This is a genomic window from Mesorhizobium sp. WSM4837, from assembly GCF_055811435.1.
Genome location: NZ_JBVVQE010000013.1, coordinates 1 through 56072 on the forward strand (window position 1 = coordinate 1; position 56072 = coordinate 56072).

A 56072-nucleotide genomic window follows, 5' to 3' on the forward strand; every position below is an offset into this window, starting at 1 on the left:
GCCTTGAGCGCGGGCAGCATGGCGAAGTCGATATCAGTGAAGGCGAACACATCCTCGGTCGGCGGCCGCATCGTGGCAGGCATCTCTATGACCGGCGCGTTCACGCTGAGGCCGTTCAGCGTCCAGCGCATGCCCGTCGTCTGGCTGCGGCTCTGCGGGTCCATGTAGCTCACGTCGATGTCTCGCGGCTCGATCTCGACCCGAAGGATGCTGCGGTGGGTGCCGAAGAAGGCGAGATCCTGCGCCGCCATCGGCAGATGCCAGTCATCCCGCGCCATGTCGAGGCCGCGGGCGCGAAAGGTGCCCGAGACATCGGCCGTGTGGATGCTGCCGTCCATGTTGAGGTAAACGTAGGAGCTTTCGCGCCCGGTGTTCCAGTGGACCATGATCCGCGCCTCGCCCACGCGGGTGCCGCCCACGAGCAGGAGTTGCCGCTCGATCCGAATGGACTGCGGAAGTGCTGGCTCTTCAAGCATGGCGCGGGGCGAGATCCGGTCGATCAGTGCGGGCAGGTCGTCGAGCGGCAGGCGTTCGAGTGGAAAAAGGACGGTTGTCGGGTCGAGCGTCGCGACGAGCGGCTGGGCGATCTCCGGGCCGCGGATCTGCGTCGTCATGCCCATGATCAAGCCGCGGCCGCGTATCCAGGTCCACTTGTCGAGATGATGGGGGCGCGCGCCCTGCACATGCACGGTCATCTCGGAGCCCCGGATATCCACCAGCGCGACCCGCGGCTCGCGCCCGATGCGCTCGGCGATGGCTTTCAACGCCTCGGCGGCAAGGCCAGGAGTGTCGAACAGCGGGGTCGGAGCGGGGTGGTTCTGGGCGCTGGCGGGATGCGCGCCGAGAAGAAGGATGAAAAACAGGGCGACAAGCCGATGGAAAAACCTGGCGTGCATCTGCTCCGGCATCGGTACTTTCCATTGCCTGATCCCAGCGTGGAGCTTAGCGCCTGTGGGGTTTGTTGACAACGACGGCAGCTCAAAACCCTGTGGTCGCCGCTGGCTTCGAGCATGGCCGCCGCCCGATTCGAGATCGAAGACGGGCTCACGTTGGGGACCGATATTGACCACGTGGCATTCCACTACTCGTGAAGTTGCAACTAACGCGCACGCTCGGTCGACCCGGCATTCACCTGCCAGGTGATCTTCACCGGCGAATGGTCGCTGGCGGTCATGGAGGCGGAGGCCACCAATGCACTGGTCGATCAGGGTGTTAGGCGACGGATGTCCGCTCCTGGATGGCGGCCACAATCAGTCCAACGACCGACATCAGGCGCGAAGCGGCCATTCGCTACACGCAAGACATAGGTCGCCTCGGGTCAAAACGGTATTCCGTTTCGGGTACCACGCGTCAGGTTTTGTCCACTAGGAAGATATCCCGATCGAATCCGCCGGTTTCATCGGGTCAACCGCTGCAAAGACGGCGCTCGCCTCGCTGACGAGGGAGACGTGATCCTTGGCTGCTTGTCCTGCGGCAGCGCTGTCACCGCGCATGATCGCGGTAACGATGACGTCATGCTCCTGCCAGGATTTGGCCAAGCGGCCCGGCAGCATGAATTGCGCGCGCCGGAACGGCGCCAGCCGGCTGCGGGTCATGACGGTCAGTTCATAGATGTGCTTGCTGTGCGCGCCGCGATAGAGCCGGGTGTGGAACTCGGTGTTGAAATACTCATAGTCCTCCTCCGCACCCAGTTGCACGAGGCGCGCCGATGCCTGGTGCTCGATTTCGAGCGCGCGGCGCTCCGCGGGGGTCATGCGCTCGGCCGAAAACCGCGCGCAGATCGCTTCCAGCTCGGCCATGCTCTCGAACATCGAGGCAAGGTGCTCCTGCGTCACCACGGCGACGGTGGCGCCGCGGTTGGGCCGCCTTTCGACCAGCCCTATGGCGCTCAGCCGGCCAAGCGCCTCCCTGACGGGGGTGCGCGACACATCGAAACGGGCAGCAAGCGAGGCCTCGTCGAGCTTTTCGCCGGGGCGCAGGAAGCCGGTGACGATCCGGTCACCGATCGCCCTCACCATCTGATCGACGGTCGTGCCCGACCTGATCAAGCTGCGCTTCCCCGACAATTCTCCTCCGTCAGTCTTTTTCGCGGCCGTGCGGCAAGTGGCTCGCCGGAAGTTTCGACTCGGGCGCGTCCTCTATGCCTCAATTTTAATCTGGATGTCAAACTGGCTAATTGAAAGGCAAAAAGTGTATGCAATTGCCTTTCGCTTGAGCACGGCTGATCGGCACGCCGACTGATTTCACTGGATAAAATCCATCGTTTGAACTGGCATGGTGATTGCATGCACTTTACGAGAAGGGAATTAATCGACCCGGAAAGGGTCCAACAGGGAGCATTCACATGACCGAGAGATTCATGCTTAGCCGCCGCGATCTGCTCAAGACCTCCGCCGCCGGAGCGGCGCTCGGCCTGGCCTCGGCGTCATTCCCAATCAGCAGGGCATTCGCCGCTGCCGTCACTGTCGGATTCATCTATGTCGGACCGAAGGACGACTACGGCTATAACCAGGCGCATGCCGACGGTGCCGCCACATTGAAGGCCATCGAGGGCATCTCCGTGGTCGAGGAGGAGAACGTCCCCGAGACGGTCGATGTCCAGAAGTCGATGGAATCGATGATCAACCTCGACGGCGCCTCGCTGATCTTCCCGACCTCGTTCGGCTATTTCGATCCGCACATGCTGGCCATGTGCGCGAAATTCCCCGACGTGCAGTTCCGCCATTGCGGCGGCATGTGGAACAAGGACAAGCATCCGATGAATGCCGGTTCCTATTTCGGCTATATCGGCATGGGCCAGTATCTCAACGGCGTCGCCGCCGGCCACGCCACCAAGACCAAGAAGATCGGCTTCGTCGCGGCAAAGCCCATTCCGCAGGTCCTGCTCAACATCAACTCCTTCCTGCTCGGCGCACGCTCGGTCGACCCGGCAATCACCTGCCAGGTGATCTTCACCGGCGAATGGTCGCTGGCGGTCAAGGAGGCGGAGGCCACGAATGCACTGGTCGATCAGGGTGCCGACGTCATCACCTGCCATGTCGACAGCCCGAAAGTGGTGGTCGAAACGGCGGCGGGGCGCGGCGCCTTCATCTGCGGCTACCATGCCAATCAGAGCCCGCTGGCGCCCGAAAAATACCTGACCGGCGCGGAATGGAACTGGGCGAAGGTCTACAAGATGTTCGTCGACGACCTCGTGGCCGGCAAACCGCTGCCCAATTTCACGCGCGGCGGACTGGCCGACGGCTTCGTCAAGATGAGCCCGCTCGGGCCCGCCGTCAGCGAGGCGGCGCGCGCACAGTTCGACGGCACGCTCGCCGAAATGATGAAGGGCGGCTTTTCCGTAATCAAGGGGCCGTTGAAGAACAACAAGGGCGACGTCGTCGCAACCGAGGGCCAGACCTTCGTCGAAGCCGCGATCGAACTGGAAAGCATGGACTATCTCGTCGAGGGTGTCGTCGGCTCGACCGCTTGAGCATGGATCGGAGACGGGGGCCATGGCAGACACCGTGAGCAGCGCGAACGTGCCAGTGATGCTCGGCGCCAAAAGCTATCCGACGGCGCTCGAATGGATCGCCCGGCGGGCGGAAGCCCTCGTCATCCCGCTCGCGGCCCTGATTGTCGGCATGGCCCTGTTCAGCCTGTTCATCGCGCTGGTCGGCAAATCGCCGGCGCAGCTCTATGAAACGATGTGGCGCGGCGGCTTCGGCTCGTGGTTCTCGGTCCAGAATTCGCTGTCGCGGGCCGCACCCTTGCTGCTTGCGGCGCTCTGCGTGGCGCTGCCGGCCCGGCTCGGCCTTGTCGTCATCGGCGGCGAAGGCGCGATCGTGCTGGGCGGCGTTGCCGCGGCTGCCATGGGCGTGGCCGCCAGCGGCGCCCCCGCCTTTTTCGTTATTCTTGCCATGGGCGTGGCGGGCCTGGCCGCCGGCGGCATCTGGATCGGTGCCGTCGGCGCGCTACGCCACTACCGTGCCGTCAACGAAACCATATCGAGCCTTTTGATGGCCTATATCGCCATCGCCCTGATGAACCATCTGGTGGAAGGACCGCTACGCGATCCCGCCTCGCTCAACAAACCGTCGACCGAGCCGTTGGCTGAGGCCTACCGCATCGGCAACATTCCCGGCATGGACGTGCATTGGGGCCTGGTCGTCGGCATCATCGCCTGCATTCTGTCCTGGCTGCTGATCGAAAAGACCCGCTGGGGGTTCGCCGCCCGCATCGCTGGCGGCAATGTCAGGGCAGCCCAGGTGCAGGGACTTGCCGTTGGACCGCTGATTGTCGGTTTCACCGCGCTGGCCGGCGGCTTTGCCGGCCTTGCCGGCATGCTGGAAGTCGCCGCCGTGCAAGGCAGCGCCAACGCCTCGCTCGCCGCCGGCTATGGGTATACCGGTATCCTGGTCGCCTTCCTCGCCCGCCACAATCCGCTCGCCATCATCCCGGTCGCCTTCCTGCTTGGCGGCATCGACGCCTCCGGCGGGTTGATCCAGCGCCGCATGGACCTGCCCGACGCCACCGTGCTGGTGCTGCAGGGCATGCTCTTCGTCGTCATCCTGTTCAGCGAAACCTTCTACGGCCGCTTCAAGGCCTTCAATCCCGACCTCTGGCAGAGGGGCGATCTCTTGAAGAGGCCCGATCTCCTGAAGGGAACTGCCTGATGGGCGCAACCGAGATCGGCCTCTGGGGCGTTCCGCTCGCCATGCTCGGCGGCGCCATCCGGGTGTCGACGCCTTTCATCTTCGTGTCGCTGGGCGAAGCCATCACCGAGCGTTCGGGGCGCATCAATCTCGGTCTCGAAGGCACACTGGTGTTCGGCGCGATGACCGCCTATGCCGTCGCGGTGATGACCGGCTCACCATGGCTCGGCCTGCTGGCCGCCGCCGCGGCCGGTCTTTGTTTCGGCCTGTTCCACGGCTGGATCTGCAAATTCCGTGGCGTTAACGACATCGCCATCGGCATTGCGCTGATGCTGTTCGGCTCGGGTCTCGCCTTCTTCTTCGGCAAACCGTTCATCCAGCCCTCGGCGCCCGACCTGCCGGCCATCCCGTTTGGCGGCTGGTCCGACGTTCCGCAGGTGCAGGCGGCGCTCAACATCAATGTGCTGTTCCTGATCGGCGCAGCACTTGCCGTATTCCTGTGGTGGGCTTTCCGCAACACCCGGGCCGGCCTGATCCTGCGCGTGGTCGGCGACAGTTCCGATGCCGCGCGCGCCATGGGCCTCAACCCGAATACGGTGCGCCTCATCGCCACCGGCATCGGCGGCGCGCTGGCCGGCATCGGCGGCGCTTATCTGTCGCTCTACTATCCCGGCAGCTGGACCGAAGGCATCTCGTCGGGCCAGGGGCTGATGGCGGTGGCGCTGGTCATCTTCGCGCGCTGGAACCCGCTCGGCTGCTTTGCCGCCGCGCTGCTGTTCGGCGGGGCCGGCGCGCTGGGGCCGGCGCTGCAATCGGTCGGCGTCACGCAAGGCTACTATCTGTTCTACGCCGCACCCTACATTCTCACCCTCGTTATCATGATCGCCACCTCGTCGCCGAGCCGTTCGCTGGCCGGCGCACCGGGCGAACTGTCGATCACCAAATGACGTTTCCAGACTGGAGTTTTTCTCAATGAACGCCAGAGCCGAGGTCACGCAGCGCTACATCGATGCCGATCCCTATCCATGGCCCTACAATGGCGAGCTTCGGCCCGACAACACGGCGCTGATCATCATCGACATGCAGACCGATTTCTGTGGGCCGGGCGGCTATGTCGATCATATGGGCTACGATCTCTCGCTGGTGCGGGCGCCGATCGAACCGATCAGATCAGTGCTGTCTGCCATGCGGGCGAAGGGCTACACCATCATTCATACGCGAGAGGGCCACCGGCCCGATCTCGCCGACCTGCCGGCCAACAAGCGCTGGCGCTCGCGCCGCATCAATGCAGGCATCGGCGACCCCGGACCTTGCGGGCGCATCCTGGTGCGCGGCGAGCCGGGCTGGGACATCATCCCCGACCTCTATCCGGCCGAAGGCGAGCCGATCATCGACAAGCCGGGAAAGGGCTCGTTCTGCGCCACCGACCTGGAACTGATCCTCAACCAGCGCGGCATCGAAAACATCGTGCTGACCGGCATCACCACCGACGTCTGCGTGCACACGACGATGCGAGAAGCCAACGACCGCGGCTTCGAATGCGTGATGCTGGAGGATTGCTGCGGGGCGACCGACTACGACAACCATCTCGCTGCGATCAAGATGATCAAGATGCAAGGCGGCGTGTTCGGCGCGGTGTCCAATTCGGCGTCCTTCGTCGCCCAGTTGCCATGAGGTTCGATCATGAGTGATCGCGGCAAAAGAGCGGTTGGCGTCGAGACGATCGGCATGAGCATGCGTTTCGGCGCCTTCACCGCGCTGGACGACGTCTCCATCAAGGTGCCGGCGGGATCGTTTCATGCGCTGCTTGGCGAAAACGGCGCGGGCAAGTCGACGCTGGTCAAATGCATCATGGGCTTTTATCACCCGACCGCCGGCGACATTCTGGTCGACGGCCGCGAGATCGGGATCGCCGGTCCGAAGGACGCCTCGGCGCTCGGCCTCGGCATGGTCTACCAGCATTTTACCCTGGTCCCGTCGCTGACAGGTGCGGAGAACCTGGTCATTTCCCGCGAAAAGGTGCCGGGGATTATCGACTGGCGCAAGGAGCGCGCCGCACTTGCCCAATTCATGGAGCGGATGCCGTTCAAGCTGCCGCTCGACGTCAAGGTGGCCGAACTCGCCGCCGGCGAGAAACAGAAGCTCGAAATCATCAAGCAGCTTTATCTCGGCCGCAGTTTTCTGGTGCTGGACGAGCCGACGTCGGTGCTAACCCCCGGCGAGGCGCAGGAAGTGTTGGGCCTCGTGCGCGGCATGACCAAGGCGGGCGATCTCACCGTGCTGATGATCTCGCACAAGTTCCACGAGGTGACGGCGTTTGCCGACGACATCACTGTGTTGCGCAAGGGCAGACTGACAGGAACGGGGAAAGTATCGGATTTGTCTCACAAGCAGATGGCAGCGATGATGATCGGTGACCAGCCGATCGCCGCGCTCGACAGCCGCGCTCCAGTGCCCGTCGGCGCCAGGCAAATCCTGACGGTGAAGGCGCTGAAAGCGCCCGACCGCACCGGCCTGAAAACCATCAATATCGTCGAGCTCGATGTGAAATCCGGCGAGATCGTCGGTGTCGCCGGCATTTCCGGCAACGGCCAGAAGGAGTTTCTAGAAGTCCTTGCCGGACAGCGTACGCGTGATGCCGGCGACGTTCTGGTGAAGGGATCGCCCTACGGCGCCAGCCGCGCTGAAGCCCGCACGCTCAATGTGCGCTTCATCCCGGAGGAACCGTTGCGCAATGCCTGCGCGCCGAGGATGACGGTGGCGGAAAACATGGCATTCCGGACCTTCGACCTGAACGAGGCCGGCAAGCCGATAAGCTGGATCCGGATGAGCGCCATCAGGGACTATGCGACGCGGCTGGTCGAGCAGTTCAAGGTCAAGACAGCCTCGCTCGCCTCGCCGATTTCGTCGCTCTCCGGAGGCAATGTGCAGCGTGCGGTGCTCGCCCGCGAACTGACCGGCGAGGTCGATCTTCTCATCGTGTCGAACCCCTGCTTCGGCCTCGACTTCTCCGCCATCGCCGAAATCCGCGCCCGTATCATGCGGGCACGCAACGCTGGTACCGCGGTGCTGTTGATGTCGGAGGACCTCGACGAACTGCTGGAGCTCTCCGACCGCATCTTCGTCATGTCCGACGGCGCGCTGGTCTATGAGACGCCGATCGCACAGGCGAGCGTGCAGACGATCGGCGAGCATATGGCGGGACATCACTGATGGCGGAGATCGACGCGCTGCCGTTTCCGTTCGCCTTCAAGCCTGAGGCGATGGCGCTGGTCGTCATCGACATGCAGCGCGATTTCGCCGAGCCGGGCGGCTTCGGCGCCAGCCTCGGCAATGACGTCGGCCGGGTGGTGGCGATCGTGCCGACGGTCAAAAGGCTGATCCAGGGATTTCGCGCCGCCGGCCTGCCGGTGATCCACACGATGGAGTGCCACAGGTCGGACCTTTCGGACCTGCCGCCGGCCAAGCGCAATCGCGGCAATCCGTCGATCCGAATCGGCGATGTCGGTCCGATGGGCCGCGTGCTGGTCGTCGGCGAGCCGGGAACGGCGATCCTCGACGAGGTAGCCCCGCTGCCTGGCGAAATCGTCATCGAAAAACCCGGCAAGGGCGCGTTCTACGCTACCAGCTTCGGCGAGGACCTGAAGCGGCTCGGCGTGCAGCAGCTCGTCTTCGCCGGAGTTACGACGGAAGTCTGCGTGCAGACGACGATGCGCGAGGCCAACGACCGCGGCTACGAATGCCTGCTGGCGGAGGATGCGACGGAGAGTTATTTTCCGGAGTTCAAGGCGGCCTCACTGGCCATGATCAGGGCGCAGGGCGCGATCGTCGGCTGGACGGCGATGACGGACCAGGTGCTCAAAGGAATTGCCGATGCCTAACATTGCATACCCGGTTCTCATCCATGGGGTCTGGCGTGATCTGGCATTCGAGCATTTTCGCGACGGCATCACGGTGCATTGGCTGCTCAAGGGCGGACCGGCCGAACCCTCCGTCGCGATCCTGAACTATCGGCCCGGCGCCGGCGTGCCGCGCCATCGCCATGTCGCACTGGAAACCATCGTTGTGTTGGAAGGCACCCAGAGCGACGAGAATGGCGACTATCTTCCCGGAAGTGTGATCCTGAACCCGGTCGGGACCGAGCATTCGGTGTGGACGAAAGACGGCTGCGTCGTGCTGATCCAGTGGAATCTGCCGGTGATCATTCTGGACGAGGCCAAATGAGCGACATCCGCTTCGATATCGGCAGCCTGCACGCGAGCTATGCCTCCGGCATGTCGGGCACTACCATTATTGAAACCGTGTTTGCGCGCATAGCGAAAGCGGACGATCCCGGCATCTTCATCCATCTGGCGAGCAAGGCGGACCTGTTCGCCGAAGCCGGCGCACTCGGCGGGTTCGATCCCGTGGCAAAGCCGCTCTGGGGCGTGCCGTTCGCGGTCAAGGACAACATCGATGTTGCCGGCATGCCGACCACGGCCGGCTGCGCCGAATATGCCTACCTGCCGGCGAAAGACGCCACCGTCGTCGCGCGTCTGAGGGCGGCCGGGGCGCTGGTCGTCGGAAAAACCAATCTCGACCAATTCGCCACCGGCCTCGTCGGCGTGCGCACACCTTATCCGGTCCCCCGAAACGCGATCGATCCGAAACTGGTGCCGGGCGGTTCCTCGTGCGGCTCGGCCGTGGCGACGGCGCACGGCATTGTTTCTTTCGCGCTCGGCACCGATACCGCAGGATCCGGCCGCATTCCCGCCGGCCTCAACAACATCGTCGGGCTGAAGCCGACCGTCGGCGCCCTGTCGGCCACAGGCGTGGTGCCGGCCTGCCGCACGCTCGACTGCGTCTCCGTCTTCGCGCTCACCGTCGATGACGCCTACAGCGTCTTCAGGGCGGCGGCGGCCAAAGATGACGTCGATCCTTATTCGAAGGCTATCGCGGCGCCGCCGCTTGGTCCGTGTCCATCCGCGCTGACCGTCGGGGTTCCCGTAAAAGCGGATCGGGAATTTTTTGGCGACGCGGCCATGCAAGCGGGATTCGAAACGGCGCTGCGGACGCTGGAACAGCTCGGCTGCCGACTGATCGAAATTCCCTTCGGCGATTTCTACGCTACCGCCAACCTGCTCTACGAAGGCGCCTGGGTGGCCGAGCGCTATGCGGCGATCGCGGATTTCATGGACGTGAGCGAGGCAGCCATGCACCCGGTAACGCGCACAATCATCGGCGGCGCACGAAAACTTTCCGCGGCGGATGCTTTCAAAGGCCTCTATGCGCTGCAGGCCCACAAGGCCAGGCTCGCGCCTGTCATCGCCTCGGTCGACCTTTTCTGCGTGCCGACGGCGCCGACGCACTATTCGCTGGAGACTGTTTTGGCCGATCCGATCGTCACCAACAGCCGGCTCGGCACCTACACCAACTTCGTCAATCTGCTCGATATGTGCGGCATCGCCGTGCCGACGGGCAAGCGCGACGACGGTCTGCCGATGAGCGTTACCTTGCTTGCTGCCGCCGGCAAGGACGCCCTGACGGCGGCGCTCGCCCGTGATGTCCATCGAGCCAGCGGTCTCGGTCTTGGCGCGACTGGTTGGGCAATGCCTGCCTGCGTCGCCAAGACCCCTGACGTCGATGACGGCATGATCGAGCTCGTGGTCGTCGGCGCGCATTTGTCGGGGATGCCGCTCAATGGCCAGCTCTGCGCGCTTGGCGCGCGATTGAGCAGGGCCGCCAAGACGGTTGCCTCCTATCAGCTCTATGCGCTCGCCGGCCAGTCCGTGCCCAAGCCAGGGCTCGTGCGTGTTGCCGATGGCCACGGGAAGTCGATCGATGTCGAGGTTTGGCGGCTTTCACCAGACGCGTTCGGACGCTTCGTGGCCGCGATCCCGCCGCCGCTCGGCATAGGCACGATCGAGCTCGATGACGGGACATCGGCCAAAGGCTTTCTGGTTGAGACCGCCGGGTTGTCAGAGGCGATCGACATTTCGGCCTATGGCGGTTGGCGCAGCTTCATCGCAAAAGCCAACGGAGAGCGACAGGAAAGCGTCCCGGCCGATTGAACGACCGGTCGTTCGCACCGGCAACGTCAGCGCGAGCTCAAATCGTAGCAGCGATGCTCGGCTTGCAGTTGGTACGGCGAGCCAGCACATCGAATTCCGCGAGCGATCCGTATGTGCGCGTGCTCTAAAGTTGCACTGTGATTTGGCAGGCGTCGCCACGCGCCTGCGACCGCCGGAGGCGTCGCGATGCGAACAGGCCGTGCAGTTGCCCCAACAGATTCCGTCGGGACTTATCAGGCCCGGAGATGCTTCGTGCTGTCAGGTTTTCCTTCACGCTGTTGCTGTCGAGGGCCGCGGCGAGGTCGCCGATTGCGGCTCGCAATTCGGCCGCGTCTGCTGCCTGATCTCGAGGTCGCGCAGGCACCCAGGCGACGCTTGCACCCGGCCGTTGCCGCTTCATCTGCGAAGCCCCTACGAATTGTCGCACGATTGCGCTACCCTAAGGTCAATCTGGGCGGCGGGACGGTCATCACGGCACGACCCGACGCTCGATGATTGGTCGAGCGGGAGCCCCGATGACCGCCCTAGACGCCATTGACGCCGATGCGAGGCGCCCGCTCTCGGGCACAGGCCGGATCGCCAAGCTGGCGGCGCCGCGCAGCGCCAGGATATTGAGGCGGAACCGCGTTCTCGAAGCGATCGGTCAAAAATCGCGTTCGAGCGTATGCTGGGTGGCCGCGCCGGCCGGCTACGGCAAGACGACGGCGGTCATCGACTACCTCGAAAGCGTCGCGGCACCGCATGTGTGGTTCCGCATCGACGAGGGCGACCAGGATATCGCGCGCTTCTTTCAATATCTGGCGCAGTCACTCGCCTCACCCGCGGTTGGAGACATGCCGGTGTTCGGCGTCGAGTATGCCGAGCAGCCGAAGGAATTCGCCAGGCGCTTCTTCAGAGCCTACTTCGCGCGGTTGAAGCCCGGCACCATTCTGGTCCTCGACGATTTGCAGGACGCCGACACGCCCGAATTCCGGGCGGTGCTTTCGGTGATGTTCCGTGAACTTCCTGACACGGTCCGCTGCATCTGCATCTCGCGCACGCTGCCCCACAACGAACTGGGCGACCTCGTTCTCAAGGGCCAAGTGGCCGTCGTCGACAGGTGGGCGCTCGAATTCTCGACATCGGAAGCACGCGATTTCGTCAAGCTGCGGTCGAGGAACGGTGCCGTTCCAGTCGATGTCGAAGCGGCGCGCGGCTGGGCGATCGGGCTGGTTCTCCTCGCCGATCACGGCTCGGCGGTCGGCCCTGATGACACGACCGGGACAGCACCCGGCGGGCAGAATGCCCTGTCGGACGTTCTCGGCCGCCATTTCTTCCTTTCCCTTCCCGCCGCCGACCAGGACATGCTGCTGAAACTCAATCTGCTGCCCGAAATCAGCGCCGAACTGGCGGACGTGATGATCGGGTCGAGCGAAGCGGGCAAGCTGCTCGACAGGCTCTACAGGCGGCAGTTGCTGGTCACGCGAACGGAAAACAGCCGCGACGTTTTCCACCTGCACGACCTCTTGCGGGACTTCCTCGACCGACGCTTCGCACAGCGTGTGACGGCAGAAGAGCAGAAGTCGCTCAAACAAAGGGCGGCAAAGGTCCTCGCCGACGCCGGCCGATATGACGAAGCCATACACCTCGCCTTGCAGGCAGAGGACTGGGACCAGGCGAGCGGGCTCATGCTGAGCCGGGCGGAGACCGTTTTGGCGCAGGGACATCGAACGACCTTCATCGAATGGGTCGGCCGGTTGCCGGAAGCGTTCATGAACGGCTGGCATTTCTATTGGCTGGGCGTGGCCCACATGCCGAACGACGCCGCGGCAGAGCACTGGCTGTCGAAGGCATGGCATGCCTTTGGCGAGGCCGACGATCAGCGCGGGCTTTGTCTTACGGTGTCGCGCGCGGTTCTGGTCAAGACGGACAGTTGGCGCACCTATGAGGGTCTTTCGGCCTGGACCCGCCGGGCGTTCGAAATCATCGAGCGCGGCCTGCCAAAACTGCCTTCCGAGGAAGCGATGCTGGTGCGCATCGGCATGGTGCGGGCGCTAAACTTCGGCGACGACTACTACCGCAACAGCCCGGACGGGCAAGCGCTGGAAACCGAACTGCTGGAGCGGCTGACCCGGAATCCCGAGCACGACCCAAGCGGCTTACGGCTGCTTGCCAGCGAAACGCTGATTGAGCATTCGGTATCGGTCATGCGGGCCGATCTGTTCACCAAGGCCGTCGACAGCGTTGTCGAGGATTTGAGCGACAAGGAGGTGCTGCCTTGGGTGCTCGGCATGTGGCTGGTCGAGTTTGGCGCCAAGAGCGGCCGTTACTTCCCGTATAAGAGACGGGGTTTTCCCTACCCGTCGGCCGAAGCGGCGTTGCGGGAGGCGATCGCGATTGGCGAGCGCGAGTCGCTCAAGGGTGTGGAGTTCGGTGGCCTGTATCATCTTCAGATGCAGATGAAGTTCCGCAACGACTTTGCCGAGCTAGACCAGGTGGTCGAGCGGCTGGCCGAGATCGCCGACAGCCGTTTCAGCACACAGGTCGCCATCGTCGCCAATTGCTATGCCGCGCTTCATGCCAGGCAAGGCGATTTCGCGGCCGCCTATGAGGATTGCGAGCGCTTCATGGCGGCGAGCGAGGCCGCCAACGAGCCGATGGTCGAGCGCTGGGCGCACTGCATCACGAAGTTCCAGGTGCTGCTCGCCGACAGGAAGCCGCGCGAAGCCGCCGCGCTGCTCAGCGACTTGCTGCCGCGGCTGAACGGCGGCGCCCGCAAGCGAACCGAGATATGCATTCTTGCAGCGGCCGCGCTGGAGAGCCTGTGGGACCAGGGTCCACGCTACGGCGATCGGCTGAAGGTCTTCATGGAGGCGCTGCGCGACGTCAGCTGGCCAATGGTGCTCCTCAACGTTCCGGAATTGCTCGCCGAACTGCTTGGCGATGCGCTTGAGCGCGGCATCGAGCCCAAGCTTTGCCGGTCGCTTATCCGGGAACGCCGATTGGACGCGCCGCAACGGCGGCCCACGGCCTGGCCATGGCCGCTCAAGGTCCACGTCCTCGGAGGCTTTCGGCTCGAACTCGATGGAAACCCTCTTAATCTCGGCGCCAAGCCATCGACGAAGGCTCTCGACATCCTGCGGGTACTGGCGATCTCGAAAGACAATACCTGTTCGCTGGAGACCGTTCAGGACTGGCTGTGGCCCGACCTCGACGGCGACCAGGCGCGGGCGGCATGCGAGCAGGCGCTGCATCGGCTACGCAAGCTGCTCGGGCGGACCGACCTCATCGTTCAGCGCGAAGGCAAGCTTCGCCTCGCGTCGGACAAGGTCTGGGTCGACCTCGCCGACTGGGATGCACGGCTCAAATCCGTAACGACAGCCAATGGCGAGGCGGCCGGGCTGCGACCGGAAGCGGAAGCGCTGTTCCTCGCATTCCCCGGTCCGTTGTTCCTGCACGAGCGAGCCAGCTTCTGGTCGCTCGCCGCAGCTGAAAAAGTGCGTCGCGATCTGATCGATCTTGGATTGCGGACCGGCCAGCGGCTGGAGACAACCGGGAACGTCCAGGAAGCGCGCTCGATCTATTTGAGGGCGCTGGACCTCTATCCGGATGCCGGACCCGTCTACAAGGCGCTGATCAGGGAGCGGCTGTCGCGCGGTGATTTCGAAGCCGCGGTCGACGACTATGCACGCTACGAACGGGCGCTGCGTGCTGCCGGCGAAGCGGCGCCCGCTGCCGAAATACGCGCCTTGGTCGAACCCTATCTTGTGCGGCACACGCGCTGACGACGTGTTTTGCGCTGTCTGGCGTAACACCGGGCTATCGTCGGTCTGGCAGCCACCCCTCAAGCTCCGAGCAGGGTGTTTGCTAAGGGCTGCCAGTATCAGAACGAGGCCGGCGATCGCGTCCATTCGCTCGCTGCGCGTCAGCCCCGCCTGGATAGCACGAGGTGATGGAGCCGAGGGAAATGACAGGTCGCGAGGCAGGACAGCGCTGTCACGCATAACAATGACTTAAAGCGCCTCGCATGAATCCATTCAGCCGCGACGCGCTTTCGACTGCACTCGATCGTTTTGCTCAGCCAGGTCGTGCTGCACGCACCCAATCGAGTCGTGCGGCGGGGACAAGGCCGTAATTGTAAAAATTGATACCGTCGACGTCCGGCGCCAGCGCTGGCTTCACCTTGGCGGCGAGAATTTCAGGGCCTGCCATTTCCGGATAAAAGAGCCGGTAGCCGGCGCCGAGGAATTTCTCTGCCCCGAGCGCGGTGCGGCCAGCCGCCATCAGGCTCGTCACGTCGCCGGCCTGCATGTCGTAGGCACAAAGGATCGCCCCGTCGCAGACCTTGCCGAGCGCTGCCAGATCGCAGCCGCCGAGCCAGCCGTCTCGCAGGTCGATGACGAGGACACGGGTCCCCGGATCGGCAACCTCGCGCAGTTCGGCGACAAGACTGGTCACCGGCTCGAACCGCCACAACAGATAGGCGTGGAGTTGCGGCCAGCGCAAAAAGGTGTCGAGGCCACTTGCGGGAAATTCTGGAAAGCGCCGTTCAGGCACCGCGCGCTCACACGCCTCGGCAATCCACTGCTTGACGAGGTCACGCGCTGCCTGGCCTTCAATGCCGGCACAAGCGGCGCGGGCGAGGCAGGACGGACAGAAGCACAGCGACAGAAGAAAGTCGTCTTCCGGCGTCAGCCCGACACCATCCTTCTCATGATGGTATTCATGGGCAAAGCCCATGAAGGACGGGCTTTCAAGTTCGATTCTGTCCGGCTTGTAAGTGTGCGTAACGTCGGCGACGAGCGCGCGGACATAAGCGCGCGCATCCGGATGCGACGGGCACAGATTGTAATAATTGGGATCGCCAAAGGCGTTGCGGGTGACGGCCTGCGGATAAAGCATGCCGAGGCGGGTATTGTGCAGGCAGACCGTCCAGCACGACACCTGGAGGCCGCCTGCCTCGCGCCGTTGGATAAGTTCGGCCAGAACGTCGCCACCTTCCGTGATCACGTCGGCCACCTTGGGCTGGATCACGAGATCGGCCCATCGGACGGCGGTTGGCTTGAAGTAGATCGTGCCGTCCTCCGGGAAATAGGCTTTGCGGCGCGGGCTGCGCGGCTGCAGGAAGCGACCGGCATGATAGGAGGTCGCGAGACTGATCATGTTGAGCCCGGCGCGCTCGACGAGATCGCGTTCGACGGCTTCCAAGCCCAGATCCTGGACATCCCAGGGGTAGGTCCACATCGAATGCTGCATGAAATATCCTCAGTTTCCTGCAATGCCGCGTGAGCAACGCCAGTTGGTTCCCTGTCAGCCTTCCACCGGTTCGGCGACCTGCAAAAGGCAATCTCCTGCCTCGCACATCGTGTGCAGCCGGCGCGAAAGTACGATACCGCCTTCGGCGAAATGCAGGGCTTCCTCGGCAAGATCGAGCCGTTCGAGGTCGTGATACCAGCCGGCCAATTGTCCGGCGCTCACGCCGTCGCCGAGCCTGACGGCGGGTTCGAACCAGCCGCGGCGGGTGGCGTAGAGGCCCTGACCGTGCCGGGAAAGCGCGAGCAATCGCGTCGGCGCTGAAGGCTTTAACTCCGGCGAAAGGACAGGCGCCTCGACCACGCCAACGGCGACCATCAGATTGTCGATCGCGCGAGCGGTAATCGCCATCGTATCGACTGTGGCGGTGCCGCCGCCGCCGAACTCGCCGCTGATGCCAATGGCACCGGCCCGGCGGGCTGCGCCCATCGAGGTCGGCGAGGCCTGACCATTGTCGGCCACGAAGCCATACGGCATGCCGAGCGTCCGCATCAGCTCCACCCCGCGCCTGTGGCGGTCGGGATCGGTATTGCGCTCGACGAGTGCTGTAGGCAGATGTTCCATCGAGGTGCCTCCCGAATGGATGTCAAAGACGATGTCGTGGCGAGGGAACAGTTCGGTCTCGAGGAAACTGGCGAGCCGGCTTGTCGGTGTGCCCAACGGATCGCCTGGAAAGGCTCGGTTGAGATTGCCGCCATCGAGCGGCGAACAGCGTTTGGCGGCCATGACCGCCGGTGCGTTCGCCATCGGCAGGATGGTGACGCGGCCCTTGATCTGCTTGGGATCGAGCCGGCGGATCAGCTTTGCCAGAGACAGCTCGCCCTCATATTCGTCACCGTGATTGCCGGCCATCAGAAGCAGCGACGGCCCCTCACCGTTGCGTATGAGGCAGATCGGGACCTTGACCTGGAAATAGGGCGAACGGTCTATCGAGAAGGGCAAACTGAGATGGCCTGATGTCTTGCCGTCCCGGTCGAAATCGAGCGTATGGGTGAGGCCGGTGTGCATGTCGGAGACTCAGATGGCGGCGATCGCCGTGACCTCAATGCGGAGGTCGGGATCGGCGAGACGCGCCTCGACGCAGGCCCGCGCCGGCAGGCGTTGGGGATCCACCCAGGCATCGTAGATGCTGTTCATGGCGTCGAAGTCGCCGATCTGCGGCAGGAAGATATTGACCGCGACAAGCTTCGACTTGCTGCTGCCGGCCTCGACCAAAAGCGCCTCGATCTTTGAGAGCACATCGCTGGTCTGGCCTTCGATGCCGGCCTTGCGATTGTCGGCGACCTGGCCTGCAATGTGGACGAGGCCACCATAGACGACCGCCTGCGACATGCGGGAGCCGGACTGGAAATACTTGATCATATTGGATCCTTTCGAGGTTCTCTTGGGGCCGCCGCAAGATCCGGTCAGCCGAAGTAGGTGGGAAAGGCGTGGCGGACATGCCCGGCCGCGTCGACGCCGAAGATCATGCGATGGCGATCGAGGCAGGTGCAGGGATGCGAGATGCCGAACTCAATGATGTCGCCAACCGCAATGTCGTCGCTCGGTGCGATTGTCAGGAAGGCGTGCTGGTCGTTCAGCTTGAAGACCTCGGCGCGAGCTTCCGCCAGCGGCTTGCCGGTCCGGAAGACCGCGAGCACCACCGGAAAGCCCTGATCGAACGACACGTCGCGCATGCCCATGCCGCAGATCGCCAGGCCGGACTCCGGCCGCGACAGCACCTCGGCCCACAGGCGCAAAGCCGGACGAAAGGAATTTCGTGCGGAAACGCTGACGCCGCCGACCGCAAAGCCGTTGCGGGCGTCGAGTGCGCCAAGCGAGCGATCATAGACACCATGGTCGTGGAAGAAGATGGCGCCGCTGCGCAATACCAGCGTCGCATTGCCGTCCCCGGAAACGGCGGGCGAAAGCGCGGCGACCACTTTGTCGAAGAACACCGAGCCGCCGGCCGTGACGATAAGCGGCACGTCGCCGCCGACGCGGGCGCGCAGCCGCAGGAACATGTCGGCGGTCATCGCCAGCAGAGCCGAGATCACCTCCTCGGTGCGGCCGGGGTCGGGTTGCGCCGCGGCACCTTCGTAGGTCGCAACGCCGGCAATCAGCAGCCGTCCGCCGGCTGCAGCAACTGCATCGGCGATCGCCTCGGCTTCGCCAGTGGTCCGCGCGCCTGCCCTGCCAGCACCGAGTTCGACGAGCACGCGCAACGGCGGCAGCATTGCATTGTCCCGCCAGGCTTCGGCGAGCGCATGCACGGCGGCGACAGAGTCGGCGAAGACGAAGAGCTCGACGCCTGGCCAAACGCCGACCAGCGCCGCGAGCCGGTTCGCACCGCCTGATCCACCAACCTCGTTGGCGACGATCAGCCGTGTGAGGCCGGCCTTGAGCATCACCGCGGCTTGCCTGATATCGGCGACGGTCGTGCCCCATGCTCCGGCCTCTACCAAAGATCGGGCAAGGTCCGGCGCCATCGGGGTCTTGGCATGCGGCGCGATCATGGCGCCCTGTTCGCGCGCGTAGCGCAGGAACAGGTCACGATTGGCGATGAAGGCCTCCTCATCGAGGGTCAGCACCGGCAACGACATGCGCCCGGCAGCCGGATGCCAGCGCTCAGACGCGACAAGGCTGCTGTCCAGCCCGAAGGTGCCGGGCGGCACGCCGCGGATGCGGTCGTCGAGCAGGAAATTTTCACGGGTCGCGAGCGCCGGCATGGGTGAGTTTTCGGTCATCCGATGCTAGTCCTTTCGCCTTCGCAGGATGAAGCCCGGATCGATTTTCCGAAGCCGGCCACAGCATGAGAGAGATGCGTGTCAAAGCCTTACTCCGGACCGATCATCGATGCCCACCATCATCTTTGGGATCTCGGCCTCGGCCGCCATCCGTGGCTCGCCACAACGGCTGGCGAGCGCGGCCTGGGCGAGCTTGGCAAGTTGCGGCGAAACTATCTTCCTGAGGATTATTTGCGCGACGCCAGCCGGCACAATATCGTCGCCACCGTCCATGTCGAAGCCGGTTGGGCCGGGGACGACTGCGTCGGCGAAACGCGGTGGCTTGAAACGCTCGGCAAGTCGCAGGGCGTGGCGGCCCGCTACGTCGTTCACGTTCCGCTGGCGAACCGCCAAGCCCCGGCGCTGGTCGAGGCGCAGGCGGCGTTCGACCGTGTCGTCGGCGTGCGTGACATACTGAGCTGGGATCCAGATCCTGCCCGCCGTTTCGCGGCCCGTGACGGCATCATGAACGATCCGGCCTGGCGCGCCGGCCTGGCCCTGCTTGCCGGCCATCGGCTGGTCTTCGATCTCATGGTGTTTCCGCGCCAGCTCGCTGGTGCCGCGCGCCTCGCAGCGGCCTATCCGAACCAGCTCTTTGTCCTCAACCACTGCGGCAGCCCGATCGACCGTGACGCCGACGGTATGCGGGCGTGGCGCGAAGCGCTTCGGCTTTTGTCGGAGCGCGACAACGTCGCCATCAAGATATCCGATCTGGTCGCCTACGATCATGATTGGACGCTCGACAGCCTGAGGCCGGTTGTCATGCATAGCATCGACTGCTTCGGCACGCATCGCGCGATGTTCGGCAGTGACTTCCCGGTGGCCGGTCTGCACGCGTCGTTCGATGATGTATATGACAGCTTCAAGGCCATTGCCGGGGAGCTTTCCGAAGACGAGCAGACAGCGTTGTTCTTCGGCAATGCGAGGCGCATCTACCGGTTGGACGATATGTCATCGGCGGGCCTGCTCCCGGCCTGAGAGAAGCAGCAGCCCCAGGATCAGCGAACCGAACAGGATGCTGCGCCAGCCGGGCGATGCGTTGACGACGGTGATCAGAGCCGTGATCGTGACCAGCAGGACGGCGCCGGGGATGGTGCCGGCATAGGTGCCGAGCCCGCCGAGGATCGAGGTGCCACCGAGCACGACGGCTGCAATCGAGGCGAGCAGATAGGGATCGCCGATCCCGACATAGCCTTGTCCGTTCATGCCGAGCACCAGCACGCCTGCAAGGCCGGACGTGAACCCGCTGATGCCGTAGACCGCCAGGGTGGTCGAAGCGATGGGAACGCCGGAGAGCCTCGCGGCGAGCGGGTTCGCGCCCATCGCGAAGAGCCGGGCGCCGAAGGATGTTGCATGCATTGCGGCCAGAACGATCACGGAGACGGTCACCCACAAAAGCACGCCAGCGGGTATACCGGCCGGCCGCGCATTGCCGAGCCAGCGCACCAGCGGGTTTTCGGCGGTCACGGCACTGCCGCCGGCGATGATGATCAGCAGGCCCTGCAGGAATGTCGCCATGGCCAGGGTCATGATCATCGGATGAACGCGCAACAGCGCGACGCCCAGCCCGTTCACCAGACCGATTGTCGTCGTCAGCGCAAGGACGGCAAGGACGGCGGTGAGCCCGGTCGGATCCGCCTGCCACGACAGCAGCGGCAGGCTGACGGCGCTCACCGTGACGATCGCCGCGACGGAAAGGTCGATGCCGCCGGCGATGACCACAAAGGTCTGCCCCGCTGCGACCAGGCCAATGACCGCGGCCAGTTCGACCAGATAGCGCAAATGGCCATAGGCGCCGAAGCCGCGCGAGACGAAGCTCGCCGCGATCCACACCGCGGCGACGATGGCAAGGGTGAGAAACGGCCGGCTGCGCAGGATCGTCATGGCGCGCCTGCCGCTCACGGTCTCTTTCCATGCTGTCATTGCTGCACCTTGCGGAATTGCGGGATAGCGACCGCCCCGATGATGATGAGGCCCTGGGCGACATATTGGGCGACCGGCGTGAAGCCGAGGAAGAACATGACACTGATCATCAGGCTGAGCAGCAGGCTACCGGCAAGCGCGCCGCGCATCGTGCCTTGACCGCCGAGGAAGCCGATGCCGCCGAGCACGGCGGCGGCGATGGAATTCAGCGTGAAGGCCGTGCCGATGACCGGATCGCCCGAACCTGTTTGCGCGGCGACGAACAGGCCGGCGCCTGTACAAAGCAGACCGCTGATCGCGTAAGCCGCTACCCGCGCACCATCGACCGGCACGCCGGAGCGATAGGCGCCGACCGGATTCTCGCCGGCGGCATAAAGGCTCAAGCCAAGCGGTGTGGCGAGATAGAGTTTCCATAGAAGGACGATGAGCACCAGCAGCACGAAGGCCGCGGGCGTGTTGCCGGCAAGCAGTTCCGACAGCCACTCCGGAATGGCGCCGCCGGGTCGCGGCAGGATGAGCAGCGCAGCACCGCCGATGACGAAGGAACCGGCGAGCGTCACCACGATAGAGGGCAAGCGAAGTTTTACGACGATCAACCCGGTCGCGCCACCGATGCCGATGCCGGCCAGCGCCACCGCAACGGCACCGCCGGCTACGCCAAGCGGCCCAGTCATCGTGGTCGCGGCGATTACCGCGCCGAGGCTGACCATTGCGCCGATGGCCAGGCTGATGCCGCCGGTAAGCATCAGGATCGCCTGGGCCATGGCGACCAGCGCCAGCGGAAACCAGCTCTGGGTGAATTTGGCGAAGCCGGAAGCGGTCAACAGGCCGGGAAACAGGAAGCCGTAGGCGACGAGGAACGCCATGACCACGGCGAACAGGCCGCGCACACCGACATTGCGGCGCAGCTGAACCGGCCAGTAGAGAGCGCCGGCTTGCCTTGAGGAGGCCACCGTGCTCATGCCGCCACCTTCCGCTGTTCGGCGCCCATCGCGGCGGAAACGATCGCTTCCTCGCTCAATTCGCCGCGCTCGAGCACGGCAACGATGTGGCCTTCCCGGACTACCGCGACGCGGTCGCAAAGGTGCACCAGTTCGGGTGTGTCGGAGCTGAGCAGCACGACCGCCTTGCCGGCGGCGGCGAAGTTGCGAAGCATCAGGTAGATTTCGCGCTTGGTCTCGACATCGACGCCACGCGTCGGGTCGTTGAGGAGAAGCGCAAGCGGGTGGTGCGGCATCCATTTCGCCAGCGCCACCTTCTGTTGGTTGCCGCCCGAGAGGGCCTGCGCCGGCCGGTCGAGGTCGCCCTTGATGCCCAGCTGGGCAGCGAGACCTCTTGCCGTCTCGCGCTCGGCACGGCGGCTGCGCAGCTTCAGCGCCGGCAGTCTTGCGAAAGCGGGCAGCATCAGGTTGGTGACAATGGAATGGATCAGGTGCAGGCCTTCGCGCTTGCGGTCGGCCGGGACATAGGCGAGGCCACGCGCGTTGGCTTTCGGCACACCGCTGGGCAGACCCGAAGCACCGTTGATGGTCGCGGATGCCGTCCTGGCCGGAATGGCGCCGTAAAGGCCAAGCAGCAAATCCTCCTGCCCTTGCCCGACCAGGCCTCCAATGCCGAGCACCTCGCCCGTCCTGACGTCGAGATCGACGTCGCGCATCAGGCCGGCCGAAAAATTGCGAACCGAGATGGCGTTGGCAGCCGATGACGAAGCCTGCCACTGTGGAAAAAGGTCGCCGGGGTCGCGGCCGACCATCAGCCGTATCAGCCCGCCGGCGTCGGTTCCTTCCAGGCTGCGATCCGCCGTGCAGGTGCCGTCCTTCAGGACGGTGACATGCTGGCACAGTGCCATGACTTCGTTCAGCCGGTGCGAAATGTAGAGAATAGCGATACCCTCGCCACGCAGCCTCTCCAGCAAGTCCGTCAGGACTTTCGTTTCGGTTGCCGAAAGCGACGAAGTGGGTTCGTCGAGAATGAGAACGCGCGGCCGGCGGTAAAGCGCCTTGGCTATCTCCACCATCTGCCGGCGGCCAAGCGACAAATGTCCGACTGGTATCGAGAGCGGTTCGTGAAGCCCGACAAGATCGCATGCTGCCCTGGCCCGCACGGCGAGTTCGCGATAGTCGAGCAAACCGAACCGGCGCGGATAGGCGCCAAGGCCGATGTTCTCGGCGATGGAGAGGCTGGCCGTCAGGCTGAGTTCCTGCTGGACGACGGCGATCCCGGCCTGTTGGGCATAGGCGGGGGTCATGCGCGACACTGGGCGCCCATCGACCTCGATCGCCCCGCCGTCCGGGCGCAAGGCACCGGACAACAGGTTGATCAGCGTCGACTTTCCGGCGCCGTTCTCGCCGAGCAGCGCATGCACGCGGCCTGGCTGGAGAGCGATGGAAACGTCGCGCAGGACAGGGTTGCCGAAGAAGGATTTCGACACCCCCCGCGCGGCAAGAAGCGGAGCCGTGGCCACCAATTTCTGCGACCTTCCAGGCTTATTGTTCAGCCAGCAGCTTCTTGAACAATTCCTCGTCGTAGGGCGAATAGATGTAGCCGTCAGCCGGAAAATCGGCCGCCCGGGCGAGGTACTGATCGATGTTGGAATTGTCGATCACCGGCAGCGGGATCTTGACGAAAGCCGGCACATCCTTGCCCTCCAGCGCCTGGACGGCGGTGTAGGTGGCAAAGGCGCCGAGCCAGTTCGGCTGCATGGTCGCCCAGCTCTTGAGGCCCTTTTCCTTCCAGAGTTCGAGGAACTGACGGGCGTTCTCGCCGGTGATCGGCACTTGTTCGCGGCCCTGCTTGTCGAGGGCGAGTACCGCGCCCGCAGACAAGGCGCCGCCGAGCGACAGAATTCCATCGATCTCGGAATTGGCGAACAGCAGGCTGGTGACGGCTTCCTGTGCAGGCGCGACATTGTAGGGTGTGTTGGTCTCGGCAAGGACCGTCACCTCAGGATGGCCCTTGAGCGCCGCGTCAGCGCCTTTGCGCCGATCGTCGCTGACCGAAACGCCGGCCGGGCCGTTGAGGACCAGAATCTTGCCCTTGCCACCGATGGCGTCGATCAGGAACCTGGCCGCCTGATCGCCCCACTGCGCGGAATCGGTGTTGACCTTGGCTGTGACCTGGTCGGTGTCGACGAGGCTGTCGAAGTTGATGATGGCGATGCCCTTGGCACAGGCGTCCGCCAGCACACGCGCCGGCGCGGTCGACGAGCCGGCAATCAGGATGATGGCGTCGACGTCGGAATCGATCATCGACTGGATCTGCTGGATCTGGACGTTGGCGTCGCCCTGGGCGTCGGTCACGACAAGCTTGTCGACCAGCCCCTGCTTCTCCAGCGTCTCGACTTCCGCTTCGATCGTGCCCTGTGTCTGTTTCATCCAGGTTGGCACGGAATAGATGTTGGCCCAGCCGATCGTGTACGGCGCCTTGCGGTCGCCCTTGATGCATTTGGCGGCGGCATTGGCCTGCGAACCGGCGCCGAAGCTCAGCAGGAGACCGAGGCAAAGGGCACTGGCGGATGCGAAAAACGATGATTTCGTCATGATTGTTCCCTTCTGAGGTTATGCCGGACGTGCGGGATCGGGACGAGAAAACCCGCCGGTTTGCCGCATCCGGAAACCGCCCGTTTTCTCGTCAGAACTGTCTGCGCCAGGCTCATTATTGTCTGATATTTCAGACAATGTGTCTGTATATCGGACAAATTGAATGCTAGACTGAGCCTTGACATCTTTCAAGCGTCTTGAGACGAGGGCCGAATTGATTTTTTTGGGGATGCGGCCGACATGAGCGATGGCGCCACCGGTCTGATCGAAACGGAAGCCGGCGCCGGGCCGCGCAATGGCGAACGCCGCCGCGGCATCGACCGCGTGATCGTGCTGCTGGAAGCGCTTTTGCGGCACCGCGCGCCGATGCGCGTCGGCGACATCGCCAAGATGATCGGCGCACCGCGTTCGACCACCTACGAAATCGTCAACAGCCTGCTCGAAGCCGAAATGCTCGAAAACGTCGGGACGGAAGGCTACGTTTATTTCGGTCGGGCCATGCATCTGTTCGGCTGGGCCTATTCGCATCACAACGCCCACTATCGGCGCATCATAGAGACGCTGGACAGGATGGCCGCGGAGACAGGCGAGACCGTGCAATTGTGCGGCCTGCGCGGGAACAAATATATCGTTCTCGATTGCCGGGATTCTTCCGGCCCGTTCCGGATTTCAAGCGATGTCGGGGTCGAGGTGCCGATCCCGTGGACGGCATCCGGGCGGCTCCTGCTCGGCCATATGAGCGAGCAAGAAGTGAAGGACTTCATCCCGCCTGGCGACTACAAGCTTCCCGACGGCCGCATCATTGCGCCGGCCGAATTCTTCAGCGATGTCGCTCTGGCCCGCCAGCAAGGTTTCAGCGAGACCACCGCCCTCGCCGACCGCTTCACGTGGTGCATGGCCGCGCCCATCCGCGATGGCCACGGCGCCGTCAGCAAGACTCTTTGCTTCGTATTGCCAGTCGACACACCGGAAGCGCGGCGCAGCGAATTGCTTGCCCTGCTGTGCGAACGCGCCCGCGGACTGTCGTTGGCGGGAAGCTGATGCATGTCGCCCAAAAAGCGTGCCCTCGAGCCTCACTCGAGGGTGCGCAGCGGTTTGGGATAACGACATGCATAAAGCAGGAACTTAACGCGTCTCGCGAATTGCTTTGACGCGACGCTTCCTGAAGAATTGCCCTGACGCCTTCGCCAATGGAGCGGAAAAAATGGCCGGGCTCGAATACGGCCCGGCCAAAAAGAAGGTTACAACCCTCAGGGGAACGCCGTCCAGCGGAATGGGAGGAAACGCCGAACGGTATTGGCCTGTTTGCGCCTGTTTGGACGCATTGGCGACGAACAAAATTCCAAAAGCCGCCGGGCCGACGAAAATTCCTGTTCTATGTGCTCTGACCTGTTCAGTCGGGTGACGTCCCTGTCCCAATCCTTGTCTCTAGCAGATCGGCATAGTGCCGGCGCGCCACGTCGGGATGCGAGCGTAGGCGACTTTTCAGCGCATTGGTGCCGACGTCGCGAAACAGCGGATTGTCCGGATCGCTCGCCGGTCCGCGCGCCTCGGCAGCCAGTTCTTCAGGCAGGGTCAGCAGCGGGATCGTCGCGTCGAGCCGGGCGCTGAAGAAGAACGGAACGGAAATCCGCTCGACACCGGCCGACGACGTCACGACACGGTGCACCGTTGCCCTGAGATAGCCGTTCGATGCCAGTTCGAGGAGCTCGCCGATGTTGACCACCAGCGTTCCGGGGATCGGATCCACATTCACCCAGCTTCCGTCATACTCGACCTGTAGCCCCTTGTTGTCGTCCTGAAGCAGGAGCGTCAGGAAACCGCCGTCCTTGTGTGCGCCGACGCCCTGGTCGCCGCCGGTTGTGTCGCGCCCGGGATAGCGCACGATCTTCATGCGATGGTTGGGCTCACCGCAATAGATTGGATCGAAAGCATCCTCGGCCTGGTCGAGCGACAGCGCGAAGGCCTTTAGCAGGCGGACTGCCACCGCCGTTGCCCTGGTCTGCCATGCCAGCAGTGCCGACTTGAGTTGCGGCAGGGCCGAAGGCCATTGGTTCGGCCCTTGCAGCCGCGTCCAGGCGGGGACGCTGGGTCCTTGCGGGACAGGTCGGCGCTCGACGCCGATGTCGAGTTGTTCACGCCAGTCGGCCTTGCCCCTGGTCAGCTCGCCACCGGTGCGCGTGTAGCCGCGGAATTGCGGGGACCTGACCATTTCGATGGCCAGCTTGTCGGCTTCCGGCAAGGTAAAGAACCGGCGCGAGGCGTCGAGCACCTCGTCGATCTCCACAGCCGAAATTCCGTGGCCGCTGAGATAGAAGAAGCCGACATCGCGGGCCGCCGTGCGCAGGTCGAACAGAAAGGTCCGACGCTCCGATGCTCCCTGCTCAAGACGGCTGAGATCGAGCACCGGTACAATCCTGGCCATGATCGACCTCCTCCTGCCTCAGGCTTGGTTCAGGCCTTTACGGTGACACGCAGGTCGTTGCGATCAAAGCAACGCTCGATCCAATCTCGAGGCCATTGGCGGAAAGTCAGCGCTGCGTTTGGCGGCCGGCAGGCAAATAACGTCCGAACGGCTGTTCCATGGCACACGCACGGCCAGGCGCTACAATGTCATTGCATTAAAAGTTCTGCGGTCTCAGGTTCGCCCTCTCTTCATGAATTCGGCTCGATTGCGAACGCTCAGATCACACGACACGGCGACGACGCGCCATAGCCGCTTTCAGCCATCAGCGCGCGTCTTGACAAAATATTTTGTCAAGACGAAAATGAGTATGCTTGAGCTTTGGCGGGCGGCCGAATCGGCTCGTAGTGGCGTCGTACCGCACCCGGCCCGACCGTGAGGACGCCAAACCCTGAAAGGAGTTCCCATGCCGATCAAGAAAGATGAAACCGGAAAGCGTTGGGTCGAGATGGAGTTCATCACGCCCGGCACACCCGAGCAGGTGTGGCGGGCCATTGCGACGGGTCCCGGCAACACTGCCTGGTTCACAAAAACCACGATCGACGAGCATGTCGGCGGCAGGCTTCATTTCGACTTCGGTCCCAATGGCGCGTCCACCGGCGAAGTGACAATTTGGGAGCCGCCGTTCCGTTTCGGCTATGTCGAACGCGAGTGGAGCGAAGGCGCGCCGCCTGTCGCAACGGAGATCACCGTGACCAGCCGGTCGGGTGATCGTTGCGTTGTCCGCATGGTCCATTCGCTGTTTGCCTCGACCGACGATTGGGATGATCAGTTGGAAGGGTTCGAGAGCGGTTGGCCCGGCTTTTTCGAGGTGCTGCGCATTTACCTTTCGCACTTCGCTGGCGAAAACGCCGCCAGCTTCAGCGTCATGGCCAGCACGAAGGCCGACCAGCTCTCGATTTGGAGGCAACTTACCGAGACGCTCGGACTGGCCGGCGCAAATGTCGGCGAGCAGCGGAATGGCCCGCAGCAGCCGGAGAGACTATCCGGCAAAGTCGAACGCGTGCGGCAGGACGACAAGCAGCGCTTCATCGCGCTGCGCCTGACTGCACCTGCTCCCGGCATTGCCCTGATCGGAACCTATGATATCGATGGCAGCGCAAACGCCAGCATGGCATTGTATCTTTATGGCGACGACGCCGAGCAGTGCGCCGCCGAGGGCGAGCCCAAGTGGCGGAACTGGTTTGGCGAAACTTTCAAGCATCCGGGCTGACGGATGCTTCTGGATCGGCCGGCCAGGAGGTCGGCCGCCCGGGCAGTTCCGATATCATGGCGCATATGGATAGGAGAGTGTGATGAAGGTCGCCAGGTGGGGCAACAGCCTCGCTATCCGTATTCCTGCAGTTGTGGTCGAGGTCCTCGAACTCGGGGAAGGCGATGAGATTGAGATCCACGTCGCCGATGCCCGACAACTCGGCGTCGCGCGCAAGCCTGCGCGCGAGGAATTACTGAAGCGGCTTCGCGCCTTCCGCGGCCGCCTTCCCGCCGATTTCAAGTTCGACCGGGACGAGGCGAATACCCCGCTTCTTCGACCGCGCAATTCGGCTGTCGGAACGATACAGCTGTGAAAGCGGCGCCCCGATCCGCTGACAGGACGCGTCAGTCGTGGAGTTCCCTCGAGATCGCCGGGCCGACTGAAAAATCGCTGAATGTGACTTCGAAACCTTCACGTTGCGGTGAACAGCACATCATGCCGACATCGACTGTTTTCGAGGGCGGGAAGTAGGCGAGCCGCACCGGCTTCCAGCGATGGTCGGAGGCATCGAGATACTGAACGCGGATTGTCTCGGCATGGCGGGTCAGCCGGATCCTGACGCCGTCCGGCGCGGCCGGGATGCTGACCAGCGACCAGTCGGAGGCATCATTGGTGACGACGACGGAAGAATAGGCGAGTCCGTCGGTGAACTCGATGCCGGCCTTGACCCAATGCGTCTCGCTCAGCCGGACCATCAGACCGGCCTGATCATAGAGCACCTTGTAGTCGCCCTTGACGGTGACCTCGGCGCTGAAATCGCCCTCGACCTGCCGGTAGAGGAAGTGGCCATTGTCACGCCAGAAGTCATAAAAAGTCTCGCGCCAGAAATCGGTCTCCTTGCCAGTTCGCACATGCACGGTGCTGTCGCCGAAGGCATGATGCGGTGGCGGGTTGAGCCAGGTCAGTTCCGCAGGCTGAGATGTCATCGACTTGTTCGCCTCGCCGGTTCGTGTTGCGTCATCCGCCTCTCATGCGACGAGGCGGATTTGTCTCTTTTACGCGCTCATTTCGGCGCTTGGTAAAGCTCGGACGCGGCCTCTCTCAGCGCGCGCCGGCTCTCCGGCCTGAAATACATCATGTGGCCGCCTTCCAGCAGCTCGAGGCGGATAGGCTTTGCGCCGGGAAGCGAAGGAATCTGGCCGACAAGGTAGCGTGACGCCAGATAGGGCGTCACCAGGTCGGTGTAGCCGTTGACGATCAAAACGCCGAGGCTGGGATTTAGCGCGCGCGCCTGCTGAAGGTCATCCATCACGCCGGTATAGCCCTGACGCGTCGGGCTCGTCCCGTAATCCCAATTTCCGCTGATTTCACGGTTGAGAAGCCGATAGCTTAGATCGGTGCGGAATTTCAATTCCTCTCTGATATAGCTGACAAAGGCGGAAGTCAGCGCCGGCACGCTTCGGTCGAGCACCGGATCAGGACCGCTGGGCCTTGGACTTTCCGGGGCAACGTCTGCCGTTTCGATCGAGCCGTCATAGACGCTGAGAACATTGCCCCTTGCCCGCGCAAACTCCTTGGCGAAGAGCGAGGTGGGAATGCGCGCAAAGTTTCGTTTCACGAGTTCGAGCGGCAGGCCGGTGATTTCGGCAACGCGCGGGCTCGCCAGACGCCCGCCCTGTTCGAGCCCGCTGGCAAGCGCGACGAGATAGTCGCCAAGCGCATAGCGTTCGACATCGGCCAACCGCTCCTGCAACTCGGAACCGGTGACGCTTTCGCTGCGCAGGCGCACCGCCGCCAGCGACGGCAGCTCAAGCGCCCAGTGAACCGGCTGGAACTCGTCGGGCCGCACCAGTGTGAATTCGAGCGCCGGCGAGATGAGCACGATGCCCCGAGGGCTGACGCCGATGTCTTCCTGAAGCGTCTTGGCGAGCAGTGCCGCCCGAAACCCGCCATAGCTTTCGCCGGCAAGAAACACCGGCGACGCTGTGCGGCCCGCTTGGGCCAGATAGAGCCGGATGAATGCGCCCATCGCGGCGGCGTCCTGGTTGACGCCCCAGAAGCTGCGTGCCTCGGTGCCGGATGCTTCGCGGCTGTAACCGGTTCCGACGGGATCGACAAAGACCAGGTCGGTCATGTCGAGCCAGGTGTTCGAGTTGTCCAAAAGCCGCTGCGGCGGTGGGAGAAAACTTCCATCGGCCGCTGTCGCCATCACCCGTGGACCAAGCGCGCCAAGATGCAGATAGGCGGAAGCCGCTCCGGGACCACCGTTGAATACGAAAGTGATCGGGCGGCGGGGATCAGGTTCCCGGCTTGGCTCGGGACGCAGCGTGTAGGCGACATGAAAGATTTCCGCGGTGACGTCGCCCTTGCCGGATAGCAACGACAGCGCGCCGGCCCTTGCCTGATAGTTGAGCGTGCGTCCCGCGATCACGATCGAATGATCTGAGACCTGGGGCGGCGGGAGCAGCGACAGAACGCCGCCCGAAGGCGACGGCCGCTCGGCCACTTGCGCATGGCCGTTTGGAAGGCCGCCAACCAGCAGCAGCATAGCAAGGGTGATTTCTAGGAGCTTGGTACGCATGGCGACTCCGCAGCGGAACGCTGCAAGCTACCACGCTGATGGCTCAGCCGAAATCACAGGACTGTGCACGCCCTCGCTGCTGGAAGGAGACCAAGGCTTTCAACGCACGATCTTCACGCACATCGGCGTGCCGATATCGATAAACCGCCCGGTGTCGGCCAGCCGACCCGTGGCCGCATGGCGTGCAAGAATCGAGATGCGGTCGGCGTTCTGGTTGGCCGAGAAGAGATGGCGACCTGAGGGCGTCAGTGCCAGGATTGCGCGGCGTAGCGCCCCCGCACGGCGCATGGTCGACCAGCGCAAGCGTGCCCGTCTGCTGGTCGACGGAAAACACCACGACACTGTCATGACCGCGGTTGGAGCCATAGAGGAAGCGGCCGTCGGGCGATATCTGGATGTCGGCGCAATGATTGCCGTCGCGCGCCCCAGCCGGCACGGCCGGCTTCGTGTCGATCTCGGTGAGCCTGCCTGACGCTTCGTCCAGCGCAAGCGAGACGACCGTCGAATCCAGTTCGTTCATAACGAACACGAAGCGCCCGTCCGGATGCAGCGCCACGTGACGTGGCCCAGCGCCGGGCGCAAGCGCCGACTCCGCCAGTCTGGTCAGGCCGCCGTCGTGCCCGATGCGGTACGAGACAAGCCGATCGATGCCGAGATCGGCGACCATCGCCACGCCACCGGCAATGGTCTCGGTGACGCTGTGGGCATGGGGACGTTCCTGACGAGCTGCGTCGGGACCAGTTCCGCTATGGGCGACGCTCGACAACGGCACGGTCAAGCCGCCATCGTCGCGCAGTCCGTAGACGACGAGCGAGCGATCGGGACCGCCTTCGCCCATGCCGTAATTGGCGACCAGGAGCTTCGTCCCGTCGCGCGTGACGGTGTTGTGCGCCGTGATGCTGCCAAGCGTCGGCTGCTTGTTGATGTAGGAAAGCGTGCCAGTTTGCCTGTCGAAGCGGTAGGCCGAGACCACACCTTCGCGCCAGGTGAACACTTCGGAGTTGGCATAGACATGGGAGCCGCCCGGCGTCACCGACAGGAAGGTCGGATTGTCGACGTCTCCCGTTTCGGCCAGTTTCCTCGTCTCCTGCGTCTCTTCGTCGAAACTGTAGACACCGAGCCCAACGCCGCGCGCGCCCTGAAAATAAGGCGCCTCGCGGTTGAGGCTGCCGACGAAGACCAGACAGGCGTCGTTCATCAAATCCTCCCCTGTTCCGCCGGCATCCAGCCGCAGCGGATCGCGGCAAATTTCGCTTGTTCACGCTTGAAACACAATCCCATATGTGAAAATGCTATTCACTAGAGAAGATCGACGCCGGGAACCGATCGTGCGATCCAATCTCGACACGAAACCCAATACAAGGAGATGGGGCTGATCCGCGCCAACTATGAAGTCTTCAAGGGTGAAGGAGAACTCGTGCTTTATTGCGAGCACCTGCAGACGGTGAAGTGCCGGATTCCGGCCGATTTCGCCGGCAAGACTGAGACATAGGCGATGGCTGTCATTGCCGAATTGCCGCTGACCGGGCTCGTCGTCGTCGACATGAGCCAGTTCCTGTCCGGGCCCTACTGTTCGCTGCGGCTGCTCGACCTCGGCGCCCGCGTCATCAAGATCGAGCGCCCCGATGGCGGTGACCTGTCGCGCCGGCTCTATCTCAGCGATACCGAGATCGACGGCGATTCCACCATTTTCCACGCCATCAACCGGGCCAAGGAAAGCTTTGCCATCGACCTTAAGGACGCGGCCGATCTTGCGGCGCTGCGCGGGCTGCTGGCCCAGGCCGATGTGCTGATCCAGAATTTTCGGCCCGGCGTCATCGAGCGCCTTGGCCTTGACTACGAGGCGGTGCGCAAGATCAATCCACGCCTGGTCTATGCCTCGATCAGCGGCTATGGCGAGGAGGGCCCCTGGGTCAAGCGTCCCGGGCAGGATCTGCTGGCGCAGGCGCGTTCCGGCGTGATGTGGCTGAACGGCGACGAGGACCAGGGTCCGGTGCCCTTCGGCCTGGCGATTGCCGACATGCTGGCCGGCGCCGCCGCCGCGCAAGGCATCCTTGCCGCACTGGTGCGGCGCGGCCTGACCGGCACCGGCAGTCATGTCGAGACCAGCCTGCTCGAAGCGCTGGTCGACTTCCAGTTCGAGGTGCTGACCACGCATCTCAACGACGGACGCCGCCTGCCACGGCGATCGGCGTTCCGCAGCGCCCATGCCTATCTGTCGGCGCCTTACGGCGTCTATCCGGCCAAGGACGGCTATCTGGCGATCGCGATGACGCCGATCCCGAAGCTGGCCGACCTTTTGGAACTCGAACAGCTTGCGCCCTTTCGCGATCAGCCGTCGACCTGGTTCACCGCCCGCGACGAGATCAAGGCGATCATTGCGCAAAAAATCGCGACGAAAACCGTCGACGAATGGCTTGCCATCCTCGAGCCGGCCGACATCTGGTGCGCCAGGGTGCTGACCTGGCCGGAAATGATGGCCAGCGAAGGTTTTCAGGTGCTCGACATGCTGCAGACCGTGACGCGCGAGGACGACGTCTCGATCCTCACCACGCGTTCGCCGCTGCGGGTCGATGGCGTCCGCGCCAAGGTCGAGCGGGCGGCGCCGCGCATCGGCGAGCACAGCGCAAAGATCCGCGAGGAGTTCGGGCTGTGAGCGACGTGACGCTCAAAGGCATGACCTGGAGCCATCCGCGCGGCTACGAGCCGATGGTCGCCTGTTCGGGACTGTGGAAGCAGGAGACCGGCGTCACTATTGAATGGGACAAGCGCTCGCTGCAGGATTTCGAATCGTTTCCAGTCGAGGACCTGGCCCGTGCCTACGATTTGATCGTCATCGATCATCCGCATGTCGGCCAGATCACCGCCGAGACTTGTCTGGCGCCGCTCGACGTTGTGGGGCGTGAAGCGGAACGCGCGGCACTGGCGGCAGGCAGCGTCGGCCAGTCCTATCCGAGCTACAACTGGCAAGGCCGGCAGTGGGCGTTTCCGATCGACACGGCCAGCCAGGTGCAGGCGTGGCGGCCGGACATGCTTTCCGCAGCGCCGGCGAACTGGTCCGAGGTGCTCGACCTGGCGCGGCAAGGCCGCGTGCTGCTGCCGCTCAGGCCGCCGCATTTGCTGATGGTGTTCTACACGCTTGCCGGCAATCTCGGCAGGCCCGCCGTCGAAGAGCCTGGCGACCACATAAACCCTGACATCGGCGGCCGCGTTTTCGAGATGATGCGCGAGATCGCGGCTCTCGTCGATCCGGCCTGCCTCGGCATGGACCCGATCGACGTCCTGGAGGAAATGGCCAACTCCGGCACGCGGATCGCCTGCGCGCCGCTGATCTACGGCTACGTTTCCTATGCCATCGCCGGATTCCGCAGCAGCCGCCTTGCCTTCGCCGACATTCCGCCTGCCGGCTACGCCGGTGTAGTCGGGTCGGCGCTCGGCGGAACCGGCATTGCCGTGTCGGCCTTTTCGAAGGCCACGCAAGAGGCCATCGACTTTGCCTACTGGATCGCCAGCGGCGAGGTGCAGCGCGGCCCCTATGCGTCGGCCGGCGGCCAGCCCGGCCATGCCGCAGCCTGGGACGATGCCGCCGTCAACGCAGCCGCCGGCAATTTCTACAAGGACACCCGCGCCACGCTCGAGAGGGCCTGGGTCAGGCCACGCCACGATGGCTACATGGCCTTCCAGCAGGCGGCCTCCGATCGCATCAATCTCGGCCTGACCGAAAGGCACGATGCCGGCCGCGTCGTCGCCGATCTCAATCGCCTGTTTGTGAAGAGTCTCCGGCACCCGGCGCTGAGATGAGGCAGAGTTCGCTAACTTCTCACAAACGCCAAAGCCGCTTCGCATTGGCGGAGAGCAGCTTTTGCCGTTCATCGATGCTTGCACCGCCGAGCAGTGCATGCGTCGCCGCAATCCAGGTCGCAAGCCCGCCGCCAAGCGTGCAGACCGGCCAGTCGCTGCCCCACACGACGCGGTCCCAGCCAAAGCATTCGATGGTGTGCTCGACATAGGAACGCAGCGTTTCGACAGCCCAGGATCCAGCGTCCGCATAGGCGACCACACCGGAAATTTTGCCGACGACGTTCGGGCGCCGCGCAATCTCCGCCATATGCTCGCGCCAGGGATGCTCACTGTTGCCCTTGATGTCGGGCACGCCGCAATGGTCGAGCACGAACTGCACGTCCGGCGCGAGGTCGGCAAGCGCAATCGCCTTGGGGATCTGATGCGGCAGGACGACGAGGTCGAAGGTCAGTTTGGTGCCGGCAAGCCGCTTGATGTTTTCGCGAAACAGCACGCCTTCCGAAAGCTCGTCCGGCACGACGTGGAGCACACGGCGAAAACCCCTGACGAAAGGATCGGCGCGCTGGCGCTCGAGATAGGCGGCAAAGCCCGGCTCTTCCGGACGGCAGGAGGCTATTGCCCCGCGCAGCAAGCTGTCCTTCTGGTGTGACAGCGCCTTTACGTGACTGGTCTCAGCCTCGATATCGGCTGAATCGACTTCGACCTCCATGTGCAACGCGCCCTCTATGCCGGCGCGGCGAGCCTGGACTGCATATTCGTCGTAGGGGAAATCGCGGTTTAGTGCCGGCACGCCGGAGAGCCAAGGATAGCGCAGCGCCGACTGGTCGATCAGATGCAGATGGGTATCGAAGATCATAACGGCGCGCTCCTCTGCATTTTCCCGATCAGGAAATTCTTCGTTCAAACAAGACTCTGTTTCGCCTGCCTGGCCGCGGCTCCCGCCAGTTGCGATAGCTTTTCAGTCGCTGCCAGCAACAGTTCTATCGTCCCGGTGATATCGGGCGCCCTGGGTGCGTTGACCAGAGTTACGTAGGGGATCGACAGCGCCGCGATCGCCCTACCGTCCGAGCCAAGCACGGGTGCCGACAGGTTGAACACACCGGCGGTCTGCATCGACGCCATCATCTCATAGCCGCGTTCACGAATCTGGTCGAGACGGGCAAAGAAGTCCGGCGATTGAGGCGGCTTGTGGGTGCTGCGCAGATGTTCGGAGATCATCATCCGCCGCTCTTCCGACGAGCGGAACGCCAGCAGCACATGTCCGGAGCCGGTGTCGAACAGGCTGACATGCGCGCCGACGCGTATCGAGATGCCCCAATAGTCCGGCGCCTCCTGCTGGGCGATCACCACCGCAGAACCGCGGTCGAAGACGACAAGCTGGTTTGACTGCTGCGAGGCCTCGGCAAGCTCACGCATCAGCGGCGTCGCATAGGAAACCAGCCGCCGCACCGGCGCGTGCAGTTGCGCCAGGCCAAACAGCTTGAGCGTCAGCGAGTAACGGTCGCCATCCAGCCGCGTGACGTAGCCGCGCCGCACCAGCCGGTCCAGCATGCGGTAGAACTCGTTGGGGCTGCGGTCGAGCTTTTTGGCGATTTCCGCCTGGGTCAGGCCGCCATCGACGCCGGCCAGAAGCTCAAGGATGTCGAGACCCTTGTCGAGCGCCGGCGCGCGATAGCGGTCATCGTCCTCGTCCTCCGCCATAGTCACTCCCCGTGGTCAGCATCCGAAAGGACCATCGGCTTGGTGATTGTGTAAATTATTTGTTTGTATGTAAATAGTGGGCAGATCACCGCCGGTGCAAACGCAACACATCGCGGCATTCATAACGACCATAGTGAAACAGGAGCCGGACATGCAGCGGATGGGAATGGTGCTCGGCCTCAAGCCGGAAAAGATCGCCGAATATGTGCGGCTTCACGCAGCCGTCTGGCCCGACGTGCTGGCGATGATTTCCGCCTGCAACATCAGGAACTATTCGATCTACCTCAAGGAGCCGGAGCACCTCTTGTTCAGCACTTTCGAGTACCACGGCACCGACTATGCCGCCGACATGGCGAAGATGGCCGCCGATCCCAAGACGCAGGAATGGTGGGCGCTGTGCATGCCTTGCCAGGAGCCGCTGCCGACCCGCAAGGCGGGCGAATGGTGGGCATCGATGGACGAAGTCTTCCATCATGACTGATGGCGTTTTCGACCCAGCGTCGCTCTCCCAGTCCTGGGCGAAGCCATCGAAGCCGCGGCCGATCGTGATTTTCGGCGCCGGCTCGATCGTCGGCGACGCGCATTTCCCGGCCTATGGGAAAGCCGGCTTTCCGGTCGCCGGGCTTTTCGATCCAGACCACGCCAAGGCGGAAAAACTCGCGGCCAACTGGGGCGTCACCGCTTACCGGTCGATCGAGGAGGCTACTTCAATCGACGGCGTCATCTTCGACCTGGCGACGCCGCCGGCTCATCATGCCGGCGTGCTCAGGGCGTTGCCCGACGGCACCGTAGCGCTGATCCAGAAGCCGATGGGCAGCGACCTCAGCGAGGCGAGCGAGATCCTCGAAATCTGCCGCGCCAAGAAGCTGAAGGCGGCGGTGAATTTCCAGCTTCGCTTCGCACCGATGATGCTGGCGCTGAAGGGTGCGATCGCCAGGGGCTGGCTGGGCGACGTCGTCGACTTCGACGCCTGGCTGGCGCTGGCGACACCCTGGCAGCTGTGGGAATTCCTGCTGAAGGCGCCGCGCGTCGAGATCGCCATGCACTCGATTCATTATCTCGACCTGATCCGGCAATTGCTCGGCGATCCCAGGGGGATTCACGCCAAGACGCTCGGTCATCCCGACCATAAGGTCGCGCAAACCCGCACCAGCGCGATCCTCGACTTTGGCGACACAGTGCGCTGTGCGCTGTCGATCAATCATGATCATAAATTTGGCCGAAAACACCAGGCCTGCGAGTTCCGCATCTGCGGCACCGAGGGCGCCGCCTACCTCAAACTCGGCCTCAATCTCGACTATCCGCGCGGCGAGCCTGACATTCTTGAAATCTATCCGAAGGGCGGCTCAGACTGGGTCACGGTGCCGCTCGTCGGCGAATGGTTTCCGGACGCCTTTGTCGGCCGCATGGCCAATGTCCAACGCCACGCATCAGGCGAAGACGCCGAGCTTGTCAGTTCCGTCGAGGACGCCTGGAGCACAATGGCGCTGGTCGAAGCTGCCTACCAATCGAGCGCGGCGCCGGCAACACCGATCGCGGCGAGGCCCTGACATGGAGCAGACTGTCTATTTCGAGGATTACCAGATCGGCTCGTCGCGCATGACCAGCGGGCGCACCATCACCGAGACCGACTTCGTCGTGCATGCCGGCCATACCGGCGATTTCTTCCCTCACCACATGGACGCCGAGTTCATGAAGACGACGCCGTTCGGCCAGCGCATCGCGCATGGCACGCTGGTCTTCTCGGTCGGCGTCGGACTGACGGCAAGCGTCATCAACCCTGTCGCGTTCTCCTATGGCTATGACAGGTTGCGCTTCATCAAGCCGGTGTTCATCGGCGATACGATCAAGACCCGCACCACCATCTCGGCCAAGCAAGACGACCCAAAGCGGCCGGAGTCGGGTCGCGTCATCGAGCGCTGCGAGGTGATCAACCAGCATGGCGATGTGGTCCTGGTTGCCGACCACATCTACATCGTCGAGCGCCGCGACAAGCCCAACAGCGCTTAAGGGCTCCAGCGATCCGGTCCGCCGCATTGATGACCGCTCCCGGCGGACGGTTCGTCAAAGCGGAAAGCGCGCCCGCGAGGGCCGCTTCGGTTACTTGCTCGTCGGGTCGACCGGGGTTTTGGAGCCTCGCTTGGGTCGGCGGATGGCTCTCACCTTGCCGCTGTTTCCACCGCCGCAGAAGAACTGATCGCCACCATCGGACTCGAGCCCCGACACGCCTGTTCCAGGCGGCATATCAAGCTTCTCCAGGACCTTTCCGGTTTCAGGATCTATCCGCCTGACGTCGCTCTCGTCACCTTCCCAGGTGCCGTGCCAGAGTTCGCCGTCGATCCAGGTGACCCCTGTGACGATACGGTTGGAATCGATTGTGCGAAGAACTGCCCCTGTCTGGGGGTCGATCTGATGGATTTTGCGACCGCGATTCTGCCCCACCCAAAGTGAGCCTTCGGCCCAGGCGAGTCCGGAGTCGCCGCCGCCACCTGGCGCCGGAATCGTGGCGAGTACGCGGCCAGTGTTGGGATCGATCTTCTGAATGCGATCTTCGGCGATCTGGAACAGGTGCTGGCCGTCGAAGGCCGTTCCTGCGTGCGCGGCGACATCGATCGCGCGCACCACCTTGCCGCTCGCAGGATCCAGGGCGTTCAGTCTGTCTCCTGACGCAAACCAGACGTGCTGACCGTCGAACGTAACCCCAGCCACCTGGTCGACACCCGGAAAGGGTCCATATTCGCGGAGGACTTCGGCTGCAGATCGTTTCATGCTTCTCCTCCAGGCTCAGATCTGTTGACTTGTCCACGACACTAGTAACCCGACAGTGAGCCGGGGAGTAACAAGATTGTCGGGAATCCCGGCACCGGCGGGGTCATCCAGCGGCGCGCTCGCCCGCGGCCGAACGACTGCACCTTGCCTGCTGCCGCAAGCTGCTCGAGCGAGCGCTGCACGGTGCGCGAGCTGGCTCCGAGCGCAATTGCGAGCGCCGAGCTCGACCACGACTCGCCGTCGGCGAGGAAGGCGAGCACCGCTGCATGCGGCTCGTCGGCGGGCGGCGCCAGCACCACGACATCGCGTGGGCGGCGCGGCTTAAGCGCAAAGCCTCGCTTGGTCGCGCTCACATCCGCCAGTGACCGCAACTCCACCCGAAGCCGACCGACTTCGACCCGCAACCGGGCGCGATGCGATTCATCGGCGTGCTTGCCGCCGAAGGCGCGTGCGACGAGCGTGCTCCGCGGCACGTCTGCGGGCCAGGCTTCGCCCAGCGTGCGCGCAAGCGCGAACAGGACCGGGCGCGTCGCGAGCGAGACGATCATGCCGGCGTCCCGCATGACATTGCGGCAGGCGTCGACGACGAGCGCCCCCGACGCCAGCAGCGCTTCGACCTCCTCGAGCAGGAGCGGGCGCTCCACACCGCGCGCGATCAGCCGCGCCGCGGGCGTGTTCATCACCAGGGATGCGCCTTCAACCTCGGCCGTCAGCGCTGGAATGTCCGCCTGGCCCGCCGCGTGCGCGGCCCGCCCGAGCGCAGCGCGCGCCGCCTTGGTGCGGAGGCGGCGTATCGCGATCCCCGCAATCACCAGCTCGTGGGCGGCCCTCGACGCGGGTGGGAGCGTTGTCGGGTCGAAGCCAGCCAGCCTGCCCTCCGCCTCATCGAGGCGTCCGATCAGGAGCAGGCGCCGAGCTTCGAGATTGCGCGCATGCGCGGCATTGACGTGGTCGCCGTGTTTTTCAAGCGTCGACCGCGCGGCGTCGAGTGCCTTCGCCGGCCAGCCGAGGTCGCGCGAGACGAGCGCGATCTCGGCTTCGGCGACGACGCACCTCGCGCGTGCCACCGCCTCTCTCGGACCGAAGGCGCGCGCAGCACTTTTGAGAAGAGCCTTTGCTCGAACGAGATCGCCGAGCTGCGCCATCGCGATGCCGCGCAGCGCAAGCGCGGGCGCATCCTCACGCAGGGCGACCCGCTTCAAGGCGCCAAGAGGATCACCCGTCGCAAGGGCGCGCGCCGCAGCGGTGATCAGCGAGTCCATCGGAATCCCGTCACACTTGTCACTCTCACCTTTCGATGTCCGGTCCTAATCTATCTCAGCACCAACAACCAGCGCGCCGTGTCGAAAAGGGATGACGTCTCGATGACACTCCACCCCGACCAGAAGATGCCGCCCGAAGGCAGCGGATCTGCCGATTTCCCAACCGACAATGTCGCCGCCCGTGGCGCGGCCGACTGGCTATCGCTGGCGGCCGCGCCCACCTTCGCAATCATGGCGCTGCTGACGGCCGTTACCGGTGATGCCGACATGATCTGCGCGGCGCAAGTTGCGTCGCCGCTGAACGAAATGGCGATGATGTACTTGCTGATGAGCGCCTTCCATTTTGCGCCCTGGCTGAAACTGGTCGCCGGCCGACGAAGCGGTGCCCACCGGTCGTGACCCGGGCGTGCGCCAGGTCAAACGTGAATTACAGAGTTCCGCCGGATAGGTTGACCTCGCCTGCATGACGCATCATGCGGCGAAAGCTCATCGAGATATGGGCTCGCCTGATGTGCCCGATCGACTCCCAGTCGCCGATCTCGGCGGCGGCAAGCACCTCTTCCATTTCGCGGCGGAACGCAGTGAACTCCTCGACCAGGCCCAACTGCGGCATCATCTTCAGGACGACGCGCGCGACCTGAAAATACAGGCGCTCGCTGATCTCGCGCAGCGGCTGGTTGCCGGTCATCGCGGTGAGCTCGTAGAAAAAATCCATGTTGAGGCGCAGGAAAGCGCGCTGGTCGGGATTGAGCACATCGGAATCGCAGCGCGCGATGAGTGCCCTTATCCGGTCGAGGTCGTCCGCCGTGCGCGGGATCGGCGAAAGCTTGCCGACGAGGAGCGCCAGCTCCAGGCGCAAGTGATAGACCTGCTGCAATTCCTCGATGTCGACGTCGGTGACGATCGTGCCGACGCCATGGACGGATTGAACCAGACCCTCGGATTCGAGGCGCGCCAGGACACGGCGAACCGGCGTGCGGCTGATCTGGAATTCCTGGGCAAGCTCTTCCTCGGAGAGATGGCTGCCGGGCGCATAGTCGAGCAGGCAGATGCGGTCGCGCAGTATCCGGTAGATACGCTCGAACCGCTCTCGCGCCGAGAGCGGGCGCGGCGGTGCGGCGGTCACGGCCAGGGGCGTGGCAGTCGTCTCAAGCGTCATCCAGCCTCCAGGACAGCGTGCAGGAACTGCCGCGTCCGCTCGTTCTTGGGGGCGCCGAACAACTCGTTTGGCGGCCCCTGCTCGCAGATCTTGCCGGCATGGAAAAAGCAGACGCGATCGGAGAATTCCTTGGCAAATCCCATCTGGTGGGTGACCATCAGCATGGTGAGGTCATGTTCCCTGCCGAGTTTTCGGATGACTTCAAGCACCTCGCCGACGAGTTCGGGGTCGAGTGCCGAGGTCACCTCGTCGAACAGCATGATCTTGGGCCGCATGGCGCAAGCGCGGGCGATGGCGACACGCTGCTGCTGGCCGCCGGAAAGCTGCGAGGGATAGTGGTCCTTCTTCTCCGACAGGCCGACCATGTCGAGCAGCTCGGCCGCACGCGCCTCGGCATCGGCCCGCTTCATGCCGAGCACGGTTATCGGCGCCTCGATGCAGTTCTGCATCGCCGTCATGTGCGGGAACAGGTTGAACGACTGGAACACCATGCCGATCTTGGCGCGGATCTTGCGGATGTGCGCGAGATCGGCGGGAACAAGCTTGCCGTTCCTCTCCATGTGGGTGAGCGGCTCGCCTTCGACCCAGATGACGCCGTCATTGATCGTCTCCAGCGTCATCAGCATGCGCAGCACCGTGGTCTTGCCGGAGCCGGACGGCCCGATGATAGAAACCTTCTCGCCGCGTGCTATGTCCAGATTGAGCCCGTCGAGAACGGTCAGCGCGCCGTAGCGTTTCGAAACATTGTCGAAGCGGACCATCGGTTGTTCCGTCATCGCATGGTCCTCCGGTTGAGCAAGCCTTCGAGGGAGCGAATGAGCGCGGCAGAAACCAGGCTCATGGCAAGGAAGAACAGGCCGACCAGCGTCATCGGTTCAGTGTAGCGGAAGGTTTCGGAGCCGATGATCTTGGCGGTCTGCATCAGCTCCAGCACGGCGATTGCGGAAAGCAATGGCGTCTCCTTGAACAAGGCAACCAGATAGTTGCCGAGCGCCGGAACGATCGGCGGGATCGCCTGCGGAATGATGATGTCGCGGAACGTCGTCCAGGCTGACAGATTGAGTGCGACCGAGGCTTCCCACTGGCCGCGATGGATGTTGTCGAAACCGGCGCGATAGACCTCGGAACAATAGGCAGCGTAGTGGATACCGATGGCAAGCACCCCGGCGGTGAAGGCGTCGAGCACGACACCGAATTTCGGAAAGACGAAATAGAGAAAGAATATCTGGATCAGCAACGGGGTCGACCGGATCAGTTCGACCAGCACCGAAATCGTCCAGCCGGTCCACGGCACGGCGATGCGCACGACCGCCAGCACCAGGCCAAGCGAGGCGGCAAGCGCAAACCCGATCAGCGTCGCCTCGATGGAAACGATGGCAGCGCTGGCGAGCACCGGCAGGATTTCAAAAGCAAATGCCCAGTCCCAGATCATGCTGCCTTCCCCCGCGCCAATCCGAGGGAAGCCCGCCTTTCGAGAAGCCGCATGCCGATGGTCACAACCAGCGACATTGCCAGGTACATCAGCAGGACGAGGGTGAAGATCGGAATGGTCTTGAACGTGTTCTGGTTCATTTGCTGCGCCTTGAAGGCGAGGTCCGAGAGCGTGATCAGCGAGACCAGCGCTGTCGATTTCAAAAGCTCGATGAACAGATTGCCCCAAGGCGGGATCATGGCGACGAAAGCCTGCGGCAGGATGATCCGGCGCAGCATCTGGGCGCGGCTCATGTTCAATGCGGTAGACGCCTCCCACTGTCCGCGGGCGACGGACTGGATCGCGCCGCGCACGACTTCCGATCCGTAAGCACCAACGTTCAGGCCGAGCGCCAGGACAGCAACCAGGAATGCGTTGAGCGTGACACCGAATTGCGGCAGCACGAAAAACAGCCAAAACAATTGCACCAGCGCCGAGGTGCCGCGGAAGATCTCGACATAGACCGTGGCCAGCCATTTGAGCGGCGCCGGGCCATACATCCTTGCCAGCGCCGCCAGCACGCCCATGACAATTGCGAGCAGGCTGCCGAGGATAGCGATCTCGATCGTCAGAACCGCGCCTTGCAGCAGCCCCGGTATAAACACTTTGTAAGATTCCTGTGTTGCCAAGGCACCGATCACGACAAGCGCGACGACCAGCATGGCGACGAGCGTACGGATTCCCATGCGGATTCCCCCAGGAAAAAGGGGCGGCGCTTTCGCGCCGCCAGCAGTTGGGAACCTATTTGCCCGCGCAAAGCTCCGCGGTGGTCTTGTTGGGCAGGTAGTCCTTGCCGAAGCCGAGCGGCTCGACCAGCGCGATGTGCTCCGGCGAACCGAGGAACGTCTTCAGCTCGGCGTTGAACGCCTCCTGCAGGTCGGTATCTTCCTTGCGGAAGCCGAAGCCGCCATGGCCTTTCACCGACTTGCCGGCAACCTCGCCGAACGGCTTGGTCGATTCGACGCCGTCGGCCTTCTTGGCCATGTCGGCGATCGAAAGAGCGGTTAGCGCGGCAGCGTCGGCACGGCCCGACTGGACGGCGGCGACCAGACTGGACTGGTCGGGCAAGGCAACGATCTGCCCGGCGGCGACACCAGCGTCCTTGGCATAGCCGCCCTCGACGGCGCCGGCCATCACGGCGAGCTTGAGATCCGGGTTTTTCTTGATGCTGGAAAAGTCCTTCACGCCCTTCGGATTGCCTTTTGCCACCAGCATGGCCTGACCGATGCCGTAGGACGGCTCGGAGAAATTGATCTCGGCGCAGCGCTTCGGATTGATGAACATGCCGGCGGCGATGATATCGAAGCGGCCGGCCTTGAGACCTGGGATAAGCGAGCCGAACTCGGTCAGCACGCCGTCAACCTGCGCGATACCCATCTTGGCGAGTACCGCCTTGGCAACTTCCGGCGCTTCGCCGGTCAGCTTGCCGTCAGGCGTGGCGTAACCGAACGGCGCCTCGTTGGCAAAGCCGACGCGGATATAGCCGTCCTTCTTGGCTTGTTCGAGGGTGGTTTCCGCATAAGCGGGCAGCGCCGTGAATGATGTCGCGGCAAGCGCGAGGCAGGCGGCGGCTTTCACGACCATCCGGCGCGATATCGATGATTTGAACATGCTTTTCTCCCATTGAACAACTGACTGATATTCCCGGGCGCGGCCTTCTTCGAGGTCGACACCTGCCTGTCAAGACGTATACAACTGCCCTAGACATTGTGCAAGCTAGGATATAAAAACTACAGAAATCTGGTAATAATTCGCAATCAGACCACACATTATTGCCAGTTGTGCACAATTTAAGAAAAAACCAGCGTACTGGCAGGTGGGATTTCGGTGGCGAGCGCGAGCGGTTTCGGGACTTTCACGCAAGCGGAGTATGCGCAGCGCCTGGCCGGCGTGAAGTCACGCATGGAGAAGGCCGGCTTCGACCTCATCATCTGTCAGGACCCAGCTAATATGTGCTGGCTGACCGGCTATGACGGATGGTCGTTCTATGTTCCGCAATGCGTGCTCGTCCATCTAAGGGAAAACCGGCCGATCTGGTTCGGCAGGGCGCAGGACGCCAGGAGCGCACGCCTGACCACCGGCCTGCCGGAGAAGAACATCGTGCCGTTCTCGGAACGGCTGGTGCAGCAGCCCGTCGAACACCCCTATGACGAACTCGCCCAGCTGATCCGGTCGCGTGGCTGGGGAAACGCCCGCATCGGCGTCGAGATGGACGCGCATTATTACACCGCGCGCTGCCATGCCCATCTCGTCAGCGGGCTGCCTGACGCGCACTTCGCCAACAACCACGATCTCGTCAACTGGGCGCGGCTGGTCAAATCCGAAGCCGAGCTGGTGCTGATCCGCGAGGCCGGTGCGATCTGCACACACGCCATGAAACGCGGCATCGAAAAAATGCGGCCCGGCGTGCCGCAGAACCATGTCATTGCGGAAATCTATCAGGCACAGATCACGGGCGTGCCCGGAGCGGGCGGCGACTATGCCGCGATCTGTCCGCTGATGCCCGTCGGCGAGGGCACCAGCACGCCGCATCTGACCTGGTCCGACGCGCCGCTGCCGGACAGCGGCCTCGCCATTCTGGAGATCGCCGGGGTGCCGCGGCGCTATCATGCGGCGCTGACGCGGACCGTGCATTTCGGCAAGCCGCCGCAAGTCCTCGTCGACATGGCCAAGGCGATCGTCGAGGGCGTCGACACCGGCCTTGAGAAGGCCCGCCCCGGCTACACCGCCGAAGAGGTGGAAGGCGCCTGGCAGGCAGTGTTGAGGAAGAACGGGCTGAAGAAGGAGAGCCGCGTCGGCTATCCGGTCGGGCTCGCCTACCCGCCCGATTGGGGCGAACGCACCGCAAGTCTTCGTCCCGGCGATACCACCAAGATGCAGTCCGGGATGTGCTTCCATTTCATGGCCGGCGTTTGGCTCGACGATTTCGGCATCGCCATCTCGGAATCCTTCGTCGTCACGGATCGCGGCGGCGAACGCCTCTGCGACGTGGCGCGCGAACTCATCGTCATCGACTGAGCATGGGGACTGGAAGCCGGTCACTGACGAAAGATCATGCCGGCAACGAAACCGGTAACCAGCACGAGGACGCCTGATGGACCGTAGTCCGTTTTCCGAAGCCGAAATCGCCGGCCGCCTTGTCAGGGTCCGCACGGCGCTGGCCGAGCGCGAGCTCGACGCGACGGTCTTTGCTTCGCCGGAGAACGTCTTCTACCTCACCGGGCTCGATCACTGGGGATATTTTGCCCCTCACCTGCTGATCGTCCCGCTCGAAGGGAAACCTGTCCTGGTCACCCGCTCGATGGAAAGGGTGACGATCGAGAAACAGGTGACGGCAGCGGAATTCCGCGGCCATTCCGACAGCGAAACGGCGGCCGACCTTGCCGCGCGGGTGCTTGCGGAGCTCAGCCTGTCCGGCAAGCGGATCGGCCTCGAATACTGGACGGCTGGCCTCAGCCATGGGCTTGCCGTCGCACTCCAGACGCAGGCCGATGCCAGATGGAGCGATGTTTCCGGGCTGGTCGACAGGATGCGGCGAGTGAAGAGCGCCGAGGAACAGGCACTGATGCGTCAGGCGGCACAAGTGACCGACGCCGCCGCCGGCGCCGCGATCGCCGCGATCTCGGACGGTGTCTCCGAACAGGAGGTCGCGGCCCAATGCGTTGCGGCGATGATCCGCGCCGGCGGTCATGCTCCGGGCTTCGGCCCGTTCATCCGCCCGGCCGCGCGCCTGGGCGAAGAGCATACGACCTGGGGCGACGGGATCTACCGCAAGGGCGAGCCGGTCTTCATCGAACTGTCCGGCTGCATCTCGCGTTATCACGCGCCGCTCGGCCGGCTCGTTCGCATCGGCCATATCAGCGACGAAGACGCCGCGATGGCGGAGGTGACCGCCAGGGCGTTTGATGCCGTCGTCGAGGCACTCAAGCCCGGCGCCAGGGCGCGCGACGTCTACGCCGCCTGGCAGACCGTCGCCGACGAGGCCGGTCTTTCCCATTATCGCCGCCATCACTGCGGCTATCTGGTCGGCGCTGGACAGCCGCCATCATGGACCGGCGGCAATTCGGTGACCGGCTTGAGGCACGATTCCGACCTCGAGATCGAGACCGGGATGAGTTTCCACATCCTGTCGTGGCTGATGGGCACCGGTCGCGGCAATGACTTCGTCTCCAACACCGTACTTCTGACCGATGCGGGCGCCGAAGTGCTTACCCGCACGCCGGCCGGCCCGATCGTTCGCTAGGCCCGCAGGCATGGTGCGCTACTCGGCATTTTCGATTTTCCGCAACGCGCTGTCTGGCCAGAAGAACTGGCAGCGCGCCTGGCGGGCAGCGGAGCCAAAACCGTCCTACGACGTGATCGTCATCGGCGGCGGTGGACACGGCCTCGCTACCGCCTTCTACCTCGCCGAGAACCACGGCATCCGCAACGTCGCGGTGCTCGAAAAGGGCTATGTCGGCGGCGGCAATGTCGGCCGCAACACCACCGTCATCCGCTCCAACTACCTGCTCGACGGCAACACCCAGTTCTACGAATTCTCGATGAAACTCTGGGAGAACATGTCGCGGGCGCTGAATTTCAACGTCATGTTCTCGCAGCGCGGCCAGCTCGTCACCGCGCATTCCGCCGACCAGCTCGACGGCTTCAGCCACCGCGCCAACATCATGCGGCTGAACGGCATCGATGCCGACATCCTCGACCGCGACGAGGTGCGCCGTCTCGTGCCCTATCTCGATTTTTCCGATACGGCCCGCTTTCCGATACATGGCGCCATCTTCCAGGGCCGGGCGGGCACGGCGCGCCACGATGCGGTCGCCTGGGGCTATGCGCGCGCCGCCGACGGCCATGGCGTCGACATTATCCAGAACTGCGAGGTGACAAACTTCCTCCGCGACGGCGACAGGATCGTCGGCGTCGAAACGACGAAAGGCCGGATCGGCGCCGGCAAGGTCGGCCTCGCTGTTGCCGGTCATACATCCGTGCTCGGCGCCAAGGCCGGCCTGGAACTGCCGATCGAAAGCCACGTCTTGCAGGCCTTTGTCACCGAACCGCTGAAGCCGTTGGTGGACCATGTTGTCGCCTATGGCGCCGATCATTTCTACGTCAGCCAGTCGGACAAGGGCGGGCTGGTCTTCGGCGGCAATCTCGACGGCTACAATTCCTACGCCCAGCGCGGCAATCTGGGCGTCGTGCGCGAAGTGGCGGAGGCGGCGATCGCTCTGATGCCGTGCATTTCGCGCATCCGACTGCTGCGCCATTGGGGCGGCGTCATGGACATGACGCCCGATGCCAGCCCGATCATCTGTCCGACGCCGATCGAGGGGCTCTATCTCAACGGCGGCTGGTGCTATGGCGGCTTCAAGGCGACGCCGGCTTCCGGCTGGTGCTTCGCCCACACGATCGCCACCGGCAAGCCGCACCCGTTGATCGCAGCCTACGGGCTCGATCGTTTCCGCACCGGCCACACGCTCGACGAGGCTGGCGCCGGCCCCTCAGCCTGGCTGCAATAGGAGGCGGTACAAAATGCTGCGCATCGAATGCCCCTGCTGCGGCCTGCGCGACCATGACGAGTTCCGCTACGGCGGCGACGCTTCCGTCACGCGTCCGGCGCACGACGATCCCGATCCCGGGGCCTGGTACCGTTACGTCTATATCAGGACAAATCCGGCTGGCCTGCACCGCGAGTTCTGGCAGCACGTGACCGGCTGCCGCCAATGGCTGGTGGTCGAACGCGACACGCGCAACCACGCCATCGCATCCGTCGATCTCGCCAGGCAATTGTCGGCCAGGAAATCACCCGCCAGGAAACCACCGGCATGAGTTCGAACCACAAGCGGTTGTCGATGGGCGGCCGTATCGACCGCGAGCAGCCGGTCGAGTTTACCTTCGACGGCCGGAGCCTGATCGGATATCGCGGCGATACGCTCGCCTCCGCGCTGCTCGCCAACGGCGTCACGCTGGTCGGGCGCAGCTTCAAATATCATCGTCCACGCGGCATTTTTTCCGCCGGGGCCGAGGAGCCGAATGCACTGGTCACGCTTGCAACCGCAGGCAGGCGCCAGCCGAACCTGCCGGCGACGACGCTGGAACTCCAAGACGGCCTAGTCGCGGAGAGCCAGAACCGCTGGCCTTCGCTTGCCTTTGACGTGCAAAGCGTCAACGGCCTGTTGGCGCCGTTCCTTTCGGCCGGCTTCTACTACAAGACCTTCATGGGTCCGACGCGCCGCGCCTGGATGTTCTACGAGCACTTTATCCGCAAGGCGGCCGGGCTGGGCAGAGCCGGCAGCGGCCCTGATCCCGACCGCTACAACATCAATCATGCCTTTGCCGATGTCGCAATCGTCGGCGGCGGCCCGGCTGGATTGTCGGCGGCGCGTGCTGCCGCAGCGGCCGGCGCGCGGGTCGCGCTGATCGAGCAGGATTTCCTGCTCGGCGGTCAGCTTCTGGCGGAGCCGTCCGACAGCGCAGCGGCCGCATGGTTGAGACAGGCCGAGGCCGAGCTGGAGAGCTCCGAAACCGTCACTCTGATGAAGCGGACGACCGCTTTCGGCATCTATGACGGCAATGTCATCGGACTGGTCGAGCAACGCGACCCAAGCAATCCGCAACTGGCCGGCGAAGTGCTGCAGACATTCACAATGCTTCGCGCCCGCTCGATCGTTTTTGCCACCGGCGCCATCGAGCAGCCAATGGTATTCTCCAACAACGACCGACCCGGCGTCATGCTTGCGTCGGCCGCCCGGACCTATCTCAACCGTTTCGCCATCCTGCCCGGCAAAAAAATCATCGTCGCCACCACCAATGACGGCGCCTGGCGCATCGCCTTCGACTATGCCGCAGGCGGAGCAGAGGTGACGGTTGCCGATCTGCGTGCAGCGCCGCCCGCCGCACTTGCCGCAGAAGCCGCACGGCTCGGCGTGATGGTGCGGGCCGCAACGCGCATCGTCGACCTTAACGGCGGCCATGCCGTCAGGCGGGCAACGCTCAACGGACCGGACGGCCAGTCCGAGGCCGCCTGCGACCTGGTCTGCGTATCCGGCGGCTGGTCGCCAACCGTGCATCTCACTTCGCACCTGGGCGTCAAACCTCAATATCGCAATGACATTGGCGGCTTCGTGCCGGGGGCGTTTCCGGCGGACCGGTTCGGCGCCGGCTCGATGATGGGAATTTATTCGACCGCCGATGCCGTCGAGGACGGTCATCGCGCCGGCACCGCGGCAGCATGCGGCAAGTCGGCGCCGGTGCCTGCTCCGTCGAAACTCGATCTCGGCGAGACCGCCGCGGCCCCGCTTCGCGAGGCCCTGGCCGCTGGACGTGGAAAAGCCTTCGTTGATTTCCAGATGGACGTGACGACCGGGGATATCGAGCTCGCCCATCGCGAGGGCTATGAATCGGTCGAGCACCTGAAGCGCTACACCACGCTCGGCATGGGCACCGACCAGGGCAAGACCAGCAATTTTTCGGCGCTGGCGTCGATGGCGGCCCTGCGCAACGCAACGATCCCCGAGACCGCCGCCACGACCTTTCGACCGCCCTATACGCCGGTCGCCATCGGTGCGCTTGCCGGGCGCGCCATCGGCCATCATTTCAAGCCGATCCGCCGCACGCCGATGCACGACTGGCACATGGCGAACGGCGCCGAGATGCTGGAGGTCGGGCTCTGGATGCGGCCCTATTTCTACAGGCAATCCGGGCTCGACGTGAACGAAGCCTATGTCGCCGAAATGCGGAGTGTGCGCCAGGCCGCAGGCCTGATGGACATCTCCACCCTCGGCAAGATCGATGTCCAGGGCCCGGATGCCGCGATTTTCCTCGATCGCATCTACGCCAACGGCTTTGCCAAACTGCCGGTTGGCCATGCGCGCTACGGCGTCATGCTGCGCGACGACGGCATCGTCTTCGACGACGGCACCACGACGCGGCTGGCCGAGAACCGGTTCTTCATGACCACCTCGACCGCCAAGGCCGCCGACGTGCTGTCACGTCTCGAGTTCCTGCTCGATACGGCGTGGCCGGATTTGCGCGTCGCCGTGACTTCGGTGAGCGATGAATGGGCGGCGATGTCGGTTGCCGGACCGAAAAGCCGCGCAATTCTGAGTGCGGCGTTTCCCGCTCTCGATGTTTCCGATGCGGCACTTGCGCATATGGGATTGCTCAAAAGCGAATGGCAGGGCCGTGCGCTCCGCATCCTGCGCCTCAGTTATTCCGGCGAGCGCGCCTACGAAATCTATGTCGGAGCAACTGCCGGTGAACAGCTTTGGAGCCGCCTGCTCGAAGCAGGCAGGCCGCTCGACCTGAAACCTTACGGCGTCGAGGCGCTCGGCGCGCTGCGCGTCGAAAAGGGCCATGTCGCCGGACCTGAAATCGATGGGCGCACGACGCTCGACGATCTTGGCCTCGGCCGCATGGCGGGCAAGCGTACCGGCTTCGTCGGCGACGTGCTGCGACGGCGCCCCGCCTTCCAGGCGCCCGACCGCCAGCGCCTGGTCGGACTGGAATGCATCGAAGAGGGAAAACGCCTTCGCGGTGGCGCCATCCTGTTCCTGCCGGGCGAGAAACCTTACGGCCACGGGCGCGGCCGCGTCACCTCCGTCACCTTCAGCCCCGAACGCGGCCACTATGTCGGGCTGGCCTTGCTTGCCGGCGATGTCGCCAGCGAAGGAAGCGAGGTCGTGGCCGTCTATCCGATGAAAGCCGAAACGGTCCGTGCCCGAATCGTCTCGCCGGTATTCCTCGATCCGCAGGGGGAACGACTGCATGGCTAGCCCGGATTTCAGCCTGTCCGTGGTCGATTGCCCACTCATCCAGATCGAGGGCTGGGACGGCACGCTGGGGCAATTCGAATCGAACCTTTCGGCATCGCTCGGCACGAAACTTCCTGCCTCAGTCGGAGAGACGGTTCGCCAAAAAGGTCTCCTCGTCATCCGCGTCGCGCCTCGCCGCTTGTGGCTGGCTCTCGACGACGGCGCGCAAGCATCTTCGCTTGCCGTCGACCCGGATCTCGGCTGTTCGGTTTCTCTCGGCGAGGGTCGCGTGCGTTTCAGAATGGCCGGGGCGAACATCGCAGGAGTGCTCTCCAGATGCATCGCCGTCGACTGGTGCGCGCCGGCGGCTGCCCCGGGCCGCGCCGTGCTGACATCCTTGCACCATGTGCCCGTGCTGTTCCTGCGCACCGGCGATACCGCGTGCGAACTCATCGTGCCGCGAAGTTTTTCGCAAAGCCTCTCGGACTGGATTTCCGGACTGGATTGCTGACGCCGCGGGTAGGCGAAGGACCAGGGCGCGAGCGCTCGTCTCAGGCGGCGCTCCACGGTCTTGCCCCTTGGATGATCTCTTGAGCACGTGCGGCAAAGCGGCCGGCGAGAGGCGACTTGCTGGCGGCATCGGCCGACGCCGCGCTGCCTGCCCGCGCCCGGTCGGCGATGCCGACGAAGATCACCGCGAAACGGAACAGCGAAAAAACCAGGTGGAAGCGTTGCAGGGGCGCAGTGGGTACGGCATGCGCGAAATAATGGTCAAGGAATTCGCGCTGGCTGGGGATGCCGAGGGCGGCATGATCGAGGCCGAGGATGCCGCCATATTCGTCTGGCGTCGAATGCCAGGTCATCGAGCAAAAGCCGAGATCGGCGAGCGGATGGCCGATCGTCGACAGCTCCCAATCGAGAATGCCGATCACCTCCGGCTTGCCGGGATGGAACAGCAGATTTCCGAGGCGGAAGTCGCCATGGGCGATCGACACGCGTCCATCATTCGTGGGCAGATGCTGCGGCAACCAGTCGGCGACCGCTTCGAGTGCCGGAATTCTGTCGCTCGGCGATTCCCTGAGCTGCCGGGTCCAGCGGCCAATCTGGCGCTCGAAATAGTTGCCGGGCGGGCCGTAATCGCCGAGACCGACCTCGTCGGGACGGACAGCATGCAGTTTGGCCATCGCTTCGGCCATGCCGAAATAGATGCCGCGTCGCTCCGCGGGGACGAGGCCAGGCAGCGAACAGTCGTGGAAAACGCGACCATCCAGCCGCTCCATCAAGTAAAAGGACGTGCCGAGCGGCTCGACACCGTCGTGATAGAGCACCGGCCGCGGCACCGGGACGTTGGTCGCTGCGAGCGCTTCAAGCACGCGGAACTCGCGGTCGACGGCATGGGCCCCGCGCAGGATCGGCCCGGCCGGCTTCTTGCGCAGCACCATGCGATGCGGACCATAGTCGACGAAGTAGGTGGGGTTGGACTGCCCGCCGCCGATCCGCTCGAGCGCCATTGCGGCATCGCCGAAGCGGTTCGCGAGAAAGCCCTTCAATGCCGCAGGATCGAAATCAGCATTCAACGGCATCTTTTCCTCCTGAGATGCCACCCCGCGTCCGCTATGCCTCGCCTTCGACGGTCCAGCGCCAGAAGCCCTTCTCCTCCTCGTTGAGGAAACGGCTCAGCACCATCTTGTGGACCTCATCGGCGCCATCGACCAACCGCGCCTGGCGCGCATAGCGGTAGATCCATTCGAGCACCGTGTCCTTCGAATAGCCTCGCGCGCCATTGATCTGGATCGCCACATCGGCCGCGTCATGCAGCACATTGGCGACCTGGACCTTGGCCATCGATACTTCCTTGCGGGCAAAGCCGCCGCGGTCCAGCTCCCACGCAGCCTTCATCACCAGGATGCGGCCGATCTCGATGCGCATGGCGAGGTCGCCGAGCTTCAGCTGGACGCTTTCGCGGTCGGCGAGGCGCTGGCCGAAACCATAGCGCTCGGCAGCGTAGGCGCGCGCGATCTCGACGCAACGCTTGGACAATCCAAGCCAGCGCATGCAGTGGGTAAGCCGCGCCGGGCCGAGCCGCACCTGCGTCACCTTCATGCCCCTGCCCTCGCCAACCAGCATGTCTTCGACAGGGATTTCGAGCCCATCGAATTCGAGCTCGCAATGCCCGCCATGCTCCTCCGGGCCCATGATCTCTATGCGGCGCATGATGCGCCAGCCCGGCTGGTCCTTGTGGAACATCAGAGCCGACAGACCATGGCGCGGATCGTCCGAGGTTCGCGCGATCAGAATGAAATGGCTGGCCTCCTCGGCGCCGGTGATGAACCATTTGCGGCCGGTCACCACATATTTGTCGCCGCGCCGTTCAGCACGCGTCATGATCATCGAAGGGTCCGAGCCGCCGCCGGGGTGCGGTTCGGTCATGGCAAAGGCCGAGCGCACTTTGCCCTCGACAATCGGCTTTAGCCATTTTTCCTGCTGCGCCGGCGTGCCGAGCGCCTCGAGCACCATCATGTTGCCATCATCGGGCGCTGCCGAATTGAACACCACGGGTCCGAAGATCGACCGGTTCATCTCCTCGTAGCAGACCGCCATGTCGATCTTGCCGAGACCGGCGCCGCCGGATGCGGGCTTGAGCTGCAGGCACCACAGGCCCGCCATCCGCGCCTTGGCGCGAAGCGTCTCCAGCAGCGGCAAGGCGATATTTCCATGTGCGTCATAGGACGTCTTGTCGGCCTCGAGCGGCAGGATGTCACGCTCGACGAAGTCGGCAATGCGGACGCGGTAATCTTCGGTGCGGGCTGGAATGTCGAAGTTCATGGACAAACTTTCAGCGAAGCGAGGTGGCCGCCATCGTCTAGAAATCGAGCGAGCGCTCGTTTTCTTTATTCGCCTCTATCCCCTTTTGCAGCCGCCGTCATCCGGCGAAGCGTGGTTCCGCAACGCCCTTGATGCCAAGGCCGGTTATTGCGAACAGGCTGCCGCGCAGGACGCCATCGCCGGGGAGGCGCGGTAACGACCACCACGACTCCGATCTTCATGCCGTCCTCCTCTGTTGGCACCGTGCGGCGATAGGCGAGCCGCCTCAGAACGCGACCTTGTCGCCGCCCTTCAGTGACAGGATCTCGCGCGCCTCGTCGGGCGTCGCCACTTCCATGCCGAGGCCTTCGATGATCTTGCGGGCAAGCACCACCTGCTCGGCGTTCGATTTGGCAAGCTTACCCTTGCCGGCCCACAGACTGTCTTCGAGCCCGACGCGGATGTTGCCGCCAAGGGCTGCCGACTGCGCGGCGATACGCAACTGGCTGGCGCCGGCACCGAGCACCGACCAGCGGAACTGGTCGCCGAACAGCCGGTCGGCGGTGCGCTTCATATGGGCGACATCTTCGGGATGGGTGCCGATGCCGCCAAGCAGACCGAACACCGACTGCACGAAGAACGGCGGCTTGACCAGCCCGCGATCGGCGAAGTGCGAGAGATTGTAGAGATGGGCGATGTCGTAGCACTCCAACTCGAAGCGCGTGCCGTTGTCGTAGCAGGTCGCAAGGATGTATTCGATGTCCTTGAACGAGTTGCGGAAGACCAGGTCACGCGTCGCTTCCAGATGCGGCTTTTCCCAGTCGAACTTGAAAGTCTCGTATTTGTCGACGAGGTGATAGAGCCCGAAATTGATCGAGCCCATGTTGAGCGAGGCGACCTCTGGCTTGAACTCGGCGGCCGGGCGCACGCGTTCCTCGACCTTCATGTAGGGACTGCCGCCGGTGGTGATGTTGATGGCGGCATTGGTGGCCTGCTTGATGCGCGGCAGGAAGCGGGCGAAGGCCGCCGGCGTCTGGTCGGGCTTGCCGGTCTCGGGGTCGCGGGCATGCAGGTGCAGGATCGCCGCACCTGCCTCCGCCGCCGCGATCGCCTCGGACGCGATCTGGTCCGGCGTGATAGGCAGATAGGGCGACATGGTCGGTGTATGGATCGCCCCTGTCACCGCACAGGTGATGATAATTTTGCCCCTGGTCTGCGTATCACCGGGCTTGCGGCTTGTTTCCGTCATCTTCCAAACTCCTGATCCGATTTTTTCTTGTGCGCGGCCAGCGCCATAAGCCGGCGGTCGCGCCAAACCTGCCGTTCGCCGAGTTCTTCCCGCGGCAGCCGCTTGCGGCGGTCGGCCTCCACCGTCTCGATGACTTCGCCGGCCCAGTCGACGCGGCGCAGCATCTGCGGAAAAATGTTGGCATAGATCGATTGATAGCGCTCGATATAGTCGCGTACACCGCCCGGCGCATTAAGGTCGATCGTTTCGAACGGACCCATGAACGACCAGCGCAGCGCCAGCCCGTCGCGAATGCCGATATCGACATCCTCGACGCTGGCATAGCCGTCGGCGACAAGTCGAAAAGCCTCCTCCAGCAGCGCGCCCTGCAGGCGGTTCATGATGAAGCCGTCGAGCTCGTGCTTCATCACCAGCGGCGCGTGGCCCGCATCGACGAGGAAGGCGCGGGTCCTTTCGACCGTTTCGGAAGACGTCCATGGCGCCGGCACGACTTCCGCGGCCGGGATGAGGTAGGGCGGATTGATCGGATGCACGACCAGGCAGCGGTGCCGCCCTTGCAGATGGTCGGTGAATTTCGACGGCAGCAACGCTGAGGTGGAACTGGCGATCACCGCTTGCGGACCGGCCATTGCATCGATCTGCGAGAACACCTCGCGCTTCACGTCGAG

Annotated in this window: 53 protein-coding genes and 1 pseudogene (1 of these 54 running past the window's edge); 27 read left to right on the plus strand and 27 right to left on the minus strand. The window is 63.9% G+C overall.

Annotation, left to right across the window (positions count from 1 at the left end; all coding sequences use genetic code 11):
- Nucleotides 1-908: hypothetical protein (locus tag AC0L3D_RS09810; protein ID WP_473644038.1), on the minus strand; the 908-nt coding region annotated here is incomplete at its 3' end.
- A gap of 456 nt (nt 909-1364) precedes the next feature.
- On the minus strand, nt 1365-2048 hold the full coding sequence (locus tag AC0L3D_RS09815; RefSeq protein ID WP_473644040.1) for a GntR family transcriptional regulator: 684 nt from the start codon (nt 2046-2048) through the stop codon (nt 1365-1367).
- 296 nt (nt 2049-2344) lie between these two features.
- Here AC0L3D_RS09815 and AC0L3D_RS09820 point away from each other — a divergent pair, with 296 nt between their 5' ends.
- The 9 genes from AC0L3D_RS09820 (at nt 2345) to AC0L3D_RS09860 (ending at nt 14448) form a co-directional block, all read left to right on the plus strand.
- Nucleotides 2345-3472, plus strand: coding sequence for a BMP family ABC transporter substrate-binding protein (locus AC0L3D_RS09820; RefSeq protein ID WP_287171720.1), 1128 nt, complete (start codon nt 2345-2347; stop codon nt 3470-3472).
- A 58-nt stretch (nt 3473-3530) separates the two neighbouring features.
- Nucleotides 3531-4655 carry an ABC transporter permease gene (locus AC0L3D_RS09825; protein ID WP_287171754.1) on the plus strand — a complete coding sequence of 375 codons (1125 nt, stop codon included), beginning with the start codon at nt 3531-3533 and terminating at the stop codon, nt 4653-4655.
- Nucleotides 4655-5581: an ABC transporter permease gene (locus AC0L3D_RS09830; RefSeq protein WP_287218069.1), complete on the plus strand. Its 927-nt coding sequence runs from the start codon at nt 4655-4657 to the stop codon at nt 5579-5581. The genes AC0L3D_RS09825 and AC0L3D_RS09830 overlap by 1 nt, the downstream gene beginning before the upstream one ends.
- Nucleotides 5582-5606: 25 nt before the next feature.
- Entirely contained in the window at nt 5607-6308 is a 702-nt protein-coding gene (biuH, locus tag AC0L3D_RS09835) for a biuret amidohydrolase (RefSeq protein WP_287049403.1), read from the plus strand.
- A 9-nt stretch (nt 6309-6317) separates the two neighbouring features.
- Nucleotides 6318-7847, plus strand: a complete 1530-nt coding sequence (locus AC0L3D_RS09840) for an ABC transporter ATP-binding protein (RefSeq protein WP_473644042.1) — start codon at nt 6318-6320, stop codon at nt 7845-7847.
- Nucleotides 7847-8515, plus strand: coding sequence for a cysteine hydrolase family protein (locus AC0L3D_RS09845; RefSeq protein WP_287171717.1), 669 nt, complete (start codon nt 7847-7849; stop codon nt 8513-8515). Before AC0L3D_RS09840 ends, AC0L3D_RS09845 begins: the two co-directional genes overlap by 1 nt.
- Entirely contained in the window at nt 8508-8858 is a 351-nt protein-coding gene (locus AC0L3D_RS09850) for a cupin domain-containing protein (RefSeq protein ID WP_287171716.1), read from the plus strand. Before AC0L3D_RS09845 ends, AC0L3D_RS09850 begins: the two co-directional genes overlap by 8 nt.
- On the plus strand, nt 8855-10684 hold the full coding sequence (gene atzF, locus AC0L3D_RS09855) for an allophanate hydrolase (protein ID WP_473644044.1): 1830 nt from the start codon (nt 8855-8857) through the stop codon (nt 10682-10684). Before AC0L3D_RS09850 ends, atzF begins: the two co-directional genes overlap by 4 nt.
- 515 nt (nt 10685-11199) lie before the next feature.
- The gene (locus AC0L3D_RS09860; RefSeq protein ID WP_473644046.1) at nt 11200-14448 is read left to right on the plus strand and encodes a winged helix-turn-helix domain-containing protein; all 3249 of its coding nucleotides are present in this window, start codon (nt 11200-11202) and stop codon (nt 14446-14448) included.
- Nucleotides 14449-14740: 292 nt separating this feature from the next.
- On the opposite strand, the gene AC0L3D_RS09865 is transcribed toward AC0L3D_RS09860, so the two are convergent.
- The 4 genes from AC0L3D_RS09865 to AC0L3D_RS09880 are packed head-to-tail and all read right to left on the minus strand — an operon-like array spanning nt 14741 to nt 18702.
- Nucleotides 14741-15919, minus strand: a complete 1179-nt coding sequence (locus tag AC0L3D_RS09865; protein WP_473644048.1) for a hypothetical protein — start codon at nt 15917-15919, stop codon at nt 14741-14743.
- Between the two features lie 54 nt (nt 15920-15973).
- Nucleotides 15974-16984 carry a succinylglutamate desuccinylase/aspartoacylase family protein gene (locus tag AC0L3D_RS09870; RefSeq protein ID WP_473644050.1) on the minus strand — a complete coding sequence of 337 codons (1011 nt, stop codon included), beginning with the start codon at nt 16982-16984 and terminating at the stop codon, nt 15974-15976.
- 9 nt (nt 16985-16993) lie between these two features.
- The gene (locus AC0L3D_RS09875; protein WP_254019794.1) at nt 16994-17338 is read right to left on the minus strand and encodes a RidA family protein; all 345 of its coding nucleotides are present in this window, start codon (nt 17336-17338) and stop codon (nt 16994-16996) included.
- Between the two features lie 44 nt (nt 17339-17382).
- Nucleotides 17383-18702 (minus strand): alanine racemase, encoded by a 1320-nt coding sequence (locus AC0L3D_RS09880; RefSeq protein WP_473644051.1) that lies wholly within the window; start codon nt 18700-18702, stop codon nt 17383-17385.
- 78 nt (nt 18703-18780) lie between these two features.
- Between AC0L3D_RS09880 and AC0L3D_RS09885 the strand changes: the two genes are divergently transcribed.
- Nucleotides 18781-19719 carry an amidohydrolase family protein gene (locus AC0L3D_RS09885; protein WP_473644053.1) on the plus strand — a complete coding sequence of 313 codons (939 nt, stop codon included), beginning with the start codon at nt 18781-18783 and terminating at the stop codon, nt 19717-19719.
- On the opposite strand, the gene AC0L3D_RS09890 is transcribed toward AC0L3D_RS09885, so the two are convergent.
- The 4 genes from AC0L3D_RS09890 to AC0L3D_RS09905 are packed head-to-tail and all read right to left on the minus strand — an operon-like array spanning nt 19693 to nt 24203.
- Nucleotides 19693-20664 carry an ABC transporter permease gene (locus AC0L3D_RS09890; protein ID WP_473644055.1) on the minus strand — a complete coding sequence of 324 codons (972 nt, stop codon included), beginning with the start codon at nt 20662-20664 and terminating at the stop codon, nt 19693-19695. The genes AC0L3D_RS09885 and AC0L3D_RS09890 overlap by 27 nt on opposite strands.
- Nucleotides 20661-21626 carry an ABC transporter permease gene (locus AC0L3D_RS09895; RefSeq protein ID WP_287226242.1) on the minus strand — a complete coding sequence of 322 codons (966 nt, stop codon included), beginning with the start codon at nt 21624-21626 and terminating at the stop codon, nt 20661-20663. The genes AC0L3D_RS09890 and AC0L3D_RS09895 overlap by 4 nt, the downstream gene beginning before the upstream one ends.
- Nucleotides 21623-23131: a sugar ABC transporter ATP-binding protein gene (locus AC0L3D_RS09900; protein ID WP_473644057.1), complete on the minus strand. Its 1509-nt coding sequence runs from the start codon at nt 23129-23131 to the stop codon at nt 21623-21625. Before AC0L3D_RS09900 ends, AC0L3D_RS09895 begins: the two co-directional genes overlap by 4 nt.
- Nucleotides 23132-23150: 19 nt before the next feature.
- Nucleotides 23151-24203, minus strand: a complete 1053-nt coding sequence (locus AC0L3D_RS09905) for a substrate-binding domain-containing protein (protein WP_473644059.1) — start codon at nt 24201-24203, stop codon at nt 23151-23153.
- Nucleotides 24204-24443: 240 nt separating this feature from the next.
- Between AC0L3D_RS09905 and AC0L3D_RS09910 the strand changes: the two genes are divergently transcribed.
- Nucleotides 24444-25244 carry an IclR family transcriptional regulator gene (locus tag AC0L3D_RS09910; protein WP_473614925.1) on the plus strand — a complete coding sequence of 267 codons (801 nt, stop codon included), beginning with the start codon at nt 24444-24446 and terminating at the stop codon, nt 25242-25244.
- A 352-nt stretch (nt 25245-25596) separates the two neighbouring features.
- Here the strand turns inward: AC0L3D_RS09910 and AC0L3D_RS09915 are convergent, their stop codons facing one another.
- Nucleotides 25597-26628: an isopenicillin N synthase family dioxygenase gene (locus AC0L3D_RS09915; protein WP_473644061.1), complete on the minus strand. Its 1032-nt coding sequence runs from the start codon at nt 26626-26628 to the stop codon at nt 25597-25599.
- A 445-nt stretch (nt 26629-27073) separates the two neighbouring features.
- On the opposite strand from AC0L3D_RS09915, the gene AC0L3D_RS09920 reads away from it, so the two are divergent.
- Nucleotides 27074-27880 carry an SRPBCC family protein gene (locus AC0L3D_RS09920; protein ID WP_473644063.1) on the plus strand — a complete coding sequence of 269 codons (807 nt, stop codon included), beginning with the start codon at nt 27074-27076 and terminating at the stop codon, nt 27878-27880.
- 82 nt (nt 27881-27962) lie between these two features.
- Nucleotides 27963-28235: an AbrB/MazE/SpoVT family DNA-binding domain-containing protein gene (locus AC0L3D_RS09925; protein WP_473524300.1), complete on the plus strand. Its 273-nt coding sequence runs from the start codon at nt 27963-27965 to the stop codon at nt 28233-28235.
- 31 nt (nt 28236-28266) lie between these two features.
- Here the strand turns inward: AC0L3D_RS09925 and AC0L3D_RS09930 are convergent, their stop codons facing one another.
- From AC0L3D_RS09930 to AC0L3D_RS09940, 3 genes are all read right to left on the minus strand, one after another.
- The gene (locus tag AC0L3D_RS09930; protein WP_473644065.1) at nt 28267-28848 is read right to left on the minus strand and encodes a DUF1349 domain-containing protein; all 582 of its coding nucleotides are present in this window, start codon (nt 28846-28848) and stop codon (nt 28267-28269) included.
- Nucleotides 28849-28925: 77 nt separating this feature from the next.
- Nucleotides 28926-30443: a S10 family peptidase gene (locus AC0L3D_RS09935; protein ID WP_473644067.1), complete on the minus strand. Its 1518-nt coding sequence runs from the start codon at nt 30441-30443 to the stop codon at nt 28926-28928.
- A gap of 43 nt (nt 30444-30486) precedes the next feature.
- On the minus strand, nt 30487-31641 hold the full coding sequence (locus tag AC0L3D_RS09940) for a lactonase family protein (protein WP_473644069.1): 1155 nt from the start codon (nt 31639-31641) through the stop codon (nt 30487-30489).
- A 156-nt stretch (nt 31642-31797) separates the two neighbouring features.
- Here AC0L3D_RS09940 and AC0L3D_RS09945 point away from each other — a divergent pair.
- From AC0L3D_RS09945 to AC0L3D_RS09955, 3 genes and pseudogenes are all read left to right on the plus strand, one after another.
- A pseudogene (locus tag AC0L3D_RS09945) lies at nt 31798-31935 on the plus strand (amine oxidase); the annotation flags it as partial.
- Nucleotides 31936-31938: 3 nt separating this feature from the next.
- Nucleotides 31939-33099, plus strand: a complete 1161-nt coding sequence (locus tag AC0L3D_RS09950) for a CaiB/BaiF CoA transferase family protein (RefSeq protein ID WP_473644071.1) — start codon at nt 31939-31941, stop codon at nt 33097-33099.
- Nucleotides 33096-34244: an extracellular solute-binding protein gene (locus tag AC0L3D_RS09955; protein ID WP_473644073.1), complete on the plus strand. Its 1149-nt coding sequence runs from the start codon at nt 33096-33098 to the stop codon at nt 34242-34244. Before AC0L3D_RS09950 ends, AC0L3D_RS09955 begins: the two co-directional genes overlap by 4 nt.
- Nucleotides 34245-34263: 19 nt before the next feature.
- On the opposite strand, the gene AC0L3D_RS09960 is transcribed toward AC0L3D_RS09955, so the two are convergent.
- Together AC0L3D_RS09960 and AC0L3D_RS09965 are read right to left on the minus strand one after the other, a co-directional pair.
- Nucleotides 34264-35100, minus strand: coding sequence for an amidohydrolase family protein (locus AC0L3D_RS09960; RefSeq protein WP_473644075.1), 837 nt, complete (start codon nt 35098-35100; stop codon nt 34264-34266).
- 44 nt (nt 35101-35144) lie between these two features.
- Complete coding sequence (locus AC0L3D_RS09965; protein WP_473478770.1) at nt 35145-35945, minus strand: IclR family transcriptional regulator; 801 nt, start codon at nt 35943-35945, stop codon at nt 35145-35147.
- A gap of 151 nt (nt 35946-36096) precedes the next feature.
- Here AC0L3D_RS09965 and AC0L3D_RS09970 point away from each other — a divergent pair, with 151 nt between their 5' ends.
- Genes AC0L3D_RS09970 through AC0L3D_RS09980 form a run of 3 tightly spaced genes read left to right on the plus strand, consistent with a single transcriptional unit; the run spans nt 36097 to nt 37955 of the window.
- On the plus strand, nt 36097-36426 hold the full coding sequence (locus AC0L3D_RS09970) for an L-rhamnose mutarotase (RefSeq protein ID WP_473644076.1): 330 nt from the start codon (nt 36097-36099) through the stop codon (nt 36424-36426).
- Complete coding sequence (locus AC0L3D_RS09975; RefSeq protein WP_473644078.1) at nt 36419-37495, plus strand: Gfo/Idh/MocA family protein; 1077 nt, start codon at nt 36419-36421, stop codon at nt 37493-37495. The genes AC0L3D_RS09970 and AC0L3D_RS09975 overlap by 8 nt, the downstream gene beginning before the upstream one ends.
- Nucleotide 37496: 1 nt before the next feature.
- Nucleotides 37497-37955 (plus strand): MaoC/PaaZ C-terminal domain-containing protein, encoded by a 459-nt coding sequence (locus AC0L3D_RS09980; protein ID WP_023800111.1) that lies wholly within the window; start codon nt 37497-37499, stop codon nt 37953-37955.
- A 90-nt stretch (nt 37956-38045) separates the two neighbouring features.
- Here the strand turns inward: AC0L3D_RS09980 and AC0L3D_RS09985 are convergent, their stop codons facing one another.
- Both AC0L3D_RS09985 and AC0L3D_RS09990 read right to left on the minus strand, forming a co-directional pair.
- Nucleotides 38046-38714, minus strand: a complete 669-nt coding sequence (locus tag AC0L3D_RS09985) for a Vgb family protein (RefSeq protein WP_473644080.1) — start codon at nt 38712-38714, stop codon at nt 38046-38048.
- A 41-nt stretch (nt 38715-38755) separates the two neighbouring features.
- Entirely contained in the window at nt 38756-39976 is a 1221-nt protein-coding gene (locus tag AC0L3D_RS09990; RefSeq protein WP_287232370.1) for a helix-turn-helix domain-containing protein, read from the minus strand.
- A 102-nt stretch (nt 39977-40078) separates the two neighbouring features.
- Between AC0L3D_RS09990 and AC0L3D_RS09995 the strand changes: the two genes are divergently transcribed.
- Entirely contained in the window at nt 40079-40375 is a 297-nt protein-coding gene (locus AC0L3D_RS09995; RefSeq protein WP_473644082.1) for a hypothetical protein, read from the plus strand.
- A gap of 28 nt (nt 40376-40403) precedes the next feature.
- On the opposite strand, the gene AC0L3D_RS10000 is transcribed toward AC0L3D_RS09995, so the two are convergent.
- Genes AC0L3D_RS10000 through ehuB form a run of 5 tightly spaced genes read right to left on the minus strand, consistent with a single transcriptional unit; the run spans nt 40404 to nt 44217 of the window.
- Entirely contained in the window at nt 40404-41135 is a 732-nt protein-coding gene (locus tag AC0L3D_RS10000) for a GntR family transcriptional regulator (protein ID WP_128179680.1), read from the minus strand.
- Complete coding sequence (gene ehuA, locus AC0L3D_RS10005) at nt 41132-41911, minus strand: ectoine/hydroxyectoine ABC transporter ATP-binding protein EhuA (RefSeq protein WP_027152502.1); 780 nt, start codon at nt 41909-41911, stop codon at nt 41132-41134. The genes AC0L3D_RS10000 and ehuA overlap by 4 nt, the downstream gene beginning before the upstream one ends.
- Complete coding sequence (gene ehuD, locus AC0L3D_RS10010; protein ID WP_023800464.1) at nt 41908-42567, minus strand: ectoine/hydroxyectoine ABC transporter permease subunit EhuD; 660 nt, start codon at nt 42565-42567, stop codon at nt 41908-41910. Before ehuD ends, ehuA begins: the two co-directional genes overlap by 4 nt.
- Complete coding sequence (gene ehuC / locus AC0L3D_RS10015; protein WP_473644084.1) at nt 42564-43292, minus strand: ectoine/hydroxyectoine ABC transporter permease subunit EhuC; 729 nt, start codon at nt 43290-43292, stop codon at nt 42564-42566. Before ehuC ends, ehuD begins: the two co-directional genes overlap by 4 nt.
- Nucleotides 43293-43347: 55 nt before the next feature.
- Nucleotides 43348-44217: an ectoine/hydroxyectoine ABC transporter substrate-binding protein EhuB gene (ehuB, locus tag AC0L3D_RS10020; protein WP_473644086.1), complete on the minus strand. Its 870-nt coding sequence runs from the start codon at nt 44215-44217 to the stop codon at nt 43348-43350.
- 216 nt (nt 44218-44433) lie between these two features.
- Between ehuB and AC0L3D_RS10025 the strand changes: the two genes are divergently transcribed.
- The 6 genes from AC0L3D_RS10025 (at nt 44434) to AC0L3D_RS10050 (ending at nt 51861) form a co-directional block, all read left to right on the plus strand.
- Nucleotides 44434-45624: a M24 family metallopeptidase gene (locus tag AC0L3D_RS10025; RefSeq protein WP_473644088.1), complete on the plus strand. Its 1191-nt coding sequence runs from the start codon at nt 44434-44436 to the stop codon at nt 45622-45624.
- Nucleotides 45625-45700: 76 nt separating this feature from the next.
- Entirely contained in the window at nt 45701-46849 is a 1149-nt protein-coding gene (locus AC0L3D_RS10030) for a M24 family metallopeptidase (protein ID WP_473644090.1), read from the plus strand.
- A 10-nt stretch (nt 46850-46859) separates the two neighbouring features.
- A complete protein-coding gene (locus tag AC0L3D_RS10035; RefSeq protein ID WP_473644092.1) occupies nt 46860-48116 on the plus strand; it encodes a sarcosine oxidase subunit beta family protein in 1257 nt (418 codons plus the stop codon).
- A 13-nt stretch (nt 48117-48129) separates the two neighbouring features.
- On the plus strand, nt 48130-48426 hold the full coding sequence (locus AC0L3D_RS10040; protein ID WP_287245503.1) for a sarcosine oxidase subunit delta: 297 nt from the start codon (nt 48130-48132) through the stop codon (nt 48424-48426).
- Nucleotides 48423-51371, plus strand: a complete 2949-nt coding sequence (locus AC0L3D_RS10045) for a sarcosine oxidase subunit alpha family protein (protein ID WP_473644093.1) — start codon at nt 48423-48425, stop codon at nt 51369-51371. Before AC0L3D_RS10040 ends, AC0L3D_RS10045 begins: the two co-directional genes overlap by 4 nt.
- Nucleotides 51364-51861, plus strand: a complete 498-nt coding sequence (locus tag AC0L3D_RS10050; protein WP_473644095.1) for a sarcosine oxidase subunit gamma — start codon at nt 51364-51366, stop codon at nt 51859-51861. The genes AC0L3D_RS10045 and AC0L3D_RS10050 overlap by 8 nt, the downstream gene beginning before the upstream one ends.
- Nucleotides 51862-51901: 40 nt before the next feature.
- Here AC0L3D_RS10050 and AC0L3D_RS10055 read toward each other — a convergent pair whose 3' ends face one another.
- A complete protein-coding gene (locus AC0L3D_RS10055) occupies nt 51902-52933 on the minus strand; it encodes a phosphotransferase family protein (RefSeq protein WP_473644097.1) in 1032 nt (343 codons plus the stop codon).
- 31 nt (nt 52934-52964) lie between these two features.
- Entirely contained in the window at nt 52965-54176 is a 1212-nt protein-coding gene (locus tag AC0L3D_RS10060) for an acyl-CoA dehydrogenase family protein (protein WP_473644099.1), read from the minus strand.
- On the opposite strand from AC0L3D_RS10060, the gene AC0L3D_RS10065 reads away from it, so the two are divergent.
- Complete coding sequence (locus AC0L3D_RS10065; protein ID WP_419696070.1) at nt 54175-54372, plus strand: hypothetical protein; 198 nt, start codon at nt 54175-54177, stop codon at nt 54370-54372. The two genes, AC0L3D_RS10060 and AC0L3D_RS10065, sit on opposite strands and share 2 nt — an antisense overlap.
- A 69-nt stretch (nt 54373-54441) precedes the next feature.
- On the opposite strand, the gene kce is transcribed toward AC0L3D_RS10065, so the two are convergent.
- Nucleotides 54442-55404, minus strand: a complete 963-nt coding sequence (gene kce / locus AC0L3D_RS10070) for a 3,5-dioxohexanoate:acetyl-CoA acetone transferase (RefSeq protein WP_473644101.1) — start codon at nt 55402-55404, stop codon at nt 54442-54444.
- On the minus strand, nt 55401-56072 hold the 3' portion of the coding sequence (locus tag AC0L3D_RS10075; protein WP_419696068.1) for a 3-hydroxyacyl-CoA dehydrogenase. Its footprint extends 276 nt past the window's final position; 672 of the gene's 948 nt are visible here — the last part of the coding sequence; the start codon falls outside the window, past its right edge — the gene reads right to left on this strand; the stop codon is at nt 55401-55403. Before AC0L3D_RS10075 ends, kce begins: the two co-directional genes overlap by 4 nt.

Coding starts and splice junctions, on each gene's coding strand:
- AC0L3D_RS10000 (WP_128179680.1), bottom strand. CDS start 41,135: ATGACGCTTGAGACGACTGCCACGCCCCTGGCCGTGACCGCCGCACCG.
- kce (WP_473644101.1), bottom strand. CDS start 55,404: ATGACGGAAACAAGCCGCAAGCCCGGTGATACGCAGACCAGGGGCAAA.
- AC0L3D_RS09965 (WP_473478770.1), bottom strand. CDS start 35,945: ATGGCGGAGGACGAGGACGATGACCGCTATCGCGCGCCGGCGCTCGAC.
- atzF (WP_473644044.1), top strand. CDS start 8,855: ATGAGCGACATCCGCTTCGATATCGGCAGCCTGCACGCGAGCTATGCC.
- AC0L3D_RS09905 (WP_473644059.1), bottom strand. CDS start 24,203: ATGACGAAATCATCGTTTTTCGCATCCGCCAGTGCCCTTTGCCTCGGT.
- AC0L3D_RS09930 (WP_473644065.1), bottom strand. CDS start 28,848: ATGACATCTCAGCCTGCGGAACTGACCTGGCTCAACCCGCCACCGCAT.
- AC0L3D_RS10065 (WP_419696070.1), top strand. CDS start 54,175: ATGGACAAACTTTCAGCGAAGCGAGGTGGCCGCCATCGTCTAGAAATC.
- AC0L3D_RS09940 (WP_473644069.1), bottom strand. CDS start 31,641: ATGAACGACGCCTGTCTGGTCTTCGTCGGCAGCCTCAACCGCGAGGCG.
- AC0L3D_RS09825 (WP_287171754.1), top strand. CDS start 3,531: ATGCTCGGCGCCAAAAGCTATCCGACGGCGCTCGAATGGATCGCCCGG.
- AC0L3D_RS10035 (WP_473644092.1), top strand. CDS start 46,860: ATGGTGCGCTACTCGGCATTTTCGATTTTCCGCAACGCGCTGTCTGGC.
- AC0L3D_RS09935 (WP_473644067.1), bottom strand. CDS start 30,443: ATGCGTACCAAGCTCCTAGAAATCACCCTTGCTATGCTGCTGCTGGTT.
- AC0L3D_RS09860 (WP_473644046.1), top strand. CDS start 11,200: ATGACCGCCCTAGACGCCATTGACGCCGATGCGAGGCGCCCGCTCTCG.
- AC0L3D_RS09845 (WP_287171717.1), top strand. CDS start 7,847: ATGGCGGAGATCGACGCGCTGCCGTTTCCGTTCGCCTTCAAGCCTGAG.
- AC0L3D_RS09970 (WP_473644076.1), top strand. CDS start 36,097: ATGCAGCGGATGGGAATGGTGCTCGGCCTCAAGCCGGAAAAGATCGCC.
- ehuD (WP_023800464.1), bottom strand. CDS start 42,567: ATGATCTGGGACTGGGCATTTGCTTTTGAAATCCTGCCGGTGCTCGCC.
- ehuC (WP_473644084.1), bottom strand. CDS start 43,292: ATGGGAATCCGTACGCTCGTCGCCATGCTGGTCGTCGCGCTTGTCGTG.
- ehuB (WP_473644086.1), bottom strand. CDS start 44,217: ATGTTCAAATCATCGATATCGCGCCGGATGGTCGTGAAAGCCGCCGCC.
- AC0L3D_RS09880 (WP_473644051.1), bottom strand. CDS start 18,702: ATGACCGAAAACTCACCCATGCCGGCGCTCGCGACCCGTGAAAATTTC.
- AC0L3D_RS09895 (WP_287226242.1), bottom strand. CDS start 21,626: ATGAGCACGGTGGCCTCCTCAAGGCAAGCCGGCGCTCTCTACTGGCCG.
- AC0L3D_RS09865 (WP_473644048.1), bottom strand. CDS start 15,919: ATGCAGCATTCGATGTGGACCTACCCCTGGGATGTCCAGGATCTGGGC.
- AC0L3D_RS10045 (WP_473644093.1), top strand. CDS start 48,423: ATGAGTTCGAACCACAAGCGGTTGTCGATGGGCGGCCGTATCGACCGC.
- AC0L3D_RS09915 (WP_473644061.1), bottom strand. CDS start 26,628: ATGGCCAGGATTGTACCGGTGCTCGATCTCAGCCGTCTTGAGCAGGGA.
- AC0L3D_RS09850 (WP_287171716.1), top strand. CDS start 8,508: ATGCCTAACATTGCATACCCGGTTCTCATCCATGGGGTCTGGCGTGAT.
- AC0L3D_RS10050 (WP_473644095.1), top strand. CDS start 51,364: ATGGCTAGCCCGGATTTCAGCCTGTCCGTGGTCGATTGCCCACTCATC.
- AC0L3D_RS09910 (WP_473614925.1), top strand. CDS start 24,444: ATGAGCGATGGCGCCACCGGTCTGATCGAAACGGAAGCCGGCGCCGGG.
- AC0L3D_RS10040 (WP_287245503.1), top strand. CDS start 48,130: ATGCTGCGCATCGAATGCCCCTGCTGCGGCCTGCGCGACCATGACGAG.
- AC0L3D_RS09875 (WP_254019794.1), bottom strand. CDS start 17,338: ATGATCAAGTATTTCCAGTCCGGCTCCCGCATGTCGCAGGCGGTCGTC.
- AC0L3D_RS10060 (WP_473644099.1), bottom strand. CDS start 54,176: ATGAACTTCGACATTCCAGCCCGCACCGAAGATTACCGCGTCCGCATT.
- AC0L3D_RS09820 (WP_287171720.1), top strand. CDS start 2,345: ATGACCGAGAGATTCATGCTTAGCCGCCGCGATCTGCTCAAGACCTCC.
- AC0L3D_RS09975 (WP_473644078.1), top strand. CDS start 36,419: ATGACTGATGGCGTTTTCGACCCAGCGTCGCTCTCCCAGTCCTGGGCG.
- AC0L3D_RS09925 (WP_473524300.1), top strand. CDS start 27,963: ATGAAGGTCGCCAGGTGGGGCAACAGCCTCGCTATCCGTATTCCTGCA.
- AC0L3D_RS09840 (WP_473644042.1), top strand. CDS start 6,318: ATGAGTGATCGCGGCAAAAGAGCGGTTGGCGTCGAGACGATCGGCATG.
- ehuA (WP_027152502.1), bottom strand. CDS start 41,911: ATGACGGAACAACCGATGGTCCGCTTCGACAATGTTTCGAAACGCTAC.
- AC0L3D_RS09920 (WP_473644063.1), top strand. CDS start 27,074: ATGCCGATCAAGAAAGATGAAACCGGAAAGCGTTGGGTCGAGATGGAG.
- AC0L3D_RS09830 (WP_287218069.1), top strand. CDS start 4,655: ATGGGCGCAACCGAGATCGGCCTCTGGGGCGTTCCGCTCGCCATGCTC.
- AC0L3D_RS09950 (WP_473644071.1), top strand. CDS start 31,939: ATGGCTGTCATTGCCGAATTGCCGCTGACCGGGCTCGTCGTCGTCGAC.
- AC0L3D_RS09890 (WP_473644055.1), bottom strand. CDS start 20,664: ATGACAGCATGGAAAGAGACCGTGAGCGGCAGGCGCGCCATGACGATC.
- AC0L3D_RS09985 (WP_473644080.1), bottom strand. CDS start 38,714: ATGAAACGATCTGCAGCCGAAGTCCTCCGCGAATATGGACCCTTTCCG.
- AC0L3D_RS10055 (WP_473644097.1), bottom strand. CDS start 52,933: ATGCCGTTGAATGCTGATTTCGATCCTGCGGCATTGAAGGGCTTTCTC.
- biuH (WP_287049403.1), top strand. CDS start 5,607: ATGAACGCCAGAGCCGAGGTCACGCAGCGCTACATCGATGCCGATCCC.
- AC0L3D_RS09995 (WP_473644082.1), top strand. CDS start 40,079: ATGACACTCCACCCCGACCAGAAGATGCCGCCCGAAGGCAGCGGATCT.
- AC0L3D_RS09960 (WP_473644075.1), bottom strand. CDS start 35,100: ATGATCTTCGATACCCATCTGCATCTGATCGACCAGTCGGCGCTGCGC.
- AC0L3D_RS10030 (WP_473644090.1), top strand. CDS start 45,701: ATGGACCGTAGTCCGTTTTCCGAAGCCGAAATCGCCGGCCGCCTTGTC.
- AC0L3D_RS09870 (WP_473644050.1), bottom strand. CDS start 16,984: ATGCACACCGGCCTCACCCATACGCTCGATTTCGACCGGGACGGCAAG.
- AC0L3D_RS09990 (WP_287232370.1), bottom strand. CDS start 39,976: ATGGACTCGCTGATCACCGCTGCGGCGCGCGCCCTTGCGACGGGTGAT.
- AC0L3D_RS09980 (WP_023800111.1), top strand. CDS start 37,497: ATGGAGCAGACTGTCTATTTCGAGGATTACCAGATCGGCTCGTCGCGC.